Genomic DNA, 42,347 nt, shown 5'->3' with positions numbered 1-42,347 from the left:
CCTGTTCTACCGAACAATCCGCCAGCACCCGCGCAATCCGGTCATCTCCGATCCCGCAGACAATGATGCCGCAAGCATCGCCATGCGCGCTGGCAGGCGGATCGACTCCCACCACCACGCGCACCATCGGCGGCGCTGCTTCTTCGCGTGCACTCTCGATCAGGCTGCGGCTCCACAAAGCCCCCGCCAGATCCTCGATCATCTCGCCCAGCAGTTCCTGCCGCCCCAGTGTCGTCCCGCCATAGCTGCGCTGCATTGCTGCAACGAACCGTGCGGGCAGGTTCCGCGCGTTGTCGAACGTGCTGCCGCGCGTCACCACAACGTCGTCACCATCCGCCAGAACGCGTGCCACCAAAGGCACCGGGCGCGGCGTTGTTGTCGCCACCAGCCGGGGATCGTCACCGAGACGCAGCCCCATCAGCAGGTTGTCCCACATCGCCATCGCCCGGTTCGAAACATTGTCCCACTTGGCAATCTCGTCGCACCAGGCATGGCTATGCTGCGGCCCGCGCAAACTCTCCGGCTCGCCTGCGGAATAAAGATAGGCCTGCGCCCCATTGGGCCAAACCACTCGGCGCACCGAACTTTCAAAACTTGGTCGCTGCCACGGCGCACCGATCGAAAGCAGCCCGCTCTCGCCTTCCACCATCACGCTGCGTGCTTCGTGCAGCGATGCCCCCACCAGCGCGATCCGCGCGTCGGGGTTGGCCTCCGCCACCTGGCGCACCCATTCGGCACCCAGCCGCGTCTTGCCAAACCCGCGCCCCGCCATGACCAGCCACACGCGCCAGTCGCCTGCCGGAGCCTGCTGGCTCGCGCGCCCCCAGACTTTCCAGTCATAGGGCCATTGTTCGATCTCCTGTTCCGGGATGCGCTTCATCAGCGCAGCAATCTGCTCGTCGCTCGCCTCTGCCAGCCAGTTCAGCCAGCCGTCAGTCACCTGAAGCAGCCTTGCGGCTCGCCAGCACCTCGTCGCGCATGTCCAGCAGCCGTTTGTGAAGCGAGGCGCGCACCTCTTCCACATCGGCATTGTCGCGGATCGCCCGCTCCTTCGCCACCGTCTCGCGGTGCTGCGAAAGCAGCCGCAGGGCCGTGGCATTGTCGAACTTGGCGTCCCCGTCCTTCGGCTCGCCAAAGCGCAACCGGTGGAGCACTTCCATCTCCAGCAGGTCGTACCCCTCGCACAGCGCCTCGCGCCACTGCGCTGCAAACGCGTTTTCGGTCCGCTTCACCTTGTAGGCATGGCTGGGGTCGATCCTGGCCTTGCGCGCTGCGGCGCTCACGTTCGAAGTCTCGGCCAAGGTGGCCAGAAAGTGCTTCCTCCAATGGCGGTTGTTCGGTTTGTCCGATGTCCTGTGCGCAGCAGAAATCCTCGTCCGGCTTGCGCCAGACTTGGACGGAGTCGATCCGGCCATGCGTGCCCATCCTAGATTTATGGTGAATTGGTCAAAGGCGTGTCGCTGGCCGTCGCTCCTTGCTTGGGCCTCTTGCCCCGGAGCGACTCGGTCTTTCGCGATGTTCCTGTTATGTACCGAATGAGCGTGACGATGTCAACCAAAAAGTGCCAAATAGGTTCGCGGCAATTCCGCTGGCAGAAACTGCGCCACTCCCCTAAATGCCGCACCGCAACAACGAACGGGTATCCGATGCTCCGCCGCCTCTACGACTGGACAATGGCCAAGGCCGCGCACCCCCACGCCGAATTGTGGCTGGCGCTGTTCGCGTTCATGGAGGCAAGCTTCTTCCCGGTCCCGCCGCACCCGCTGCTCGGCCTGATGTGTCTCGCTGCACCCAAAAAGGCCGTCCGCTTCGCCGCCATCGCTACTATCGCGTCGGTAATCGGCGGAATGCTTGGTTACGCCATTGGCTATGGCCTCTACGACACGGTCGGCACCCAGCTCCTCGCCGCGCTCGGCCTGTCGGAAAGCTTCCCCAAGGCTGCGTGCTATCTGCGTGAATACGGGGCAGAGATCATCATGCTCAAGGGCGCTACGCCCATCCCGTTCAAACTGCTGACGATCACCGCCGGCTTCATCCAGATGCCGCTGGTCCCGTTCATCCTGTCGAGCATTGTCTCCCGCTCGATCAGCTTCATGATCGTGGGCGTGCTGTTCCGCCTGTTCGGCGCCCCGATCAAGCGCTTCATCGACAAGTACCTGGGCCTCGTCACCATCGGCTTCGTGCTTCTGGTGGTCGGCGGTTTCCTTGCCGTCACCATGCTCGGCGGCGGCGAATCGGCAGAAACCAAGGCCAAGTGCGAACAGGCCGCCGCGATTACTGCCGCCTGATCAAAGACCGAAGCGGAACCCATACCCCAGCCCGACCGTGAACTGCGTGCGCTGCCCGCGCTCGCGGATCAGCGCTGAACCGGCAGGCTCCCCGCCAAGCCGGTCCACGCCCGCAAACAAAGTCACAACGCGCCGCTGGTCCAGCGGACGGATCACATTCCCGCCCAGCCCATAGGACACCAGCCCGCCGTCAGGCCGGGAAACCGCAAGGCCGGTGCGTGCCGCCTGCCCTGCATCCACCCCAAAATAGGTCTGCACATAATCCGCGCTGGCAAACGTCGCGCGCGGTCCCACCGAATAGAGCACCTTGCCCGTGCGCCCGGAATAGGCGGCCTGCACATCGCCCACCACGCCCTGATGCGCGCCAAACCCCTGCCGCACTTCGGCCCGCACACGCCACTGCCGCCTTGCACCAAAGCGCTTTTCCACAAAGCCGCCCGCCTCGCCCGCCACGCCAACGTCGCCCATCCCGATCAGCGCATCGCTGCCGCCAGTGATCTGGAACGGCGATCCACCGTTGCTCTCATTACGACCAAACCGCAGCTTCACCAGCGGCCCCGCCTTCCAGCCGTCTGCATTCACCGCATTCCACCCCAGCCCATCGGGCACAGACAGGAACAGCGTATCTTTGTAGTTCACCCGCAAGTCTGGGAAAATCGATAGCGCGGTATCCTTCGATCCCTGCCACGCCATCCCGAACAACGGCGCGACGCCTACCGTCATCGTCCAGCCTTGCGGTTGCATCGGCGGCCCTGCCGGTCGCGCGCCCTGACCAGCCAAAGTCCCCGTTGGCAAGGCAGGGGCGTTCTGCGCCATCACCGGATGCGCTGCGGCCAACGCCAGTACCGAAACCGTCGCAGCTCGAAACCACCGCATGCCTTACTCTCCCTGATGTCAGTAACGATCCGGCGGCGCTATGCACCGCGCAGTCTGAACCGGGCTTGTCGCTTTTGTATCGAAGCGTGGCCGGCGCGGAGCAATCGGCCAAAACCTGCCCCTTGTGCCGCCACCTGCACCCGCGCAAAGCATGGCCCCATGCTGACGCTCTACCATTGCCACAACGCCCGCTCCTTCCGCGCCTTGTGGGCGTTGGAGGAAATGGGCCTGCCCTACGAACTCCAAGTCCTCCCGTTCCCGCCGCGCAAACGGCACGAAGGCATGTACGATCTCAACCCGCTCGGCACGATTCCGGTCCTGTTCGATGGCGACGTGCGGATGACGGAAAGTGTGGCCATCCCGCATTATCTCGCCACGAAATACGGCCCCACCGATCTCGCCGTCGCCCCGGAAGAGCCGGACTACGCCGCCTATCTCAACTTCCTCGTGATGGGCGAGGCGACGCTGACATTCCCGCAGACCATCCACCTACGCTATCAGGTCTTCGCCCGGCCCGAAGACCGTCGCCCCGAAATCGCCCGCGATTACGCCGAATGGTTCGGCTCCCGCCTGCGCAATGCCGAAACGCTGCTGGGTGCAGACTATGCCGCCGCCAATCGCTTCACAATGGCCGACATTTCAGTGGGTTACGCGATCGTGCTGGCACTCTCGGTTGGCCTCGAAGAATTCGTGTCCGACGCCATGCGCGCCTACTTCGCCCGCCTGAAACAGCGACCTGCCTTTCAGCGCGCGATTGCCGCACAGGGTCCAGCCGCCTAAGCAGGCCCATGACCCTCATCGCTTTCAACAAACCCTTCGGCGTCCTGTGCCAGTTCACCGACGAACGCACTGGCCCCCCGCGCCCCACGCTGGCGAACTTTATAGACCGTCCCGGTGTCTATCCAGCAGGCCGTCTGGACCACGACAGCGAAGGCTTGCTCCTCCTCACCGACGATGGCCGCCTGCAAGCCCGCATCTCGGACCCGCGCTTCAAGCTTCCCAAAACCTATCTCGCGCAGGTCGAAGGCATTCCCGATGAAGCCGCTCTCACTGCCTTGCGTAAAGGCGTCCGCCTGAAAGACGGCGTCACACTCCCAGCCGATGCCGAACTGATCGAAGACCCTGAGCTGTGGCCCCGCGACCCGCCCATCCGCGTGCGCAAATTGATCCCCGACACATGGCTGCGCCTCACCATCCGCGAAGGCCGCAACCGCCAGATCCGCCGCATGACCGCCGCCATCGGCCACCCCACCCTGCGCCTCGTCCGCTGGCAAATCGGCGACTGGTCGCTGGAAGGCCTTGCACAAGGCGAATGGCGCGAGGTATCGGAAACACAAACGTCAGCCCGGGCTTGACCAGGGCCTAGGCTTCTTTTCGCTCAACTGACCCGTTGATGTGCAAACTCAGCGCTTCTCCGCGCCCAGCTTCTCCGCCTCGGCAATCGCCGCCCGCGCAATCGGCTCCATCACGGCATAGCCCTTGGCGTTGGGATGAATCCCGTCGGGCGCAAGTTCAGGATTGATCCCGCCCTCGGCATTCACCAGCGCCGCGTGATAATCGGCAAACGCCGCGCTGCGCGCCTTGGCGAAAGCCTTCAGCCAAGTATTCAGTGCCACCACCGGCTTGGCCGGGGCCAGCTGCGGTTTCCACGGAAACTTCGCGGCTGGCAACACGCTGCCGATCACCACGGCAATGCCATTGGCCTGCGCCAGATCGACCATCGCGGTCACATGGTTGGTGTACATCTCCGGGCTGCTTGGCCCGGTGTTGCCCGCAAGATCGTTGGTGCCCACCATGATGTGAACGACCCTCGGTTTCAGCCGCACCACGTCCTGATAGAACCGCACCAGAATCTGAGGGCTGGTCTGCCCGCTGATCCCGCGCCCCACCGCCCCGCTCACGAACAGAGCGGGCGCAAGGCCCACCCAGTTTTCGGTGATCGAATCGCCGATGAACACCACGCGCGGGCGCTGCGCCAATTGCTTGTCGGCCTCGGCAAAGCGGCACTGCCACGCCCAGTCATACTGGCGAACATAAGGATGGGCGAAGTTCAGCCCGCGCTGGTCAGCAGGGCAGGGCTTTTCCATCATGCCTTCGCCCGGCGGAGTCACCACCGCAGGCGCGGCATTCTGCGCCAGCACCGGTGTCGCCACCAGTGCAAGCACTCCAGCCAACGCAAACCGCATCAGATGATCCCCACGGCCTTCCCGGCGCGTTCGAACATACCGATGATTGTCTGCACCTGCTCAGCGCTGTGCTCTGCACACAGCGAACAGCGCAGCAGCGTCATTCCCGCTGGCGTTGCCGGTGGGCGGGCAAGATTCACGTAAAGCCCTTCATGCAGCAGTGCTTCCCACATCGCCGCGCCGCGCTCCAGATCGGGCATGATCACCGCGATGATCGCGCTCTGCGCTTCGGGCGTGCCCAGTGTGAAGCCCTTGTCGCGCAGACCCTGGTGCAGCGTCTTGGAATTCTCCCACAGATGCGCACGCTTGTTGGCGCCGTGCATCAGCTTGCGGATGCTGGTCGTCGCCGTGTGCATCACGCTCGGCGGCAGCGAAGCGGTGAACACATAGGGGCGGCACACCAGCCGCAGGATTTCGAACTTCGGATGGTTGGACACGCAGAAACCGCCGACCGTGCCGACTGATTTGGAGAACGTGCCGATCACGAAGTCCACGTCGTCAAGGCAGCCCTGATCTTCGGCCACGCCGCGCCCGTTGGGGCCGATGAAGCCCATCGAATGCGCCTCGTCCACCAGCACCATCGCGCCGTTTTCCTTGGCAATGCGAATCATTTCCTTCAGCGGCGCAATATCGCCCAGCATCGAATAGACGCCTTCAAGGATCACCAGCTTGCCCGCGCCCTCAGGAATGCGCTTCAGGCGCTTTTCCATCGCCACGATGTCGTTGTGCTTGAACGGCACCACTTCGGCATCGCCCAGCTTGCAGCCGTCCCAGATGGAAGCGTGGCTGTCGATGTCGAGCACGATGTAGTCGCCCTTGCCCGCCATCGTGCTGATGATGCCAAGGTTGGCCTGATACCCGGTGGAAAAGACCATCGCGTGGTCCATTCCATAAAAGTCCTTCAGCGCCTGTTCGCAGGCCTTGTGCCCGGCGTATGTGCCGTTCAGCACGCGGCTGCCGGTGGTGCCCGAACCGTAATCGTCCAGCGCTTCCTTGCCCGCGGCGATCACGTCCGGGTCAAAGGTCATGCCCATGTAGTTGTAGGTGCCCAGCAGGATCGTCTCGCGCCCGTTGCACACCGCCACAGTGGGCGAAATCACCCGCTCCATCACCAGATTGAACGGGTCTTCCACCCCGCCCGCCAGCAGTGCGCGGCGCTGTTCAATCAGCGGGTCGAACTTGCTGAAAAGATCGGTCATCGCGTTATCCCTGAAGCTTCGTCACCGCATCGATCAGCTGGCCGTAGTTCTCGATCTCGGCCTGCTGGTTCATGCTGATGATGATGTCAAAATCGTCCTCAATCGCCGCCACAAAGTCCATCACGGTCAGGCTGTCCCATTCAAGATCACCGGCAAAAGTCGTCGCCTCGGTAACCTCGATGCCCTTCTTGTTGAAAGGGCCGATCAGTTCGGCGATCTTTTCAGCGGTAGCGGCGCGATCCATCAATTCTTCTCCAATGGGCAGGAAAAGGCCCCTGCCAGACGATTGAGGCCGAAAAGCGGCCATTGCCGCCGCTTGTCAAGCGTTCGCCCCTTGTGTCATCCGCGTTATCCGCGAAAGATGCGGCAAATGCGCCTGTGGGGGAATCATGGCAGAGACTGTAACGCAGCCTGAACCGCCGAAGGCGTCGCCCCCGGTGCCATCTCCTGCCGTCTATTCCAATCAGGCGATCCACCTCGTCCGCACCAGCCAGCAGATCAACCTGTCGCTCAGCCAGATGGCGGATGCCAAAGCCTCGATCCTGATGGGCGCAACGTTTGTGGTGTTCACCATTTCGGTCGGGCAGGCAAAGAACGGCGCGATGCCTTGGTCGCTCGGGGTTCTGGCCCTTTTCGCTTTTGTTTCAGCGATGTGTGCGGTGTTCACCGTACTTCCCTCGATCAGCGGGCCGAATGCGGCAAAGTTGAACGACGGCAAGTCCAACAAGCTGTTCTTCGGTTTCTTCACGCACATGGACGAAGAGGAATGGACGCTCTCAATCCTCGACGATCTGCGCACGGATGAGGCCATCTTCCGCACGATGCTGCACGACATCTACCAGAACGGCCAGGTCTTGCAGCGCAAGAAATACCGTTACCTATCAATCGCCTATCGCAGCTTCATGGTCGGCCTGTGCCTGACGGCGATTACCTTCGTGATCGAATACGTGGTGCGCTATTCTTGAAATCAAAAGCCGTGCCGACGCGACGCTTAACTTTATCACAGTCGTCATCCTGAACTTGTTTCAGGATCCATTTCGCCAATCTGGCTGCCGTTTTTGGTGAGAAATGGACCCTGAAACAAGTTCAGGGTGACGAAAGAGGTTTGTGTTGCAGCGGTGCAGAACAGTCTTCAACCAAGGTCAGGCGAGCGCTTCAAACCAGCGCGTTCACCGCCACCATGAACGGCGCAATCGACACGGGCTTGGCCAGATAACCCTCAGCGCCCGCATCGCGGATCGCCTCTTCATCACCTTTTCCGGCATAGGCGGTGACGGCAAGGATCGGGATGCCTTTCAGTTCCTCGTCTGCCTTCAGCGCCTCGATCAGGTCCATCCCGGAAATGTCGGGCAATTGGATGTCCATGATGACAAGGTGCGGCATGAACACCCGCGTGCGTTCGATCGCCACGCGCCCGTCGGCCACCGGCTCCACCTCGAATCCCTTGGCGCGCAAAAGGTCGCAGAACAGTTTGCGGTTGAGGTCGTTGTCCTCGACAACCAGAATTCTTTTTGCCACTGACACGCCTGTTTCCCGAACTGCACCTAACTGCACCTAGGTGACCCTTATGCACCGCGAAAGGCCCTGACAATCATCCGAGAGCCGTCCTCCCCCACCGATGCGGCTGCCATTGCCCTGCAGGCACTCGGCTGGGTGCTGTCTGACGCCCCCCGCGCCGAACGCTTCCTCGATCTCACCGGCCTGACGCCGGAGGAATTGCGCGCTGGCCTGTCAGATCCCGCCATTCTGGGGGCAGTTCTCGATTTCCTCGCCAATCACGAAGCAGACCTTGTCAACGCGTCCTTCGCGCTCGACATCTCGCCCGAGGCGATCATCGCCGCGCGAAAGGATTTAGCATGAGCCGCCCCCTGATCGTCAGCGATTGTGACGAGGTGCTGCTGCACATGGTCGCCCCCTTCCGTGACTGGCTGGGTGAGAAGGAGGGCATCTCCTTCAAGATGGACAGCGCCGATTTTTCCAAGGCCATGCGCTTTGCCAAAGATGGCAGCATCGTGCCGCCGGAACAGATCTGGAGCCTGCTCAACAAGTTCTTCGATACCGAGATGTATCGCCAGCAGGCCATCGTGGGCGCAGTGGCGGGGATCAATGCGGTGGCGCAGGACGCCGATGTGGTTATCCTTACCAACCTCAACGATCACCGCCGTGAAACCCGCGCAAAGCAACTGGCCGATGTCGGCATCAATGCCCGCGTCTTTACCAATCAGGGGCCGAAAGGCCCGGCGCTCAAGGCGATTCTCGATGAATACAACCCCAGCCGCGCGCTGTTCATCGACGATCTGCCGCAGCACCATGATTCGGTCTCGCAACTGACGCCCGACGTGATCCGCCTGCACCTGTGCGGCGAACCGCTGCTTGCCCCGCACATCGATTGCGCGCATCAGGCGGGCCATGCGCACGCCCGGATCGATGATTGGGAAGCGGCGCTGCCCTGGATTCTCGAACAAATTCATGGAGAAGATGCGTGACGAGTACGGTTGAAGCACGTCTGGCAGACCTCGGCCACACCCTGCCACAGGCCGCCGCGCCAGTGGCCGCCTATGTGCCCACGGTCGAGGCGAACGGACTGCTCCACGTCTCGGGCCAGTTGCCCTTCATCGATGGCAAGCTGGTGACGGGCCGTCTGGGCGAGGACGTTTCGCTGGAGCAGGGCACCGCTGCCGCGCAGGCCTGTGCGCTGATGATCCTGGCGCAAGTCAAGGCCGCGCTCGGCTCGCTCGACCGGGTGGAGCGCGTGGTGAAGCTGGGCGCGTTCATCTCCTCGACCGGCACGTTCACCGATCAGCCAAAGGTCGCCAATGGCGCGTCCGAACTGATGGTTGCCGCCTTTGGCGATGCTGGAAAGCATGCACGCAGCGCGGTTGGCGTGCCGGTGCTGCCGCTTGGCGCTGCGGTGGAAGTCGATGCTGTCCTTGCTGTTCGCCCAGCTTGACCGCTTCCTCGTCGCCGCTCCCAAGGCGGCGCGGGTCGGCTGGCTCAAGGGGCGCAGCTATGCCCATCGCGGGCTGCACGGACCCGGCGTGCCCGAAAATTCGCCCAAGGCCTTCGCGCTCGCGATAGAGCGCGGCTTGGGGCTGGAATGCGATGTGCAGCGCACGGTCGATGGCCATGCGGTGGTGTTCCACGATTGGGAGCTCGACCGCCTGACTGCCGAAACGGGCGCGGTGATAGACCGCCGCGCCGATGATCTGGCCAAGATCCCGCTGACCGGCGGCACCGATTGCATCCCCACCTTGCGCGCCTTCCTCGATCAGGTGGCAGGCAAAGTGCCGGTGCTGATCGAACTGAAATCCAAGAAAGAAATCCGCGCCGCCCCGCTGTGCCTTGCCGTGCGCCGCGCGCTCGAAGGCTATCGCGGAGAAGTGGCGGTGATGAGCTTCGACCCGCGCGTCAGCCGCTGGTTCGCGCGCCATTCACCGCACATCGCCCACGGCCTTGTGGTGACGGAGAATGGCAGTCGCACGCTGCCCGCTACGCTCAAGCTGCATTTCGCCTTCTGGCAGGCGCGCCCGCTGTTTCTGGCATGGGACGTGCGCGATTTGCCAAGCAAGTTCGTGGCCGCCCAGCGCAAGCGCGGGTTCCCGGTGCTGACATGGACCGTCCGCACCGCCGATCATGCTGCGCGGGCTGCGGACTGTGCCGATGGACCTATTGCCGAAGGCGCCGGCGCTGGGGCATGACCCCATCGTGACTTACACCGCGCGCATCCACAAAGCCGTCTCGGAGATCGCTGCCGAGGATTGGGACCGGCTGGCAGGCGACGGCAACCCCTTCGTTTCGCACGCTTTCCTGAAGCTGCTCGAGGATTCCGGCTCGGTCGGCGGCCGCTCCGGCTGGTCGCCGCTGCCCATCGTGATCGAGGGGGAAGGGGGCCGCCCCGCCGCCGCGATGCCCGCTTACCTGAAAACACACAGCCAGGGCGAATATGTGTTCGACCATGCGTGGGCCGACGCATGGCACCGCGCGGGCGGGGACTATTACCCCAAGCTGCAGATCGCCGCGCCCTTTACCCCCGCCACCGGCCCGCGCTTGCTGCTGGGAGGCCGCGAAGACCTCGCCACCCCGCTGCTGCGCGCGGCAGAGCAACTGTGCGATACCAACGGCTTGTCCTCGGCCCACGCCACATTCATCACGCCCGAACAGATGCCGCTGTTCGAAGCGGCTGGCTGGCTTCCCCGCAGCGACATTCAGTTCCACTGGGAGAACCGTGGGTACGAAAGCTTTGCCGATTTCCTTGGGCAACTGTCCTCGGACAAACGCAAGAACCTGCGCAAGGAACGCGCCAAGGCGCAGGACGGCATCGAAATCCGCCAGTTGACCGGCGACGCGATCCGCCCCGAACACTGGGATGCCTTCTGGCTGTTTTATCAGGACACCGGCCTGCGCAAATGGGGCCGCCCCTATCTGACGCGCGCGGCGTTCGACCTGATCGGGCAGCGCATGGCCGACAAGGTGCTGCTGGTCATGGCCTTCCTCGATGATGAACCGGTGGCGGGCGCGATCAACTTCATCGGCAAGGACGCGCTCTATGGCCGCTACTGGGGCGCGCTGGTCGAGAAGCCCTTCCTTCACTTCGAACTGTGCTATTATCAGGCGATAGACGCCGCCATCGCGCTTGGCCTGTCGCGCGTGGAAGCAGGCGCACAGGGCGGCCACAAGCTGGCGCGCGGCTACGAACCCGTCCAGACCCTCTCGGCCCACTACATCGCCGACCCCAACTTCCGCCGCGCTGTGGCAGATTTTCTGGAGCGCGAACGCGCCGGGATCGCGCAGGATCAGCTTGTGCTGGGCACGCGGACGCCGTTCAGGAAGGGGTGAGCCATTGCTTGGCAGGCCCGTTTCGCATACAGAATATTCAACGTATTGTGGACGGTCTGGAGGCCGGAAATGGGTAAAGCCGTAACACTCAATGTCCGCGTTAGTGGAACTCTGGGCGAGTTTGTATCTACCAATGTCGGTGAATCCGGCGCTTATGAGAACGTAAGCGAATATGTCCGCGACCTAATCAGGCGAGATATGGAGCGTGCGGACGAAGCTGCTTTCATGCGGTTGAAGACGGAACTGGTGCAAGCCTTTGCGGCGCCAGCATCTGCCTATATTGAACTTACCGCAGACGACATAATTGCACGGAACCGGCGCACGTCGTGACAGGGTATCGGCTTCTACCCCTGGCTGCGGCACGTCTGGACGAAATCTATCAGTACACCCGCGACTCATGGGGAGACGATCAGGCCGAAAGTTATGTGCGGTCGCTTTTCGACAAGTTCACAGCGATTGCCCGGCGAGATATTTTGTGGAGGCCAATTCCGGCAGAATTTGACGTCAATGGCTGGTTCTGTCGGCACGAACACCATTTCATCTACTGGCGTGAATTTGACGACGGGTGGATTGGTATTGCCACGGTCATGCACGAACGGATGCATCGGGTAATGCGGCTCAAAGACGAATTCCGCTGACCCAGAGTTGCCAGTAGAAGCGAGGAATCTATGCGATTGAGGGGTATACGACACCGCCGTTTTCGCGTGTTGCTGATCCTGGCAGCAGTGGTTGCAGGACTTTACTGGGCCTGGAATTCCTTCACTCGTCCGCAGGGCGCTCAGCGAGTCGCCTTCAGGCCAGCGTTATCACAGTGCGCAAACGAAGGTGCCCTGCGCTATTGCGTCTACCGCGACCGTGCGGGCTCGAACGGTGACATCGTCTACCACCTGCATGGCCGCAATCTCGACGAACTCGTCTGGAACGATGACACCTATTACACGGCCATGCTGCAGGCGGAGTGGCAGCGGGGCGGCACCCGACCGCCCACCGTGGTTACGCTGTCCTACGGCCCTAGCTGGCTTCTTGCCCCCAAGGGCACTGCGCCGGAAAGCGGGCTGCTTGAGGACTTGGTGCGCAAACTCCCGGCAATCGAGCAGAAGCTTGGTGCGCCGCGCAGGCGGTTGCTGCTGGGGGAATCGATGGGCGGGCTGAATGTTCTGGTCGCTGGCCTCAGCTATCCTGACCGCTTCGACAAGGTCGCAGCACTATGCCCCGGCGTTTATCAGGTGTCGCCATTTGCTCCCTTGGGCGAAATCCAGAGCGCTATGAAACGAACCGGTGCAGATCCCAAGATCGCTTTCGGCATCTGGATGCTGGCACGCAGCTACTACGCCGATGACAAGGAATGGCGCGCGAGTTCGCCTTTGACGTTGATCGAGAAGGCAGGGCGGGATTCACCTGCGCTCTACCTGTCGAATGGCCTTTATGATTCTTATGGCAATTTTGAAGGCACGCAGAAGCTGGCGCAACGCGCGGTGCAGCTTGGCGTCAAGACCGAATGGCACCCGCTGTATGGTGGCCATTGCGGAATTGACGCGACGTCGCTCGCCGCGTTCCTCGTATCATAAGTACACCCGGCTTCCGGCCTTGGCCAGCAACCCTTAAGCAGCCGCCCGCCCACTGCGCAGCCATTCACGCGCCCGGCGCTGGGCCTCGGCAATTTCGCGCGCGGTCATTTCGTCGGCCACATCGGCGCGGCAGTGCGCCGCATCCTCGTGTCCGCCCACTGCGGCAAGGTTGAACCATTTGTGCGCTTCGATCATGTCGCATTCCACGCCGTGACTGCCGGTGGAATAGGCCACGCCCAGATCGAACAGCGCGTTGCTGTCGCCATTGGCTGCTGCCGCAAGGCAGGTTGCCACGAGCAGGTCGCCCGATTCGGTTGATCCGGCTTCAACGGCTGGCTGGCCTTCATCCGGCACCAGCTTGATCCATGCTTGCGTCATTACCCTGTAACCCCCTTGAGGAAAGCCGATCCCCAAGCCTTCCGGGGGTGCTTCCGATGGGGTGAAAGTCACAATTCTTGGTCAATAAATGGTTAACGTCAAAAACTACCCTACGTGCCGATGTGTTTTGGGCTGAAACAGTTTGGGAAAAACCCGTCCACCCCCTCACGCTTCATGCCGCCTTAATGCAACAAGGTTGCCTAATCGCTTGTGCGGGTCACAGGCCAATCCTATAGGCGCGCCAGTACAGGAGTCTGCGCGCCCGCCGGGGAATGATGGGGGGAAGAATGCAGGCCGGGAGGGGCGGATAGCTTGTTATGCGGAGGGCCGAATGGCTGGGGTTTTGAGTGACGAGATTGACGTTCTTGCCAAAGCACGACGCGCTCTTCCGGGCGACTATGTGCCAAGCGACGCCGAACCATACATGAACGAGGCGCAGCAGGATTATTTTCGCCGCCTGCTGCTCGAATGGAAAAGATCGATCCTTTCGGCCGCCGCCGGCACGCTTTCGGCGCTGCAGGACGGTCCGATTCGGGAACCCGATCTCAACGATCGCGCATCGAGCGAGACCGATTGGGGCATCGAACTGCGCACCCGCGACCGTCAGCGCAAGCTGATCGCCAAGATCGATTCGGCCATGCGCCGGATTGATGAGGGTGAATATGGTTACTGTGAAGTGACCGGCGAACCCATCGGCCTTGGCCGTCTGATCGCTCGGCCCATCGCCACGATGACGGTTGAAGCACAGGAAGCGCATGAACGCAGGGAAAAAATTTCCCGCGATATGTGATTTCCCTGAGGGCGGGTGGCAAGGCGCGCACCCGCCCAAACGCGGTTAACGGGATTGCGCGCTAACGTCGTGTTTACCTTGCTGGTTTAGGAAACAGCGAGGAATTGGTGCGATAACCCTGTGTGCGGGCGTTTTCTCACCCGTGCGGGAACGACGTTCATGGGATTGGCGGAACCTCTGGTGACTGACATCGACCATCGACATATCGGGCGAGACAGCCTGTTTCTGATGGCCGAAGTGCGCCTGCCGGAATCTGATGCCGAACACCGGATCAAGGTGCGCAATCTTTCTGCCGGTGGCATGATGGCCGAAGGTCCGGTGAAAGTGCAGCGTGGCACGCAGATCGAAGTGAACTTGCGCAATATCGGCTGGGTCGAAGGCGTGGTCGCCTGGATTCAGGAAAACCGCTTCGGCATTGCATTCCACGAAGAAGTCGATCCCAAGCTGGCCCGCGCGCAGGTGGGGGCAGGCGATTCGACGCCGCGCTTTGTCAAAGTGCCGCTGGGCAATTCTCCAATCGGCCCGATCCGCAAGATTTGAGTTGGCCGAATAACTGAACGTTGCAGGCCCAGCGATGTGGACGCATCGCCACACCTCGCCTAGTCTGCTTTTGATGGTTGGTAGGCTCCTTGCAATCACGTCGCTTTCTGTGCTGCTCGCGTCTTGCGGGCAGGGGCGAGATGGCACGCTTGGCGTTGCAGTGATCGGCGATGCGGCGGCGTTGAAGGAACGCGGCCAGCGCCTGTCTCCTTCTGCCCAGCTGGTTCGCGCTGCCACCGACGAAGGATTGGTCGGCTTTGATGAGCGGGGCCGCGTGGTGCCCGCGCTGGCGGACCGCTGGATCGTTACCGACAACGGACAAAGCTATATCTTCCGCTTGCGGGATGGAACCTGGCCCGATGGCAAGCGAATCACCGCCGATGCCGCCGTCGCGCTGCTGCGCAAAGCGATCGCCGGGCTGAAAGGCACTGCGCTCGGCCTTGATCTTGCAGCGATAGACGAAGTGCGCGTGATGGCTGATCGCGTGATCGAGATTGATCTGGCCGCCCCTGTGCCCGAACTGCTGACCTTGCTGGCCCAACCGGAACTTTCGTTTTCATGGAAGAACGCGAAGGGGCAGGTGGTGGGCACCGGGCCGATGGCCGTTACCGGTGCTGAGGACGGCGCGCAGTTGTTCACGCTGATCCCGCCGGAAAAGCGGGGCTTGCCGCAACAGGCCAGCTTCGCCACCCGCGCTCGCCCCGTTTCGCTCAGCTTTGCCAAAGCCGCAGCAGCGGTGGCACGGTTCGATGATGGCGATGTCGATGTCGTGCTGGGCGGCAAGGTTGATAACGTGCCACTGGCCGGGCGGATCGGGCTGACGCGCGGCAATGTTCAGCTTGATCCGGTTACCGGGCTGTTCGGCCTTGTGGTGACGCGCACCGAAGGCTTTCTCGGGGCGGCTGCAAACCGCGAAGCGCTGTCTATGGCGATTGATCGCGATGTCTTGCTGGGCGGCTTCAATATCGGCGGTTGGCAACCGACCACGCGCATCGTCTCGCCCGATGCCGAAGATGATCTGGGCACTATCGGCGAACGCTGGCAGGGCATGAGCATGGAAGACCGGCAGGCACAGGCCTCCGCGCGCGTTTCGGCGTGGAAGGACGCGGGCCGTGCGTTGCCGACCATGAACATCGCGATGGCCGATGGCGCAGGCTCCACACTGGTGTTTGAAGCGCTGCGCCGCGATTTTGCCCGCATCGGCATTGCCGTGCGCCGCGTGCCTGAGAGCGACCGGGGCGATCTGCGGCTGGTCGATGTGGCGGCGCGCTATGGCCGGGCCACGTGGTTCCTCAACCAGCTCTCATGCACCGTGCAAAAGGCCGTGTGCAGCCCCGCTGGGGACGAGCGGGTGGCCGAGGCGCGGCGTGCGCTGGACCCTGCCGCGCGCGCTGCGCTGCTGGCCGAGGCCGAGGCCGAGATTACCGCCGCCAACGGCTTTATCCCCATCGCGCGACCCTTGCGCTGGTCGATGGTGCGCAGCGGCACCACGGGCTTTGCGCAGAACCCGTGGGGCTGGCATCCCTTGCCGCCGATGGCATGGCTCCCCAGATAGGTGTGATGGACAAGCCCGCCGCCACTCGCCCTCAGCCGATGCGCCCCGAAATCCCCGGCCTCGGCAACGATCCCGCATCGGTCCGCCAGCGCGTGGAAATGCTGGAACGCGTGCTGGAGCGCAGCTTCACGATTCCGGTGATTCGCCGCGATGTGGGCCTTGATGCCATCGCCGGGCTGGTCCCCGTCCTGGGCGATGTGCTGACCGCCGCGATGGGCGCCTATGTGGTGTGGGAGGCGCGCAATCTGGGCCTTCCCAAGTGGAAGCTGTGGCGCATGGGCGCGAATGTGGCGGTGGATACGGCCATCGGCGCAGTGCCGCTCGTGGGCGATGCGTTCGACCTGTTCTTCCGCTCAAACTCGCGCAACCTGAAGATCTTGCGCAAACACCTCGACAAGCATCACCCGCAAGCGCGCGTGATCGAGGGTTAGACCTCGCTTCTACTCCGTCATTCCCGCGAAGGCGGGAATCCAGCGGATTTTGCGCTGTTTTCCGGGCTGGATGTCCGCCTGCGCGGGCATGACGAAGCTCTAGCCAGTGCCGAGAAATCAGAAATCTATCGCGATCCCGTTCTTCTCCCAGTCGCCAAAGCGCGTGGGGTCGATACCGTCAGGATCATCGCCACGCTCGATGGCCTTGGGCGCTGGTGCCGGGTCGTTGGTCCAGTGCGCGGGGCGCGTGAAGTCTGCCGGACGCGTGGTGGCGCGAGGGGTTGGGTTGTCCATGTCCCACCAGATGGGGCCGCGCGCCGCGAAGTGCAATTGCATATTGGGGCATGACCGGCGATAGGCGCTCATGGCCAGAACACAATCCGACGATGAGATCCCCGGCGTCCCCGCCCGCCGCGCTGCGCTGCGGCTGCTTGATGCCGTGCTGCGCCGGGGCGATCCGCTTGATCAGGCCGCGCCTCCGGTGCTGCGCGGGATCGAACGCGGCGATGACCGCGCACTCGCGCTTGCCATCGCGCACGAGGCGCTGCGCTGGATGGCCGATCTCGATGCGCTGATCGATGGCGCAACGCAGCAGGCCCTGCCCGACGATGCCAAGGCGCGCGCCGTCCTGCGCATCATGCTGGCACAAGCGCTGCGGCTGAACCTTCCGGGCCACGCGGTTGTCGCCACCGGCCTGCCGCTCCTGACCGGCGGTCCGCGCCGCCTTGCGCATGGTGTGTTCTCGGCGGTGACCAAGGGCGCGGCTACCCTGCCCGATGCCCCCACGCTCCCTGCCTCTGCCGCGATCCGCTGGCAGCAGGCTTGGCCAGAGCGTGTGGAGGCCATCGCCAAGGGCCTCGCCGTGCCGCCGCCATTGGACCTGTCGTTGCGCGATCCTTCAGAAACCGCGCAGTGGGCAGAACGGCTCGGTGGTCACTCGCTCGCCCCCGGCCACGTCCGCCTTGCGCGGGCAGGGGCCATCGAGGCGCTGGACGGTTTCGCAGAAGGTGCATGGTGGGTGCAGGATCTCGCCGCCAGCGTCCCCGCCCGCCTGCTGGGCGAAGGGCAGGGCCGCCGCGCGCTCGACCTGTGCGCCGCGCCCGGAGGCAAGACGCTGCAACTTGCCGCAGCCGGATGGAATGTCACCGCGCTCGACAAATCCGCGCGCCGCAACGAACGTCTGTCCGAAAACCTTGAGCGCAGTGGCCTCACCGCCGAAATCGTCGTCGCCGATGCGCTGACGTGGACGCCTGACGCGCCGTTCGACGCGATCCTGCTTGATGCGCCGTGCAGTGCCACCGGCACCTGCCGCCGCCACCCCGACGTGCTGCACCGCCTTGCCGCGATGGATGACCTCACCACACTGCAAGCCGCCATGCTCCAACGCGCCGCCACATGGCTCGCGCCCGGCGGCACGCTGGTCTACGCGGTCTGCTCGCTGGAGCCGGAAGAGGGCGAGGCGCAGGCAGCGGCCTTCACCGCGCTCACCCCCAAGCCGGTCACTGACGCAGAACTGCCCGAGGGCCTTACCGCCACCAACGGCCACTTCCGCTCCGATCCCGGAATGCTGGCCGACCACGGTGGGATCGACGGCTTCTTCGCCGCCCGCTGGACGAAGCCTTAACGCATTTTGGGCCTTAACGCGGCTTGCGCAGGATGATGTAAACCGCGCCCGCTCCGCCATGCCTCGGCTGTGCGGGGCGCACGGCGGCGATGCGGCTGGCGTGCGGGCTGTGTGCCAGCCAATCGAGCAGCTTGGCCCGGATCACGCCGCGCTGGTTCCCGCGCGCGTCCTGCTCGTCGTGCGGACGCGGCTTGCCCGCGATCAGCAACATCACGCGCGCGCCCATCGCCAAGGCCTGCGCAATCCCGCCGTTGAGCCGCGTATGCGCCGCGTCCAGCCCCATGCCGTGCAGGTCAATCGTCACATCAGGTGCAATCGCCCCGCGCGCCAGCTTGCGCTCCCAGCTTGAATCCAGCCCATGCCCTTCCAGCGGCCGGCGGGCCACGGGTGTTGGCGATGGTGTGGGCAGAGGAGGCGGCACGCGCCCCTTCACCCGCTTGGGCGGCGGCGCAGGCGGAGCTATCGCAATAACCTCGGCCACCTTGGCCTTGGGCCGCACAGGATGGATGGGCGTGATCGTCGCCGCCACTTTCTCCCACAGCGCGGCCTCTTCTGCCGAAAGGCCGCGCGGTGCTCTTACTGCGGGCGCGCGCATCAGCGCTGCCCCGAAAGTCTTGCCAGCACGCCCTTGGGCAGCAGCACCAACGCCTTGCCCCGCGCAGACATCCCGCCCGCAATGCGCCGTGCCTCTGCGCCGGCACCCCAGAACGTGTCAAAGCGGTTGGCCCCGTTGATCGCCCCGCCGGTATCCTGCGCGACCCACAGCCCATCCGCCTCGGCCCGGTCCACGTCTAGCCACACCGGCGCGCCCAGCGGCACGAAAGCGGGATCGACTGCCACCGTCGCCCGCCCTGTCACCGGCACGTTCAGTGCGCCCACCGGACCTGCCCCGGACAGTTCGCGGAAGAACACGAAGCTGCGGTTCTGCTGCATGAGTCGCCGCCCCGCATCGGGAAAATCGCGCAAGTATTTCTGGATGCCCTGCAACGACCCGTCATACTGCCCCGGCCCGCTGCCAATCAACCCACGTTCGCGCATAAGGCTGCCGATGCCGGTGTAGGGATAGCCGTTCTGCCCGGCAAAGCCGATGCGCACCACGCTGCCATCGGGCGCGCGCAAGCGGCCTGATCCTTGAATTTGCAGGAAGAAGAACTCCACGGGATCGGCTGCCCAGCCAATCTCCAGCCCTTTGCCAATCAGCGCCCCGGACTCGATCTGCGCACGGTCCCAATAGGCCGTAAACACCCCCGCCTCGTCATAGCGGCCCAGCGGCATCCGCCCATCGGGCAAGGGTTGCGCATCGCCCGCCTTGGCCCGCACCAGATCGCGCGGCATGGCATAGACCGGCACATCAAACCCCGGCTGGCGCGCCCGCACCCCGGCGATTTCCGGTTCAAAATACCCGGTGGCAAAGGCATTGCCGCCCGCCACTTCGGCGCTTTCGAAATAGTTGGCAAAGAACTGCGCTGCCTGCGTTTCAGGCCAGCCCGCTGCTGCCGCACAAGCCGGTGCCCAGTCCTCGGTCCGGGTCAGCCCCGATGTGTCGGCGCGCCGCGTCAAACGCGGGCAGGAGATAATGAAACTGCGCAAGGCCAGCGCCGCATTGTCCGCCTTGAAACCCAGCCCCGCCACCGCAGGCCCGCGCGCCACTCCGGCCAATGCGGCGGTGGGGGCGGTCACCGTCGACACAGGTGGCGGGGCCACCGGTCCGGGGCCGCGCCCTTCGGGTATCAGTCGCCCGCAGCCGCCAAGCAGAAAGAGCGCCGCGATAACCGCAGCGCTCTTGCCTTTGCCAAACCTCGATAAAACCCCCACGGTGCCTTCCCTGAAAAGGATCAAGCCTCGTCAGTTTCGTCGAGCAGCCAATCTGGATCGCGCGCCGTAATGTCGCGGCGGAAGGTCCACAGGTCACGCGTTTCAACCGCATCGTCCAGCGTTCCGGCAATCACATTGCCTTCGGCATCGCGCGTGACCGAAGCAATGTCAGCCAGAAAGCGCACGGTAATGCGCGACGTCTTGTCCTCAATGGAAGCTGCCACGATACGGGCTTCCTCAATGCGGATCACGCGGGCGACGATGGTTTCTCCCGCCGCCACACGTGCGTCGATGGCCGAATCGAACCCGGCGAACACGTCTTCGTCACACAGCTGGCGCAGCTCGTCCTTGTCCCCGCGCCAGAAGGCTTCGAGGATCATCGAATAGGCCGCTTTCGATCCGGCAAGGAACTGGGCCACGTCAAACCGGCGGTCCGCCGCGATGATCGCGCGCACGCCCGCTTCGGCGCTGTTGTCAAACGTGTTCGGTTCAGCCTGCGTCAGTTCGCGCGGGCGCGGGGCAAGCTGGCTGCCTTCGGCTCCGCGTGGGTTCACCGGCTGCCGGTTCTGTGCCGATGGATCGGGTTGTTCGATCCGGCGGCGCATCGGCTCTTCGTCATGTTCAGGGCGGCGGCCCAGAACAGAGTAAAGGCGCAGGCCCAGAAAGGCCGCAATCATCGCCAGGATCACAATTTGAACAATCACGCGCAAAGTTCCCGATAGAGCCGCTGCGCCCAATCGAGGCGCAGGGCGTCATGCCAACCTGCCTCAAATAGGTACGGATTACAAATGAACAACGCGTGCATGGCCCTTTGGGTGGTCCACTTGGGCAAGATTTCCGTCCGGTTGCGGTGTTTGTGCATTAAACAAAGGCGGATTGCTCGCGTGGGGCCACGGTGCTAGTCGCCCGCAGCAACATCCATATCTCTCGGAAAGCACGTCTGACATGGCCGACGAAGGCAACATCATTTCGAATCTCAACCTTGATGGTCCGGTTCCCAATGGCGAAGACACCTCGCCCGCCATCGGCCTGATCTCGCAGTACGTGAAGGATCTCTCGGTTGAAAACCCGAACGCGCCTGAATCCTACCAGTGGACTGAAGTCCCTGAAATGGCGGTTGATTTCAACATTTCGGCGCGCGCGATCCAGCCTGAGATTCACGAGATCGAGCTGAAGATCAACGTCACGTCCAAGGGACCAGAGGGCACCGCATTCATTGTCGAACTGGCCTATTGCGGACTGATCGGCATGCGCAACGTGCCCGATGAACAGGCCCATCCGTTCCTGTTCGCCGAAGGCCCGCGCATCCTGTTCCCGTTTGCCCGCCGCGTCATCGCCGATGCCGTGCGCGATCTTGGCTACCCCGCGCTGATGCTCGAACCGATCGATTTCAACGGTTTGTACATGCAGCAGCTGGCGCAGGCGCAGGCCACCGCCGAGGCGACTCCGGCAGGGCAAGCCTGATCTGAACACCTGAACCCGGTGGCCCGAAGGATGCGGCTATGAACCTCCTAAAGGCCACCGGCTCCATCGGCGGGCTGACCTTGCTCAGCCGCATTCTGGGCCTTGTGCGCGACAGCCTGTTCGCGCGCTTCGTCGGCGCGGCGTTCGCCTCAGACGCGTTCCTCGTCGCGTTCCGCCTGCCCAACATGTTCCGCGCACTGTTTGCCGAAGGCGCCTTTGCCGCCGCCTTCATCCCCATGTTTAACAAGCGCGTGGCAGATCCTGAGGGCAAGGGCCTGCGCGATGGGCTGGACTTTGCCGAAGCGGCACTCGCGGTGTTGCTGCCGGTCCTGCTGGTGATGACCGTCCTGCTCGAAGTCTTCGCATGGCCGGTCACGTTCGTGCTGTCGGGCCGGTTCAACGGGGTGAGCGAGGATCAGTTCGCCTATGCGGTGGAACTGTCGCGCTGGACGATTCCCTATCTCATGCTCATCAGCCTCGTGTCGCTGCTGGGCGGCATCCTGAATTCGCTGCAGAAATTCTGGGTCAATGCTGCCGCGCCGATCCTGCTGAACGTCACGCTGATCGTCGCGCTGCTCGGCTTCCATTCGGACGATCCGCTGGTCACTGCGCGCAATCAGGCGATTGCCGTGTCGGTTTCGGGCGCGTTGCAACTTGCTTGGCTGGCATGGGCCTGCCGCCGCAACGGTGTGCGCCTGAAGCTGCGCCGACCGCGCCTTTCGCCCGAAGTGAAGCAGTTGCTCAAACTGATCTGGCCCGCTGCCGCAGGCGCTGGCGCGGTGCAGATCAACCTCGTCATTTCCACCGCGCTGGCAGCCTCGCTGCTCGATGCAGGCTCGGTCACTTACATCTACATGGCGGACCGGCTGAACCAGTTGCCGCTGGGCCTGATCGGCATTGGCCTTGGCACCGTGCTGCTCCCCACCATCTCGCGCCAGTTGGGCGGGGGGGAAGAGGCGGCGGCGATGGACACGCAGAACCGCGGCATGGAACTGGCGTTGCTGCTCACCCTGCCCGCCACCGTGGCGCTGGTGCTGTGCGGGGTGCCGATCACGGCTGCGCTGTTCGGCTATGGCAAGTTTGATGCGACCGATACGTTCTACACCGCGCAGGCGCTGGCCGCGTTCTCAATCGGTTTGCCCAGCTACATTCTGGTGAAAGTGCTGACGCCCGGATATTACGCGCGGCAGGATACAAAAACGCCGGTGCGCTATGCCACGATCTCGATGGCGGTGAACCTTGTCGGCAACCTCCTGCTGATCGTGCCGCTGAAGCACATGGGCCCGCCGCTTGCTACCGCGATTGCCTCCACCGTCAACGTCTGGATGCTGTACTACACGTTGAAAAAGCGCGGGCATTTCGTGGCCGATGCGCGGTTGAAGCGGCGCGTATGGCGGCTGGCGCAGGCGGCTGTGGCGATGGGCGCGGTGCTGTGGTTCGGGCAGGGGCTGGTCATGCCCTATGTACAGGGCACGTGGGCGATCCGCCTTGCTGCGATGGCTGCTCTGGTCACCAGTGGGGTCGTCGTCTATGGCCTCGCCGCCGTCCTTACCGGGGCTTTCCGGGTGGATGACCTCAAGCTTCTCCTGCGGCGTCGCCGCTCAAACTGAAGGCACTGAAATGCGTATCGTCTCCGGCATCCAGCCTACCGGCAATCTCCACCTCGGCAATTACCTTGGGGCGATCCGGAACTGGGTGCGCATGCAGGACGAATGGTCGGCCAAGGGCGGGCAGTGCCTCTATTTCCTCGCCGATCTCCACGCCATTTCCATGCCGCACACCCCGGCGGAACTCGCCGCCAACACCCGTGAAATGGTGGCCGCGCTGGTTTCCTGCGGGATCGATCCCGACAAGTCGATCCTGTTCAACCAGGCGCAAGTCCCTGCCCATGCCGAACTGCAATGGCTGCTCAATGGCACCGCGCGCATGGGTTGGCTGAACCGGATGACGCAGTGGAAGGACAAGGCAGGCAAGAACCGCGAAGGCGCTTCAGTCGCGCTCTTCACCTACCCGGTGCTGCAGGCCGCTGACGTTCTGCTCTATCAGGCGACTCACGTTCCGGTGGGTGAGGACCAGAAGCAGCATCTCGAACTGGCGCGCGATATCGCACAGAAGTTCAACAACGATTTCTGTGCTGAATGCGCACCGCTGTTCACCCTGCCCGATCCCATCATCCCGCCCGAAGCCGCGCGAATCATGAGCCTGCGCGATGGCACGGCCAAGATGAGCAAGTCCGATCCTTCGGACATGAGCCGCATCAACCTGACCGACGATGCCGATGCGATCATGCAGAAGGTGAAGAAGGCCAAGACCGATCCCGAACCGCTGCCTGCAACGGTCGACGGCCTTGCCGGTCGCCCCGAGGCCAACAACCTCGTTGGCATTTATGCTGCAATGGCAGGCACTTCTCCGGCAGATGTGCTGGCTCAGTTCGAAGGCAAGGGCTTCGGCCAGTTCAAGCCCGCGCTGGGTGAACTGCTGGTCGAAACGCTCTCGCCAATGGCCGCGCGCTATCGCGAGTTGCGGGAAGATGGCGAGGCGCTCGATGCGATTCTGGCCAAGGGTGCGTTGAAGGCGCGTGATCTCGCCGCTCCCACTCTGGCACGCACCTATCAGGCGCTTGGCCTCGTAAGGGGCTGAATTCCGTTACCTTCATTGCTGAACAATGCGTGCCTGCAACATATGTTGCAGGCACCATTCAACGTGCATTCAGCACTTCCCGTCCAAATTGCAGGCATGCTAAGCACAGTTGCGTCCGGCAAGTCCGTTGGTGAACCATCAGGTTCGCGGTGGGCATTGGGGCGGCGGACGGCACGATAGGAGTCGCAGGATGAATTCTCATATGCACAACACGCCACGTTCGCCCGCCCGGCGCCGATTGCTCGGGCTTTCGGCAGTCTCGCTGATGATGGTAACGCTGGCTGGCTGCACCACGCCGTTCAAGGCGGACGTGAAGCGCTTTCAGTCGCAGCTTCCGGCGCCCACCGGGCAGACCTTTGCGGTCGTCGCGGATGATCCGCGCGATGCCGGGGGCCTTGAATTTGCACAATATGCAACGCTGGTTGGCCGCCAGATGGAAAAGCTGGGCTATCGCCCAGCCAATGCCGACATGGCGGACCTGATCGTCAAGTTCGATTATGGCATTGATGGCGGGCGCGATCGTATCCGCAGCACCGGCTTCAACGATCCCTACTGGGGCGGTTGGGGTGGCTGGGGCGGCTGGGGTCCGGGTTGGGGACGCGGCGGCTGGGGCCGTCGTGGCTTTGGCGGCGGCTGGGGCGGCGGTGGCTGGGGCTGGGGATGGAACGATCCGTTCTTCTTCGGCGGCGGTGGCGGCTTTGGCGGCGGCGGCGTTGATGTGGTGACGGTTTACACGTCTGGCATCGACCTCAAGATCGATCGCCGCACCGATGGCCAGCGTCTGTTCGAAGGCAAGGCAGAGGCAGCTTCGCAGTCCAACCGGCTGTCCTATGTGGTGCCCAACCTTGTTGAAGCGATGTTCACCGATTTCCCCGGCAACAACGGTGAAACCCTAAGGATTTCAATTGCTCCCGAGAAGACGACGGTAAAGCGGGTCAACTGATCCTGAACAGCACCTAGATGCACCTGGAAGCACCTTGGTGCGCCTGAACTGCCGAAACCACGCCTTGCCGATGCTCTGAACAGGGCACGGCATGGTCATCTTCCCGGTGCACTTTTTTCCAAGCGCCAAATGACATGATTGTCAGGGTTGCGGCGGACCGTTTCCGCTGCAACCCTTGCCGCCTGTGAAAAGGGGAGAGGCTGGCTATGGCACTGAAAACGCGCATCACCGAGATCCTCGGTATCGAACATCCGATCGTGCAAGGCGGGATGCAGGGCGTGGGCACGGCAGAGCTTGCCAGCGCGGTTTCCAACGCGGGCGGGCTTGGCATCCTGACCGCGCTGACCCAGCCCAGCCCCGAAGCCTTGCGCGCCGAGATTGAGCGGTGCAGCGCGATGACGGCCAAGCCGTTCGGCGTGAACATGACCGTGTTCCCCACGATAAATGCGCCGGATTACAAGGCCTATGCCCAGGCGATCATTGATGGCGGCGTGAAAGTGGTGGAGACCGCAGGCACGCAGGCGGTGCGCGAAATCTGGGAAATGCTCAAGCCGCATGGCGTGACCGTGCTGCACAAATGCACCGCCGTGCGCCACGCGCTGTCTGCCGAACGGGCCGGTTGCGATGTCATCTCCATCGATGGCTTCGAATGCGCGGGCCACCCCGGCGAGGACGACATTCCGGGCCTTATCCTGATCCCGGCAGCGGCGGACAAGGTGAAGATCCCGATGCTGGCCAGCGGCGGCTTTGGCGATGGGCGCGGGCTTGCCGCTGCGCTGGCGCTGGGTGCCGATGGCATCAACATGGGCACGCGTTTTTGCGCGACGCAGGAAGCGCCGATCCACCCGAATATCAAGCAGGCCTATATCGACAATGACGAGCGCGGCAGCCTGCTGATCTTCCGCAAATTGAAGAACACCGCGCGCGTGGGCCGCAGTCCGGTGTCCGAAGAAGTGGCGCGGCGACTGGAGCAGCCCGGTGCGACGTTCGACGATGTGAAGGAACTGGTGGCAGGCGTGGCCGGGCGCGAGATGCTGCGCACGGGCGAGATGGACAAGGGCGTGTTCTGGGCCGGGATGGTGCAGGGCCTGATCCATGATCTGCCGACCTGCGAGGAACTGGTCTCGCGCATCGTCAGCGATGCCGAAGCGATCATCAAGGGGCGGCTTGCGGGGTTCATTGCCTGAGGAAATAGAAACGGCGGCGGAGCAATGCCCCGCCGCCGCTCTGTCCGGAGGCACCGGACAGGAATGCCGCGCGCTTAGAAGCGGTCGGCGTTCATCACTTTGGTCCACGCCGCCACGAAGTCGGCCGTGAACTTGTCCTTGGCATCGCTTGAGGCATAGACTTCGGCCACAGCGCGCAGTTCCGAATTGGAACCGAACACGAGGTCAACCGGGGTTGCGGTCCACTTCACCGCGCCGCCGTTGCGCGCCTTGCCTTCATAGAGGCCCGGCGTTGCTGCCTTCGCCCAAACCGTGTCCATCGACAGCAGGTTGGTGAAGAAGTCGTTGGTCAGCGTGCCCGGACGGTCGGTGAATACGCCGGCCTTCGAACCACCGGCATTTGCGCCCAGCGTGCGCATGCCGCCCACCAGCACGGTCAGTTCAGGCACGGTCAGACCCAGCAGATCGGCCTTGTCGACCATCGCTTCAACCGGCGCATAGAACGAATCTGCCGCATAGTAGTTGCGGAAGGCATCGGCCTTTGGCTGGAGGAAGTTGAACGAATCCACGTCGGTCTGTGCTTGCGTGGCATCGACGCGGCCCGGCGTGAACGGCACGGTCACGTCCTGCCCGGCAGCCTTTGCGGCCTGTTCGATGGCCGCATTGCCGCCCAGCACCATCAGATCGGCGAGGCTCACCTGCTTGCCGCCCTTGGCGCCCTTGTTGAAGGTGGTGCGAATGGCGTCCAGCTTGGCCGTGACCTTGGCCACCTCAGCCGGATCGTTCACCGCCCAGTCCTTTTGCGGGGCAAGCCGCAGACGCGCGCCATTGGCACCGCCGCGCATGTCCGTTGCGCGGAACGACGAGGCCGAGGCCCATGCCGTGCGCACCAGTTCCGCCGTGGTCAGGCCGGATGACAGGATGCTGCCTTTCAGCTGCGCAATGTCACCGGCATCGACCGGGGCATAGGTGGCTGCTGGCAGCGGGTCTTGCCATGCCAGCGTCACCTTGGGCGCGTCCTTGCCGAGATAGCGCGCCTGCGGACCCATATCGCGGTGCGTCAGCTTGAACCATGCGCGGGCAAAGGCATCGGCCAGCGCATCGGGGTTCTTCTGCCATGCCATCGTGATCTTGCGGAAGCCGGGGTCTTCACGCATCGCGATGTCGGTGGTGAACATGATCGGTGCGTGACGCACATCGGCGCGGTGGGCGTCGGGCACCAGCGTTGCCGCTGCAGGGTCTTTGGGAATCCACTGCGTTGCGCCTGCCGGGCTTTTCGTCTTTACCCATTCGAAGCCGTAGAGGTTGTCCAGATACTGGCTGCTCCATGCAATCGGATTGGCCGACCATGCGCCTTCAAGGCCGCTCGAAACGGTGTCCTCGGCATTGCCCTTGCCGCACTTGTTGGCCCAGCCCATGCCCTGCTGTTCGATCTTGCCCATGCCCGGATCGCCCGCCACGCATTCCTCTGGCTTGTGCGCGCCGTGCGCCTTGCCAAAGGTGTGACCGCCCACAATCAGCGCGGCGGTTTCCTCGTCGTTCATCGCCATCGCGCCGAACGCGCGGCGGATGTCATTGGCGGCGGCCAGTGGATCGGGCACGCCGCCCGGGCCTTCGGGGTTCACATAGATCAGGCCCATCTGCGTTGCGCCCAGCGGTCCCTTCAGGTTGCCTTTGCCGTCACGACGCTTGTCGTCCAGCATCTTGGTTTCTGGTCCCCAGAACACCAGATCCGGCTGCCATGCATCCACGCGGCCACCGGCAAAGCCCAGCGTCTTGAAGCCCATGTCTTCCATGGCGACCGTGCCTGAAAGCACCATCAGATCGCCCCACGAAAGCTTACGGCCATACTTCTGCTTGATCGGCCAGACGAGGCGGCGCGCCTTGTCGAGGCTGACGTTGTCGGGCCACGAATTGAGCGGTTCAAAGCGCTGCTCGCCGCCGTCAGACCCGCCACGCCCGTCAGCGGTGCGATAGGTGCCTGCGCTGTGCCACGCCATGCGGATGAAGAACGGGCCATAGTGGCCATAGTCCGCCGGCCACCACGGCTGCGACGTTTTCAGTGTCTGGCGGATGTCGGCCTTCACCGCATCAAGATCGAGCGAGGTGAACTCCTTGGCGTAATCAAAATCCGGGCCATATGGATTGGCGTTGACGGCCTCGTTCTGGCGAAGCGCGGTAAGGTCTACGCTCTTGGGCCACCATTCCTTGGTCGCAGTGCCTTCTGAAATGACCGGCGATGCCCCGCCGTCCTGCGCATGGGCAGCACCGGTCAACGCCAGCACGGAACCGGCGGCCAGCAAGGCGGCCAAAGTGAATTTCCTGATTGTCATGGCTGACTCTCCTCCTGTTTTTCCCACGCATGAACGCGGGCTGGGAGGAGGGATATGTCAGTTCGGAAAGGCTGCCCAACGGGTTTGCCTCATCACAGTTATCGACAAAACCGCTGAATGTGCCGCAATTCAGCAATAAACCCGATATTGCAGCGCAGCATCCGGTGTCAGCCCAAGCCGCTCTTTCGGGCCTGCGCCACTGCTTCCATCAACTGGGTGAGCGACGCGGCACCGCCGAAACGCGCGTTGCCAATCAGCAGCCCCGGCGTTCCATGAAACTCGAGCGCCTTGGCCCCGGCATTGCTGCGGCCGATCACCGTGTCGATCTCCTTGGCGCGCGCCTTCATGTCCTGCTGCAACCGTGCCCAGTCTACGCCCGCCGCCTTCGCAGCGGCCTGCACAGAGGCTTCGGTTACGCGCCCAGGCTGCGCAAACATCGCGGCGTTAAACGCGGCGTGTTTGCCCTGCCACTGGCTGGCAATGGCCGCGCGGGCGGCCAGCAGCGAGGCCTCGCCAAAGATCGGCCAGTCGCGCCACACGATCCGCACCTTGCGATCACGTGCCAGCAATTGCGCCAGCGTGCCGTGCAGCTTCTTGCAATAGGGGCAGCCATAATCAGAAAAGACGATGACCGTCACGTCATAGCCCTTGGGCGTCGTCTTGGGTGCGAGCGCCTCTTCCGACATTGCCGGGAACGCGGTTTCGCGCGCGATGGCAGGGGGCGCGAAGGTCAGCAGGGCAGCGGCGATTGCAGCATGAAAGACGGGGAGTTTCATACGCAACCCGTGCCTTCAGATCGATGTAATGTCCACCACCGTGGGGATCACGTCATTGAGCAGCACGATCTTCTTGCGCACGATCAGCCATGCCTCGCTCTCACGCCGAAGCGCGTATTCATAGCGCCCGAAGAAGCATTCCGTCCGGTTCATCCGCACATCGAAGCGGTGGCAGGTGAACACCGCACTCACCTCTGCCGTGTCCGCATCGCCCGCCGTCAGCAGCACATTGCTGATAACATGCACCACGCGCGGCGGTGGGGAGGAAGCGGTAGACAGGCCGGACGTCAGCCGCATCACCCGGTCCTCCAGATTGCGGCGGCCCTTGTAGTAGATGAGCGAAAGCTCGCGGTCCGGGTCGGTGGTCGTCTCGGTTTCATTGCGCCACGCGGGCATCCAGAATTCGATGTCGGGCGTGAACATCGCCAGCCATTCGTCATAGCGGCGCGTATCGATCAGCAGCGCCTCGCGGAACAGCAGTTCCTCGGCTTGGGAGCGGGTCAATGTAGCCATCACTCAGCGCCTCCCATGCGCTCTGCCCATGCTCTATAGTAAGCATGGTAGAGCGTTTCGTCGCACAACTGTGAATCCGCCAGCACGCTGCGCGCAGGCGTCAGCCCGATGCGGTCGGAAAAGCGGTTTCCGCCTTCCACCGATGCGGTCATCCCGCGCGCATAGCCTTGCAGCCACGGATCGACCCTTCCGGCATAGCCGATCTGGCAGTTCTCATAACTCACTGTGTCATCAGGCGTGGCCATGCCAGTGGGATTGAAGAAATCCTCGTACTGCCGGATGCGCTGGCGGCGGGCGGCGTCGCTTTCGCCTTTGGGTGCAATGCACCATGTGCGCATTTCGGTGAGGCCGGGGCCAATCGGGCGGATCACGCGCAGCTGGCTCGATGCGTTTTCCGCCACTTGCAGGTTGGGAAAGATCGTCAGGTTGCGCATGTTGAACATCCAGTCGCGCTTGCCCTCGCCGTGCCGCTCCGCCAGCACGGCGGCGCTTTCATAAAGCGGGATCGCAGGCGTAATGCCGAACACGCCCCAGTTCAGCACGTGGCCATTGGGGAACGAATAGCTGCCGCCGCCCACGCCTTGCGTTTCTTCCTTCCAGTAGTCGCTGTTCTCCCACACCGAGGCGACCACTTCGCCGCTGGTCTCCTGCTGTCGCCGTTCCAGCACGCGGATGTACGAAGGGTGCGCGGACGTGAAGTGATAGGCGTCCGAACAGTTCTCCAGCTGCAGTTTCCAGTTTGCCTGATAGGTGAACGTCACCTGCCCCGGCACCAGTTCGGCACCCTCCTCGCTCTGGTCGGCCACCAGATCGAGCAGCTTGGCCGCCTCGCCCAGATAGTCGGCCAGCGACGGTACATCGGCGGACAGGCTGCCGAACAGGAAGCCGCGATAGTTTTCAAAGCAAGGAACGGCGGCCAGCCCGTGGTCTTGCTGGTCGAACGCGGCGCTGTAGCAGCCCGCCTTCTGCCATTTCACCGCCTTGCTGCGGCCCGCACTGTCAAAGCTCCAGCTGTGATAGGGGCACACGTGCAGCCGTGCGTTGCCCGATTGCGTCTGCGCCAGCCGCGCACCCTTGTGCGGGCAGGAATTGACGAAAGCGCGCAACTGCCCTTCGCCGTCGCGCTGCACTAGAATGGGCACGCGCCCGGCAAAGGTGGTGAAGAAGTCGTGTGGAGCGGGGGCCTGCGCTTCCAGCCCGAGGAACACCCATCCGCCTTCGAAGATCCGCGCCATCTCGGCCTCGAACACCTGCTCGTCGGTAAAGATCGCGCGGTTGACGCGGAAAATGCCCTCGTCGGGCCGGTCGTCGACATAGGCGGCTGTGTCGATGCTCATGCTACCACTGCCTCCACCAGAGTCGGTCCGTCAGCCGCGAAGGACCATTGCAGCGCCGCATCAAGCGTGGCGGCGTCCTCCGCCCGGCGCGAAACCACGCCATGCCCTTGCGCCAGCGCGCAGAAATCGAGTTCGGGGAACTGCGTGCCAACAAGGCTCTGCATCCCGAAGTGCCGTCCGAAGCTGTGCAGCGCTTCATATCGCCCGTTCTTCAGGATCACGAAGCTGATCGGCAGCCCCAGTTGCGCCGCCGCGTGCAGGCCCTGAATGGCATACATCGCCGAACCATCGCCCAGCACCGCCACCACCTTTTCGTCGCGCCGCGCCAGCGCCATGCCGACCGCTGCGGGCAGGCCATGCCCCAGCCCACCGCTGGCCGTGGTATAGAACGTATCACGCCCCACGATGGGCAGATGGTCGTGCATCGGTCCCCGGCTGGAAGGCGCTTCTTCCACTATGATCGCGCCATGCGGGCGCAGCGATGCGATCTGTTGGAGCACATAGCGGTCTGTCATCACGCTGCCGTCCAAGCGTGCCGGACGCGGGCAGGGCGCGGGTGAGGCACGCTCCATCGCCGGGGCCGGACCTTCCAGCAGCATCGCCAGTGCAGCATCGCAATTCGCGACGATGGCCGTGCCTGCCGGTGCCCATGCAGCGTGGACATGATTGTCGCCGATCAGCCAGACTTCGGCACCCTCCGGCATGTGCGGGCCTGCGCCTTCCACGTGATACAGGTTCATCGGGCCACCCAGCGCCAGCACGAAATCGTGGGCTGAAAGCGCGCCGACAATCGCCTCACGCCCTGCCGTCAGGAACCCGGCGAACAGCGGGTGATCCTCGGGGAAACTGCACCGCGCAGACATTGGCGCGACCCACACCGCTGCCTTGTGCCGCTCGGCCAGCGCAATCACCGCATCCCACGCGCCATCGCGGGCTACGCCTGCGCCGACGACCAGCGCGGGCGCACGCGCCTTGGCCAGCGCCGCGCCGCATTCGTCAATAGCGGCGCGCTCGGGCACACGCCGCGCATGGATGCGCCGCGCGGGGTGCGGATCGCACGGCTGGTCCCAATCATCGATGGGGATGGAGACGAACGTGGGACCATAAGGCGGCTCCATCGCCACGTGATAGGCACGCTCGATAGCGGCTGGCACGTCCTGCGCGCGCGCCGGTTCGCAAGCCCACTTCACGAATGGCCGGGGAAATTCGGTGGGTCGCTCGGCAAACAGGAACGGCTCATAGGGCAGGATCGATCGCGCCTGCTGTCCGGCGGTTACCACCAGCGGCGTCTGGTTCTTCCACGCGGTGAAAAGGTTGCCCAGCGCATGGCCCGTCCCCGCAGAGCTGTGCAGATTGACCAGCGCGGCGTTGCGCGTCCCTTGGGCAAAGCCATCGGCCATGCCCAGCACGACGGATTCGTGAAGCCCCATCACATAGCGGAAGTCATCAGGAAAATCCCGGAACATGGGCAGTTCGGTCGATCCCGGATTGCCGAAGATCGTGGTCATGCCCAGCTCGCGCAGCAGCGCAACGGTGGCGTGGCGGACGGTCGGCATAAAGTCTCCCAGGTGTTCGCGCCGATTTCGGCTTGTGGTCCGCAGTGTGTTGTTCGAGCGCGATAGATGCAATTGCATATTTGGCTGAAAGTCATACAGATATTGCATGGACCTGGATCAACGTCAGTTGCGCGCTTTCCTGGCCGTGGCGGAAACCGGCAGCCTTGGCCGCGCCGCCGCGCTGGTGCACCTTACCCAACCCTCGCTCAGCCGGGTGATCCAGCGCATGGAGCAGGGCCTCGGTCATCCCTTGTTCGAACGCCAGAGCAAGGGCATGACACTGACCGTGGCGGGCGAGGCGCTGCTGCCGCACGCGCGGCTGCTCCAATCCGAAATGCTCGCCGCCCGCGCTGAACTTGATGCCTTGCGGGGGCTTCGCCGGGGAACAGTGCGGATCGGGGCGGTTGCCGCCGTGATGCGAACTCTGGTCGCGCAGTCGCTCGGCCGGTTGCTGCAGGACTTCCCGCAATTGACCGCCGAAGCGATAGAGGCGGTGGACGGTGAACTCGGCGATGCGCTGGTCGGGCGGCGGATAGACCTTGCCGTGACCGCCAGCGAACTTGATCCGGCAGGCGTCGAGCTGATCGGCACATGCGATTACACCGACGGTTTCGCGGTGTTCTGCGCGCGGACGAACCCCTTGCCGCATCAGCCCGCTTTGGAGCAACTGGCCACCCAAGGCTGGGTCATGCCGGGCCGGGCAATGACCCCGCGCATCCAGTTCGACACGATCTGTGCGGGGCTGGGCCTGCCGTCGCCCTCCGTTGCGGTGGAAGCGTCATCGGTGGAAACCATGATCGCCGTGAGTGCCAGCAGCAATCTGCTGTGCTGGCTGCCCGAACCGCTGCTGGCCGCGCACCTCGCCAACGCCACCATGCGCAGGCTGGATGTTCCTGCGATGGAGCGCACGCGCAGGTTCCTGCTCTACCGCAGGCGGTCGGGCCTGCTGCCCCGCGCGGCGCGCCAGTTCCTCGATTATTTCCCGCTGCAATCGGCCCCCTAAATCCGGCTGTTGACGGCTGCTGCGAATCGCAAGGACACTCGCGCACACACGTGAGAGGGCTTTGAGACATGGGCAAAGTGGTGGTTGTTGGTGCCGGAGCGATGGGCTGCCTGTTTGCCGCGCGGCTGGCGTTGGGCGGACAGGATGTGACCGTTGTCGATGTCAGCGCACAGCGGCTGGACCTGATCGGGCGTGAGGGCATCAACCTGCATGACGATGCCGGGCATCACATCGCAAAAGTGGGCGCAGCGCTGGCTGCTGATGTGACAGGTCCAGTCGATCTGGTGATCCTGATGACCAAGGGCATGCAAAGCGCCGCCGCGATCCGTTCGGTCGCGCATCTGGATGACGGGCGCTGCCTCGCGCTGACCTTGCAGAACGGCCTTGGCAATGTCGAAGCTATTGCCGATGTGTTTGAAAAGAAGCGTATTCTATGGGGTGTCACGGATTTTCCGGCGGACCTTGAAGGACCGAACGCAGTCGCCTCGCACGGGCAGGGCCACATCTGGCTGGGCGGTATCAACACAGACGCGCACGCCCATGCCGATGCGGTGGTAGCATTGCTCAACGCAGGCCATCTCAACGCCGCCGCCGATGCCAATGTGCAATCCGCCGTGTGGGAAAAGGTCGCCTTCAACGCCGCGTTGAATTCGCTCTCGACCATCACCGGCCTCCCGGTCGGCGGGCTGGACTGCGCGGAGGGCCGCCGTATCGCGCAGCAAGTGCTCGACGAAACCATCGCCACCGCCGCCGCCCTTGGCATCCCGATGGACCGCGCCCGCCTGATGGCCAAGACCGACTTCGCGCTCGCCAACCACCGCACCCACAAACCCTCAATGCTGCAAGACCGCATTGCCGGTCGCCCGACCGAGATCGAATCGATCAACGGCGCGATAGAAAAGTTCGCAGCGCAAGCGGGCGTAGAAGTGCCAACCACGCGCTTGCTGGCCGATCTTGTGCGGATGGCCGAACCGCGCTCATAGCGCAGCCAACAATAGGTTCGAGGGTTCCCCGAAGGGATACGATGCACCCAAATTCAGCGATGTTGTTGAAGAAGAAACTGGAGCGGGCGAAGGGATTCGAACCGCGCTCGTAGCGCTTTGGCGCGGAGAGCCAGCAAAAGACTCGAGGGTTCCCCGAAGGGATACGATGCACCCAAATTCAGCGATGTTGTTGTAGAAGAAACTGGAGCGGGCGAAGGGATTCGAACCCTCGACCCCAACCTTGGCAAAATGCCGGATTACATCCGCCGAGTGTAACCCAACCTGCGCCAACCCACGCCATCCTTCTGAATATAAGTCATAATTTGGAACTCATCCTACGCCAGAGCAATCCGTTCGTGGCCTGCCGTTTCTTCCTGCCCGCTTACATTGTGCGTACATTGCCAAGGACTCCGGCTTGTGTAAGCAAAATGTCCGAAAGGACACGCTGGCATGGGCAAGCTCACCAAGACATCCATCGACGCTCTGGCGATCCCCGAGACGGGGCAGGCGTTCCTATGGGATTCTGAACTGCGTGGCTTTGGGGTGCGGGTCATTCCGTCAGGCCTCAAGGCGTTCGTGCTGCAATACCGAAACGAGGAAGGACGCAGCCGAAGGATCGTGATCGGCCGGTATGGTGTCCTCACGGTCGAGCAGGCACGCAAGCAAGTGATCGTGAAGCTCGCAGCAGTCGTTGGTGGCGCGGACCCAGCTGAGGAACGCGCGCAATCCCGCGCAGCCATCACGATCCGGGAAGTGTGCACCTGGTATCTTGAAAACGCCGAAGCCGGGACAATCCTCGGGCGCAAGCACAGGCCGATCAAAGCCTCAACGCTGGCGATGGATCGCAGCCGGATCGAGACTCATATCGTTCCGCTTATCGGCTCGAGGCAAGTCCGCGCTTTGCGCGTCTCGGACATCGAGAGAATGCAGATGGACATCGTTGCCGGGAAGACTGCCAAGCCGCGCAAGGAAGGCGGACGCGGCGGCAAGGCCGCCGGTGGCCCTGGCGTTGCCGGCCGTGCGGTCTCGACGCTGCAAAGCCTCCTCTCCCATGCGCTCCGCTATGATATCGTGGAAAACAACCCAGCAGCTGGCGTACGCAAGATCGCTGGAAAGGCTCGCACTCGTCGGCTCAGCGCCGCGGAGATCCGGGCGCTTGGCGAAGCGATGGAAGTCGCGGAGCGGAACGAGGAAAATCCGACCGGTCTCGCTGCCGTGCGAGCCCTTCTGCTGACCGGTTACCGGATCTCCGAGGTCATTGGCATGGAACGGGGTTGGCTTCACGCTGACTGCGGATATGTCCACTTCCCTGACACCAAGACCGATGGCCAAGTACGACCGATTGGCCAGGCAGCGATCCAACTGTTGAAGACCCTGCCAGTGAAGCGCGGGCTGTCGCTGTTCTTCCCGTCGGACTTTGTGGACCGGCCCTACTCGGGCGTGCCCGAAACCTTGCGCGCCCTATGCGCGATAGCAGGGATCAAGGGCGTCACACCGCATGTGCTGCGGCACACCTTCGGCAGTGTGGCCGGCGACATGGGCTTCTCCGAACTTACCATCAAGGCACTGCTCGGCCATGGCGCGCGGGGTTCCACGCAGAACTATGTCCACATCGATGAAGCGCTGCGACTCGCGGTCGAGCGGGTGTCGATGAAGATCGCAAACCTCCTCGATGGACGTGAATCGACCATCCTGCGTTTGGCGGCCTAGCGGAAATCTGCGGTTTCCCTCGTATCTGAGGGAGAACAAAATCAGACTCGACAAACGCATAACACAATTATATTGTTGTGTTCATGATGCCGGATTTGATTGAGTTGGGCTCCCCTTGCCCTTGGGCCGTGCTGCCACCTGGCATTCACGACACGACCCTTGATGAGGTTGAGGCACGCTTCGCGACCACACCGCACCGCAAGTGGCTGTTTGATGGCTTCGTCCGCATGGCGCAGGCCTTGGCTCTCGCCGGGTGCAGCTACGTCTACCTTGATGGGAGTTTCGTGACCGCGAAGCCGCATCCAGGCGACTACGACGGATGCTGGGAGCATGCCGGGGTCGACCCGGCCAAGCTCGACCCGGTCCTTCTCGATTTCGACAACAAGCGAGCAGCGCAAAAAGCAAAATACCTCGGTGAGATGTTCATTGCCGGAATGCCCAACGGGCCGGGCGGCCCCTTCCTCGACTTCTTCCAGGTCGAGAAATCGTCTGGTCAGGCCAAGGGCATTCTCCGCATTCCGCTCGCGCCGCTGAAAGGAGCGACGCCATGATCACCAACGAAAAGCAGTACAGGTCGACCAAGGCATCGGTCGAGAAGCTGGCGGCAGCCGCTGCCGCGCTTGAGGTGCCGACCAGCGACTTCCCTGAAGTGTTCGCGAAGGCACAGCGGTCGGCGCTGCGCAGCCAGATCGACGAACTCGAGGAGGAAGTGGGCTTCTACGAGGACCTCCGCGCGGGCAAGATCTCTGAATTCTCGGCGGACAGCTTGCACGACCTGCCCGATATCCTCATTCAGGCCCGCATCGCGCGCGGCATGAGCCAGAAGGATCTCGGTGATTTCCTCGGCGTCGCTGAACAGCAGATCCAGCGCTACGAAGCCGACCGCTACCGGATGGCAAGTCTCGACCGCCTCACCGAGGTGGCTGACGCGCTGAACGTGCGCATCGTCGAGCGCGCCCAACTGCTCGGCAGCCCGAAGCTCGATAGCGTCGATCCGTCAGTCTGGCAGGCATTCCCGTTCGCCGAAATGTTCAAGCGTGGCTGGTTCGAGGACTTCTCGGGCACGCTGCCGCAGGCCAAGAAAGCTGCTGGCGAGCTGATCCCGGCATTCCTACAGGGTGCTCACTCGCAGTTTGTGCCGATGGCCCTGCACCGCAAGTCGGTGCGATCGAGCGGACAAGTCCATGAGGCTGCTATTGCCGCTTGGGAAGCGCGGGTTCGGACACTCGCCGATCGCAATCCCCCGGACCGGGCGTTTGATCGGGACCGTTTCACCGCGGACTGGGTGCGCGGCCTCGTCGGGCTCAGTCTGGAAGACAATGGTCCGCGCCTCGCAGCCGACTACCTGCGCGATGCAGGCATATCGCTGGTGATCGAACGCCACTTGCCAGGCACATTGCTTGACGGCGCTGCGCTGGCGTCAGCCGATCATCATGCAATTGTCGCGATGACCCTGCGTCACGACCGGCTCGACAACTTCTGGTTCACGCTGCTCCATGAGATCGGCCATCTGAAGCTGCACATCCGGTTGGGTGAATTTTCGGCGATCTTTGACGACAACGATTCGCCAGCATCTGACAAGGTTGAGCAGGATGCCGACTATTTTGCGCAAGAGGCCTTGATCCCGGAGGCGAACTGGAACCTGGCTGTGTCGCGCTTCACCCGCAACGACAAGGCGGTCGTGGCCGACGCCAAGCGCTTCGGTGTGGCACCTGCAGTGATCGCCGGCCGGATCCGGCGAGATGCGAATGACTACACCCTGTTTCGCACGCTCGTTGGCAATGGCGAAGTTCGCCGCCAGTTCGAACTCTGAGAGGCGACGAAATGCCGATCACGCACACCGACTACGTTCCGATCCTCAAATGGCGGCAGGGCGAATACCAGGCGCTCTTCCGCTTGCCGGACGCCGTCAAGGACAGGACCGTTCCTCTTATCGAGGTTACACCCCCCGATTTCGATTTCGAGACTTGGACTCCTTCGAAGTCGATCGACGATCACGTCGCAAAGTTTGCCGCTCGTTTTCGCGCGAAATGGGGAACGCGCCTTGCGCTGCTCGACTGCGGCCTGCTGGATCCGGCTGAGGTAATGCAGGACGGTAAGCATCCAATGCAATTCCTGTGCGAGGAGGCGTCCGCACGGGGTGCAACGCTTATCCCGGTCATCAGGCTCGACAACAACACCGCCTATCGCTCGGCCGTGAGGACCGCGAACGTGATGATGCAGACCGGAGTGGTACTACGTTGTTCTCTGGATGAAGCTTTGGATCCCGCTTTTGACGCCAATGTCGGTACAATGCTGCAGCAACTCGGTGTGACCATTGCCGACTGCGATGTCGTCCTCGATCTCGAAGCACCAGCATGGGATCCACAGGACGTGTTGATCAACATCGTCACCGCTGCGATCCAGGCATCGAATGTGATGGCGGCTGCGCGCAGCCTCATTCTCGCGGGTACATCATTTCCCGCATCCATGGCCGAGGTCACTGGTCCGATCCAATTCTGGCCTCGGCGGGAATGGATGTTTTTCCGGGCGCTCCTGGCTGCTCTGGGCGAGACCGTCCGCAAACCGACATTTGCTGATTATGCCATTGCCGCTAATGGGTACTCACAGATGGACATGAGGAAGGTAAAGCCTTCGGCGACGATCCGTTATGCCTGCGACGATGGCTGGATTATTGCCAAGGGTGTCAACGTGCGTGACAACGGCTTCGGGCAGTATCGGGGATGCAGCGGCACCGTCGCAGGCTCGGCCCATTTTCTGGGCTCGGGCTTCTCGCCCGGCAGCGACTATATCGAGCAATGTCGAGACGGGATTGCCGGCACCGGGAGCCTTACCACATGGCGGTGGGTCGGCTCGAACCATCACATCACAAAAGTGGTGGTCGATCTCGCCACGATGTTCGGGCCTTGAGAGTTTCGCGGACAATCTGCGAGAGACGGCGCAGCGGCAGCCTATCCACCAACATCTTGTAGAGCGTCGCGCGTGGCGCGCGGAGTTCTCGCTCCGAAACGCTAAGACTTCTGAGGATCGCCTGCGCTTCAGGCCGCCACAGCAGACGGGCCAGAACGAGTGGATCGATGCCCTTGTTTGCTCGTTCCGGTCGAACGCGACGGAACCGCACCCCTTGGGTCGTGCCGCGCTCAGCGACCATGATGCCCCACCAATCGGGCACGATCGTCATGGCCGACGCAAGATGTTTGGGATCGACGATTAACAAGGCCTTGTCGACGACCTCGCCATAGGCGGTCACCTGCCGAGGCAAGCGCTCCAAGGTGTCAGCTTCACTCTTGATTTCCACGCCGCGAATGTGACCATTGATCACGGCAATATCGATCCGGCAGCTGCCGTGATCGAGGCCGAGTTCATCGATGACCAGAGTGTCGGGGCAGGCTTGGGCGTGCGTCAGCAACCGCCGATAGGCGGCCTGCCTTACATCACTGTCCCGAAGCGGTCTCGAAGCCATGCCGAATCGATAGCCGTGGTTATAGCAGAGTGGCAACGGCCAATGTTACGCCGGCCCTGCCAGGACCACTATCCGCGGGCTGGCATATGGCTGGCATCGAGGCGGCGATGGATCAACGAGACCAAGGTCAAAAGATCCTGGGCATCACCCTTCGACATCGGCCAGTGGATGCGAGGCTCATGCGCCGTTGGGTTGCGGAACATCCCGAAAGTTCCACGCACGAGATTTGCAAATCCCCGCTGCTCACCCCGTTCGCTTTCGCTTGAAAGCGGGTTGATCGCGATCATCGGCGGCGTTCCGCCCAGAGCACGATCGACAAGTGTCGAGCCATCATCAGTCAATCCTGTCTTGGCCCTCATTTTCGCAGCGACGCTCTTCACCGCTTCCTGCACCGCATGGAAATAGTCGTCGGCGACCAGCTCTGCCCGGCAAAATGCCAGCACGTCCCCATGAACGCCTCGCGTTTCGAGGTCGCAGCGCAGTTCGTTCGCGCGACGTTGGGCCTCAGGCAACGTCGTGGCGACGGTCACCACCTCGATTTCACCGGCTTCTGTGACCACCAGCCCGGCGAAGGCCAACGCAAAATTCAGACTCGTCCGCATGGGTTCGAAGCGATCCGGGTCGCGTACATAGCGCGCCGGCTTCATCGCATTCCGAATGAAGCCGAGCACGCGGGTCCGATCACCGCTCCGGTTCTGGCTCTCGGCGAACGCATTATAGATCCTGACACGCTTCGTGATCGGGCCAGGATCGGTCATTTCGCACCTGGCGATCAGCATTTCGATCTCGGTGCCCTTCAAGCCCACATCGGTATCGCCAAGTGCGCCGGCGATCGCCTCGAGTTTGGCTTGTGAAAACAGCTTCTTCATTCCGCGACCGCCAGTTCAGTTTCCGGCCCAGCCGATGGTGGGGACGCCCAGTCGGGCAATTGTCCGAGGTCTGCCAACTCTGCTCTCACGAGACCGTCGAGCACTTCCGGGAAAAGCCGGGCCATGATCCGCCAAAGGGCATGATTCTGATCCACCTGAGCCTCGCTCTGCTTGGCTTCGGCGATGATCCGGCGGAGCGAATCCTTCTCAAGCAGGTAAGACAGGGAAGTCGAACCCACAAAGGTCTCGATCAGGCTGGCGCAATGCTTGAAGTCGGATCCGCTCAGCTTGCTGTTGAGCATGGACAATACCGCACTCTCGCCGGAAAACTTGGTGATGTGGAGAACCGGGCGACCGGCGGCTGCGCTGTGCGCCACCGAACACAAGATCGCGTAAAGCACCGCTGTGTGAGCACGGGCGCGGTGGGACCGCTCGAGCCAGAAATCCCGCTCCCATTCCCACACACCGGGAGCGCCCGACTTCATGTCCGACCATGGGTCTTCGTAGTGGTTGCTATATTCCGGTGAGTTCGGCCGCTCTTCCCGGGCCAGTTTCATAGCATCCCACCAGCGCGCCCGCTCCTGCTTGCTGCGCTTCTTCAAAACCTCCGATCGACAATCTTCCACAAATGCCGATCGACCAGTGCCAGTCTGGAGATCATCCAGCACGACCAGCCGCGGTTCGCGCCAGCCGCCATGGCCATTTTCCATGAAGCATTTGAGAACAAGGGTGCCGCGCTCGATCGAAGCGGCCTCCGTCTCATCATCGAATACAAAGGCATTGCCGCGCTGCATGGCTACGACATCATGGAATCCCTGCGGCATCGGTTCTTCAAGGCTGTTGAAGATCCATACCAGGGCGATGCCCTCAGCATCATAGTGCACATGGCGGGCAGCGACTTCTGGAGCGAAAGGCTTCGACAACTGCACTTCCAGCGCGAAGCGACCAAGGCCGCTCAGGTCGGTGTAGACATCAGGCCACCGACCGCGCTTATGGATTTCTGATCGCAGGTAGGTGTTCACCGCGCTGTGCGAACAGCGAGGGTCAGCTTTGACCAATTGCTCGATCGTCGAGCACAGTCGGCGGTGTAGCGCAGACTCCTGATGCCCTTGGTATTGGGCTGCACGAGCATCATCTTCACGCAGATTGTTGCCTTCGTACCACGGGCAATCTCTGCTCGCTTCGGGGTAATGTGCGTACATCGGGATATGGTCGCCCCGATCAGCTTGTGCCCTGATGAAAATCCCACCTTCACAAAGCCGGCACTTCGCTAGAGGTCTGTCGCGGTCCTCGCGGCGGCGCACATTGATCTGGGTCCGCAAATGCTCCCAGCCAGCACGGGGCATTGCCATCAGCTGCTCGATCGTGAGAACACCGGCAATAAAAGGGGCCATTCATCGGACGGTAGCACCGGATTAAAAAGGGGCCACTCCTGCTAGACCTTCGCCTTTGCGCGGAGGCGGAGGGTGAAGAGAGTGGAACTTTATCTCAAGGTTCGCCGCGCT

The 42,347-nt window shown here is 63.0% G+C and carries 48 protein-coding genes; 28 read left to right on the top strand and 20 right to left on the bottom strand.

Annotation, left to right across the window (positions count from 1 at the left end):
- Both Q8R81_RS00655 and Q8R81_RS00650 read right to left on the bottom strand, forming a co-directional pair.
- Positions 1 to 940, bottom strand: a 940-nt coding sequence (locus tag Q8R81_RS00655; protein ID WP_305615170.1) for a terminase large subunit domain-containing protein, incomplete at its 3' end; no start/stop codon positions are given.
- A complete protein-coding gene (locus Q8R81_RS00650; RefSeq protein WP_305615168.1) occupies positions 933 to 1,415 on the bottom strand; it encodes a hypothetical protein in 483 nt (160 codons plus the stop codon). The genes Q8R81_RS00655 and Q8R81_RS00650, both read right to left, overlap by 8 nt.
- Before the next feature lie 231 nt (positions 1,416 to 1,646).
- Here Q8R81_RS00650 and Q8R81_RS00645 point away from each other — a divergent pair, with 231 nt between their 5' ends.
- A complete protein-coding gene (locus Q8R81_RS00645) occupies positions 1,647 to 2,288 on the top strand; it encodes a YqaA family protein (RefSeq protein ID WP_305615166.1) in 642 nt (213 codons plus the stop codon).
- Here Q8R81_RS00645 and Q8R81_RS00640 read toward each other — a convergent pair whose 3' ends face one another.
- Positions 2,289 to 3,164 (bottom strand): MipA/OmpV family protein, encoded by an 876-nt coding sequence (locus tag Q8R81_RS00640; RefSeq protein WP_305615164.1) that lies wholly within the window; start codon positions 3,162 to 3,164, stop codon positions 2,289 to 2,291.
- 159 nt (positions 3,165 to 3,323) lie between these two features.
- Here Q8R81_RS00640 and Q8R81_RS00635 point away from each other — a divergent pair, with 159 nt between their 5' ends.
- A complete protein-coding gene (locus Q8R81_RS00635; protein WP_305615162.1) occupies positions 3,324 to 3,944 on the top strand; it encodes a glutathione S-transferase family protein in 621 nt (206 codons plus the stop codon).
- Positions 3,945 to 3,952: 8 nt separating this feature from the next.
- Positions 3,953 to 4,519, top strand: coding sequence for a pseudouridine synthase (locus tag Q8R81_RS00630; RefSeq protein ID WP_305615160.1), 567 nt, complete (start codon positions 3,953 to 3,955; stop codon positions 4,517 to 4,519).
- 48 nt (positions 4,520 to 4,567) lie between these two features.
- Here the strand turns inward: Q8R81_RS00630 and Q8R81_RS00625 are convergent, their stop codons facing one another.
- From Q8R81_RS00625 to Q8R81_RS00615, 3 genes are read right to left on the bottom strand one after another with little or no spacing between them, the layout of a single operon-like run.
- Positions 4,568 to 5,350 carry an SGNH/GDSL hydrolase family protein gene (locus Q8R81_RS00625; protein ID WP_305615158.1) on the bottom strand — a complete coding sequence of 261 codons (783 nt, stop codon included), beginning with the start codon at positions 5,348 to 5,350 and terminating at the stop codon, positions 4,568 to 4,570.
- Positions 5,350 to 6,549, bottom strand: a complete 1,200-nt coding sequence (locus tag Q8R81_RS00620; protein WP_305615156.1) for an aminotransferase class I/II-fold pyridoxal phosphate-dependent enzyme — start codon at positions 6,547 to 6,549, stop codon at positions 5,350 to 5,352. Before Q8R81_RS00620 ends, Q8R81_RS00625 begins: the two co-directional genes overlap by 1 nt.
- 4 nt (positions 6,550 to 6,553) lie before the next feature.
- A complete protein-coding gene (locus tag Q8R81_RS00615; RefSeq protein ID WP_305615154.1) occupies positions 6,554 to 6,793 on the bottom strand; it encodes an acyl carrier protein in 240 nt (79 codons plus the stop codon).
- A 145-nt stretch (positions 6,794 to 6,938) separates the two neighbouring features.
- Here Q8R81_RS00615 and Q8R81_RS00610 point away from each other — a divergent pair, with 145 nt between their 5' ends.
- Complete coding sequence (locus Q8R81_RS00610) at positions 6,939 to 7,514, top strand: Pycsar system effector family protein (protein ID WP_305615152.1); 576 nt, start codon at positions 6,939 to 6,941, stop codon at positions 7,512 to 7,514.
- Between the two features lie 190 nt (positions 7,515 to 7,704).
- Here the strand turns inward: Q8R81_RS00610 and Q8R81_RS00605 are convergent, their stop codons facing one another.
- Positions 7,705 to 8,067 (bottom strand): response regulator, encoded by a 363-nt coding sequence (locus Q8R81_RS00605; protein ID WP_292625278.1) that lies wholly within the window; start codon positions 8,065 to 8,067, stop codon positions 7,705 to 7,707.
- 135 nt (positions 8,068 to 8,202) lie between these two features.
- Here Q8R81_RS00605 and Q8R81_RS00600 point away from each other — a divergent pair, with 135 nt between their 5' ends.
- The 8 genes from Q8R81_RS00600 to Q8R81_RS00565 all read left to right on the top strand — a co-directional run bounded on the left by Q8R81_RS00600 (position 8,203) and on the right by Q8R81_RS00565 (position 12,953).
- The gene (locus Q8R81_RS00600; protein ID WP_371135275.1) at positions 8,203 to 8,409 is read left to right on the top strand and encodes a DUF3572 family protein; all 207 of its coding nucleotides are present in this window, start codon (positions 8,203 to 8,205) and stop codon (positions 8,407 to 8,409) included.
- Positions 8,406 to 9,035, top strand: coding sequence for an HAD family hydrolase (locus Q8R81_RS00595; RefSeq protein WP_305615147.1), 630 nt, complete (start codon positions 8,406 to 8,408; stop codon positions 9,033 to 9,035). The genes Q8R81_RS00600 and Q8R81_RS00595 overlap by 4 nt, the downstream gene beginning before the upstream one ends.
- Positions 9,032 to 9,499, top strand: coding sequence for a RidA family protein (locus Q8R81_RS00590; RefSeq protein ID WP_305615145.1), 468 nt, complete (start codon positions 9,032 to 9,034; stop codon positions 9,497 to 9,499). The genes Q8R81_RS00595 and Q8R81_RS00590 overlap by 4 nt, the downstream gene beginning before the upstream one ends.
- Positions 9,471 to 10,247 carry a glycerophosphodiester phosphodiesterase family protein gene (locus Q8R81_RS00585; RefSeq protein ID WP_305615143.1) on the top strand — a complete coding sequence of 259 codons (777 nt, stop codon included), beginning with the start codon at positions 9,471 to 9,473 and terminating at the stop codon, positions 10,245 to 10,247. Before Q8R81_RS00590 ends, Q8R81_RS00585 begins: the two co-directional genes overlap by 29 nt.
- Positions 10,248 to 10,254: 7 nt before the next feature.
- Positions 10,255 to 11,385, top strand: a complete 1,131-nt coding sequence (locus tag Q8R81_RS00580; protein WP_305615141.1) for a GNAT family N-acetyltransferase — start codon at positions 10,255 to 10,257, stop codon at positions 11,383 to 11,385.
- Positions 11,386 to 11,454: 69 nt separating this feature from the next.
- Positions 11,455 to 11,715 carry an addiction module antitoxin gene (locus Q8R81_RS00575; RefSeq protein ID WP_305615139.1) on the top strand — a complete coding sequence of 87 codons (261 nt, stop codon included), beginning with the start codon at positions 11,455 to 11,457 and terminating at the stop codon, positions 11,713 to 11,715.
- A complete protein-coding gene (locus Q8R81_RS00570) occupies positions 11,712 to 12,023 on the top strand; it encodes a type II toxin-antitoxin system RelE/ParE family toxin (protein WP_305615136.1) in 312 nt (103 codons plus the stop codon). Before Q8R81_RS00575 ends, Q8R81_RS00570 begins: the two co-directional genes overlap by 4 nt.
- A gap of 66 nt (positions 12,024 to 12,089) precedes the next feature.
- Positions 12,090 to 12,953, top strand: coding sequence for an alpha/beta hydrolase-fold protein (locus Q8R81_RS00565; RefSeq protein ID WP_305615135.1), 864 nt, complete (start codon positions 12,090 to 12,092; stop codon positions 12,951 to 12,953).
- A gap of 33 nt (positions 12,954 to 12,986) precedes the next feature.
- Here Q8R81_RS00565 and Q8R81_RS00560 read toward each other — a convergent pair whose 3' ends face one another.
- Complete coding sequence (locus Q8R81_RS00560; protein ID WP_305615133.1) at positions 12,987 to 13,331, bottom strand: hypothetical protein; 345 nt, start codon at positions 13,329 to 13,331, stop codon at positions 12,987 to 12,989.
- Positions 13,332 to 13,662: 331 nt separating this feature from the next.
- Here Q8R81_RS00560 and dksA point away from each other — a divergent pair, with 331 nt between their 5' ends.
- The 4 genes from dksA (at position 13,663) to Q8R81_RS00540 (ending at position 16,647) form a co-directional block, all read left to right on the top strand.
- Positions 13,663 to 14,121 (top strand): RNA polymerase-binding protein DksA, encoded by a 459-nt coding sequence (gene dksA / locus Q8R81_RS00555; protein WP_305615131.1) that lies wholly within the window; start codon positions 13,663 to 13,665, stop codon positions 14,119 to 14,121.
- 159 nt (positions 14,122 to 14,280) lie between these two features.
- The gene (locus Q8R81_RS00550) at positions 14,281 to 14,661 is read left to right on the top strand and encodes a PilZ domain-containing protein (RefSeq protein WP_305615129.1); all 381 of its coding nucleotides are present in this window, start codon (positions 14,281 to 14,283) and stop codon (positions 14,659 to 14,661) included.
- A 73-nt stretch (positions 14,662 to 14,734) separates the two neighbouring features.
- Positions 14,735 to 16,216 carry an ABC transporter substrate-binding protein gene (locus Q8R81_RS00545; protein WP_305615127.1) on the top strand — a complete coding sequence of 494 codons (1,482 nt, stop codon included), beginning with the start codon at positions 14,735 to 14,737 and terminating at the stop codon, positions 16,214 to 16,216.
- 5 nt (positions 16,217 to 16,221) lie between these two features.
- Entirely contained in the window at positions 16,222 to 16,647 is a 426-nt protein-coding gene (locus Q8R81_RS00540) for a DUF4112 domain-containing protein (RefSeq protein WP_305615125.1), read from the top strand.
- Between the two features lie 117 nt (positions 16,648 to 16,764).
- Here the strand turns inward: Q8R81_RS00540 and Q8R81_RS00535 are convergent, their stop codons facing one another.
- Entirely contained in the window at positions 16,765 to 16,941 is a 177-nt protein-coding gene (locus Q8R81_RS00535) for a DUF1674 domain-containing protein (RefSeq protein WP_305615123.1), read from the bottom strand.
- A gap of 70 nt (positions 16,942 to 17,011) precedes the next feature.
- Here Q8R81_RS00535 and Q8R81_RS00530 point away from each other — a divergent pair, with 70 nt between their 5' ends.
- Entirely contained in the window at positions 17,012 to 18,271 is a 1,260-nt protein-coding gene (locus Q8R81_RS00530) for an RsmB/NOP family class I SAM-dependent RNA methyltransferase (RefSeq protein ID WP_305615121.1), read from the top strand.
- A 13-nt stretch (positions 18,272 to 18,284) separates the two neighbouring features.
- Here the strand turns inward: Q8R81_RS00530 and Q8R81_RS00525 are convergent, their stop codons facing one another.
- Genes Q8R81_RS00525 through Q8R81_RS00515 form a run of 3 tightly spaced genes read right to left on the bottom strand, consistent with a single transcriptional unit; the run spans position 18,285 to position 20,790 of the window.
- Entirely contained in the window at positions 18,285 to 18,866 is a 582-nt protein-coding gene (locus tag Q8R81_RS00525) for a Smr/MutS family protein (RefSeq protein WP_305615120.1), read from the bottom strand.
- Positions 18,866 to 20,086: a murein transglycosylase A gene (locus Q8R81_RS00520; RefSeq protein ID WP_305615118.1), complete on the bottom strand. Its 1,221-nt coding sequence runs from the start codon at positions 20,084 to 20,086 to the stop codon at positions 18,866 to 18,868. The genes Q8R81_RS00525 and Q8R81_RS00520 overlap by 1 nt, the downstream gene beginning before the upstream one ends.
- Positions 20,087 to 20,106: 20 nt before the next feature.
- Positions 20,107 to 20,790 (bottom strand): Tim44/TimA family putative adaptor protein, encoded by a 684-nt coding sequence (locus tag Q8R81_RS00515; protein ID WP_305615116.1) that lies wholly within the window; start codon positions 20,788 to 20,790, stop codon positions 20,107 to 20,109.
- 241 nt (positions 20,791 to 21,031) lie between these two features.
- Here Q8R81_RS00515 and secB point away from each other — a divergent pair, with 241 nt between their 5' ends.
- From secB to Q8R81_RS00490, 5 genes are all read left to right on the top strand, one after another.
- Complete coding sequence (gene secB, locus Q8R81_RS00510) at positions 21,032 to 21,550, top strand: protein-export chaperone SecB (protein ID WP_305615114.1); 519 nt, start codon at positions 21,032 to 21,034, stop codon at positions 21,548 to 21,550.
- A 38-nt stretch (positions 21,551 to 21,588) separates the two neighbouring features.
- Positions 21,589 to 23,160 (top strand): murein biosynthesis integral membrane protein MurJ, encoded by a 1,572-nt coding sequence (murJ, locus tag Q8R81_RS00505; protein WP_305615112.1) that lies wholly within the window; start codon positions 21,589 to 21,591, stop codon positions 23,158 to 23,160.
- Between the two features lie 10 nt (positions 23,161 to 23,170).
- Positions 23,171 to 24,190, top strand: a complete 1,020-nt coding sequence (trpS, locus tag Q8R81_RS00500; protein WP_305615110.1) for a tryptophan--tRNA ligase — start codon at positions 23,171 to 23,173, stop codon at positions 24,188 to 24,190.
- Positions 24,191 to 24,380: 190 nt separating this feature from the next.
- Entirely contained in the window at positions 24,381 to 25,133 is a 753-nt protein-coding gene (locus Q8R81_RS00495) for a DUF4136 domain-containing protein (protein ID WP_305615108.1), read from the top strand.
- A gap of 206 nt (positions 25,134 to 25,339) precedes the next feature.
- Positions 25,340 to 26,320, top strand: a complete 981-nt coding sequence (locus Q8R81_RS00490; protein WP_305615106.1) for a nitronate monooxygenase family protein — start codon at positions 25,340 to 25,342, stop codon at positions 26,318 to 26,320.
- A 74-nt stretch (positions 26,321 to 26,394) separates the two neighbouring features.
- Here Q8R81_RS00490 and katG read toward each other — a convergent pair whose 3' ends face one another.
- From katG to mdlC, 5 genes are all read right to left on the bottom strand, one after another.
- Positions 26,395 to 28,632, bottom strand: a complete 2,238-nt coding sequence (katG, locus tag Q8R81_RS00485; protein ID WP_305615104.1) for a catalase/peroxidase HPI — start codon at positions 28,630 to 28,632, stop codon at positions 26,395 to 26,397.
- A 167-nt stretch (positions 28,633 to 28,799) separates the two neighbouring features.
- Positions 28,800 to 29,408, bottom strand: coding sequence for a thioredoxin domain-containing protein (locus tag Q8R81_RS00480; RefSeq protein WP_305615102.1), 609 nt, complete (start codon positions 29,406 to 29,408; stop codon positions 28,800 to 28,802).
- 15 nt (positions 29,409 to 29,423) lie between these two features.
- Positions 29,424 to 29,921, bottom strand: a complete 498-nt coding sequence (locus tag Q8R81_RS00475; RefSeq protein WP_305615100.1) for an aromatic-ring-hydroxylating dioxygenase subunit beta — start codon at positions 29,919 to 29,921, stop codon at positions 29,424 to 29,426.
- Positions 29,921 to 31,258 carry an aromatic ring-hydroxylating dioxygenase subunit alpha gene (locus Q8R81_RS00470; RefSeq protein ID WP_305615099.1) on the bottom strand — a complete coding sequence of 446 codons (1,338 nt, stop codon included), beginning with the start codon at positions 31,256 to 31,258 and terminating at the stop codon, positions 29,921 to 29,923. Before Q8R81_RS00470 ends, Q8R81_RS00475 begins: the two co-directional genes overlap by 1 nt.
- Positions 31,255 to 32,814: a benzoylformate decarboxylase gene (gene mdlC, locus Q8R81_RS00465; RefSeq protein ID WP_305615098.1), complete on the bottom strand. Its 1,560-nt coding sequence runs from the start codon at positions 32,812 to 32,814 to the stop codon at positions 31,255 to 31,257. Before mdlC ends, Q8R81_RS00470 begins: the two co-directional genes overlap by 4 nt.
- 106 nt (positions 32,815 to 32,920) lie before the next feature.
- Between mdlC and Q8R81_RS00460 the strand changes: the two genes are divergently transcribed.
- The 6 genes from Q8R81_RS00460 to Q8R81_RS00435 all read left to right on the top strand — a co-directional run bounded on the left by Q8R81_RS00460 (position 32,921) and on the right by Q8R81_RS00435 (position 39,420).
- Complete coding sequence (locus tag Q8R81_RS00460; RefSeq protein ID WP_305615097.1) at positions 32,921 to 33,817, top strand: LysR family transcriptional regulator; 897 nt, start codon at positions 32,921 to 32,923, stop codon at positions 33,815 to 33,817.
- Positions 33,818 to 33,885: 68 nt separating this feature from the next.
- Positions 33,886 to 34,800 (top strand): ketopantoate reductase family protein, encoded by a 915-nt coding sequence (locus Q8R81_RS00455; RefSeq protein WP_305615095.1) that lies wholly within the window; start codon positions 33,886 to 33,888, stop codon positions 34,798 to 34,800.
- Positions 34,801 to 35,250: 450 nt separating this feature from the next.
- The gene (locus tag Q8R81_RS00450; RefSeq protein ID WP_305615093.1) at positions 35,251 to 36,510 is read left to right on the top strand and encodes a site-specific integrase; all 1,260 of its coding nucleotides are present in this window, start codon (positions 35,251 to 35,253) and stop codon (positions 36,508 to 36,510) included.
- 83 nt (positions 36,511 to 36,593) lie between these two features.
- Positions 36,594 to 37,061, top strand: coding sequence for a hypothetical protein (locus Q8R81_RS00445; RefSeq protein WP_305615091.1), 468 nt, complete (start codon positions 36,594 to 36,596; stop codon positions 37,059 to 37,061).
- A complete protein-coding gene (locus tag Q8R81_RS00440) occupies positions 37,058 to 38,323 on the top strand; it encodes an XRE family transcriptional regulator (protein WP_305615089.1) in 1,266 nt (421 codons plus the stop codon). Before Q8R81_RS00445 ends, Q8R81_RS00440 begins: the two co-directional genes overlap by 4 nt.
- Before the next feature lie 11 nt (positions 38,324 to 38,334).
- On the top strand, positions 38,335 to 39,420 hold the full coding sequence (locus tag Q8R81_RS00435; protein WP_305615088.1) for a beta family protein: 1,086 nt from the start codon (positions 38,335 to 38,337) through the stop codon (positions 39,418 to 39,420).
- On the opposite strand, the gene Q8R81_RS00430 is transcribed toward Q8R81_RS00435, so the two are convergent.
- The 3 genes from Q8R81_RS00430 to Q8R81_RS00420 form a co-directional block, all read right to left on the bottom strand.
- Positions 39,377 to 39,973 carry a sce7726 family protein gene (locus Q8R81_RS00430; RefSeq protein ID WP_305615086.1) on the bottom strand — a complete coding sequence of 199 codons (597 nt, stop codon included), beginning with the start codon at positions 39,971 to 39,973 and terminating at the stop codon, positions 39,377 to 39,379. The genes Q8R81_RS00435 and Q8R81_RS00430 overlap by 44 nt on opposite strands.
- 68 nt (positions 39,974 to 40,041) lie before the next feature.
- Positions 40,042 to 40,842: a TIGR02391 family protein gene (locus tag Q8R81_RS00425; RefSeq protein WP_305615084.1), complete on the bottom strand. Its 801-nt coding sequence runs from the start codon at positions 40,840 to 40,842 to the stop codon at positions 40,042 to 40,044.
- Positions 40,839 to 42,236 carry a hypothetical protein gene (locus Q8R81_RS00420; RefSeq protein ID WP_305615082.1) on the bottom strand — a complete coding sequence of 466 codons (1,398 nt, stop codon included), beginning with the start codon at positions 42,234 to 42,236 and terminating at the stop codon, positions 40,839 to 40,841. Before Q8R81_RS00420 ends, Q8R81_RS00425 begins: the two co-directional genes overlap by 4 nt.
- Between the last annotated feature and the right edge of the window lie 111 nt (positions 42,237 to 42,347).

The sequence above is a fragment of the Novosphingobium sp. genome, from assembly GCF_030696665.1.
GTDB lineage: Bacteria > Pseudomonadota > Alphaproteobacteria > Sphingomonadales > Sphingomonadaceae > Novosphingobium.
The sequence above is the reverse complement of the archived record's forward strand: the minus strand, read 5'-3'. Positions and strand labels throughout refer to the sequence as shown.

Bases quoted from the DNA above. Each gene is read 5' to 3' on its own strand.
- Q8R81_RS00650 (WP_305615168.1), bottom strand. From the start codon at position 1,415: ATGGCCGGATCGACTCCGTCCAAGTCTGGCGCAAGCCGGACGAGGATT.
- Q8R81_RS00645 (WP_305615166.1), top strand. From the start codon at position 1,647: ATGCTCCGCCGCCTCTACGACTGGACAATGGCCAAGGCCGCGCACCCC.
- Q8R81_RS00640 (WP_305615164.1), bottom strand. From the start codon at position 3,164: ATGCGGTGGTTTCGAGCTGCGACGGTTTCGGTACTGGCGTTGGCCGCA.
- Q8R81_RS00635 (WP_305615162.1), top strand. From the start codon at position 3,324: ATGCTGACGCTCTACCATTGCCACAACGCCCGCTCCTTCCGCGCCTTG.
- Q8R81_RS00630 (WP_305615160.1), top strand. From the start codon at position 3,953: ATGACCCTCATCGCTTTCAACAAACCCTTCGGCGTCCTGTGCCAGTTC.
- Q8R81_RS00625 (WP_305615158.1), bottom strand. From the start codon at position 5,350: ATGCGGTTTGCGTTGGCTGGAGTGCTTGCACTGGTGGCGACACCGGTG.
- Q8R81_RS00620 (WP_305615156.1), bottom strand. From the start codon at position 6,549: ATGACCGATCTTTTCAGCAAGTTCGACCCGCTGATTGAACAGCGCCGC.
- Q8R81_RS00615 (WP_305615154.1), bottom strand. From the start codon at position 6,793: ATGGATCGCGCCGCTACCGCTGAAAAGATCGCCGAACTGATCGGCCCT.
- Q8R81_RS00610 (WP_305615152.1), top strand. From the start codon at position 6,939: ATGGCAGAGACTGTAACGCAGCCTGAACCGCCGAAGGCGTCGCCCCCG.
- Q8R81_RS00595 (WP_305615147.1), top strand. From the start codon at position 8,406: ATGAGCCGCCCCCTGATCGTCAGCGATTGTGACGAGGTGCTGCTGCAC.
- Q8R81_RS00585 (WP_305615143.1), top strand. From the start codon at position 9,471: ATGCTGTCCTTGCTGTTCGCCCAGCTTGACCGCTTCCTCGTCGCCGCT.
- Q8R81_RS00575 (WP_305615139.1), top strand. From the start codon at position 11,455: ATGGGTAAAGCCGTAACACTCAATGTCCGCGTTAGTGGAACTCTGGGC.
- Q8R81_RS00560 (WP_305615133.1), bottom strand. From the start codon at position 13,331: ATGACGCAAGCATGGATCAAGCTGGTGCCGGATGAAGGCCAGCCAGCC.
- dksA (WP_305615131.1), top strand. From the start codon at position 13,663: ATGGCTGGGGTTTTGAGTGACGAGATTGACGTTCTTGCCAAAGCACGA.
- Q8R81_RS00550 (WP_305615129.1), top strand. From the start codon at position 14,281: ATGGGATTGGCGGAACCTCTGGTGACTGACATCGACCATCGACATATC.
- Q8R81_RS00545 (WP_305615127.1), top strand. From the start codon at position 14,735: ATGGTTGGTAGGCTCCTTGCAATCACGTCGCTTTCTGTGCTGCTCGCG.
- Q8R81_RS00540 (WP_305615125.1), top strand. From the start codon at position 16,222: ATGGACAAGCCCGCCGCCACTCGCCCTCAGCCGATGCGCCCCGAAATC.
- Q8R81_RS00535 (WP_305615123.1), bottom strand. From the start codon at position 16,941: ATGGACAACCCAACCCCTCGCGCCACCACGCGTCCGGCAGACTTCACG.
- Q8R81_RS00530 (WP_305615121.1), top strand. From the start codon at position 17,012: ATGGCCAGAACACAATCCGACGATGAGATCCCCGGCGTCCCCGCCCGC.
- Q8R81_RS00525 (WP_305615120.1), bottom strand. From the start codon at position 18,866: ATGCGCGCGCCCGCAGTAAGAGCACCGCGCGGCCTTTCGGCAGAAGAG.
- secB (WP_305615114.1), top strand. From the start codon at position 21,032: ATGGCCGACGAAGGCAACATCATTTCGAATCTCAACCTTGATGGTCCG.
- murJ (WP_305615112.1), top strand. From the start codon at position 21,589: ATGAACCTCCTAAAGGCCACCGGCTCCATCGGCGGGCTGACCTTGCTC.
- trpS (WP_305615110.1), top strand. From the start codon at position 23,171: ATGCGTATCGTCTCCGGCATCCAGCCTACCGGCAATCTCCACCTCGGC.
- Q8R81_RS00495 (WP_305615108.1), top strand. From the start codon at position 24,381: ATGAATTCTCATATGCACAACACGCCACGTTCGCCCGCCCGGCGCCGA.
- Q8R81_RS00490 (WP_305615106.1), top strand. From the start codon at position 25,340: ATGGCACTGAAAACGCGCATCACCGAGATCCTCGGTATCGAACATCCG.
- katG (WP_305615104.1), bottom strand. From the start codon at position 28,632: ATGACAATCAGGAAATTCACTTTGGCCGCCTTGCTGGCCGCCGGTTCC.
- Q8R81_RS00480 (WP_305615102.1), bottom strand. From the start codon at position 29,408: ATGAAACTCCCCGTCTTTCATGCTGCAATCGCCGCTGCCCTGCTGACC.
- Q8R81_RS00475 (WP_305615100.1), bottom strand. From the start codon at position 29,921: ATGGCTACATTGACCCGCTCCCAAGCCGAGGAACTGCTGTTCCGCGAG.
- Q8R81_RS00470 (WP_305615099.1), bottom strand. From the start codon at position 31,258: ATGAGCATCGACACAGCCGCCTATGTCGACGACCGGCCCGACGAGGGC.
- mdlC (WP_305615098.1), bottom strand. From the start codon at position 32,814: ATGCCGACCGTCCGCCACGCCACCGTTGCGCTGCTGCGCGAGCTGGGC.
- Q8R81_RS00460 (WP_305615097.1), top strand. From the start codon at position 32,921: ATGGACCTGGATCAACGTCAGTTGCGCGCTTTCCTGGCCGTGGCGGAA.
- Q8R81_RS00455 (WP_305615095.1), top strand. From the start codon at position 33,886: ATGGGCAAAGTGGTGGTTGTTGGTGCCGGAGCGATGGGCTGCCTGTTT.
- Q8R81_RS00450 (WP_305615093.1), top strand. From the start codon at position 35,251: ATGGGCAAGCTCACCAAGACATCCATCGACGCTCTGGCGATCCCCGAG.
- Q8R81_RS00445 (WP_305615091.1), top strand. From the start codon at position 36,594: ATGATGCCGGATTTGATTGAGTTGGGCTCCCCTTGCCCTTGGGCCGTG.
- Q8R81_RS00440 (WP_305615089.1), top strand. From the start codon at position 37,058: ATGATCACCAACGAAAAGCAGTACAGGTCGACCAAGGCATCGGTCGAG.
- Q8R81_RS00435 (WP_305615088.1), top strand. From the start codon at position 38,335: ATGCCGATCACGCACACCGACTACGTTCCGATCCTCAAATGGCGGCAG.
- Q8R81_RS00430 (WP_305615086.1), bottom strand. From the start codon at position 39,973: ATGGCTTCGAGACCGCTTCGGGACAGTGATGTAAGGCAGGCCGCCTAT.
- Q8R81_RS00425 (WP_305615084.1), bottom strand. From the start codon at position 40,842: ATGAAGAAGCTGTTTTCACAAGCCAAACTCGAGGCGATCGCCGGCGCA.
- Q8R81_RS00420 (WP_305615082.1), bottom strand. From the start codon at position 42,236: ATGGCCCCTTTTATTGCCGGTGTTCTCACGATCGAGCAGCTGATGGCA.